General features: G+C 52.8%; 36 protein-coding genes, 2 tRNA genes and 4 pseudogenes. 27 read left to right on the plus strand and 15 right to left on the minus strand.

What is annotated here, in order from left to right; all coding sequences use genetic code 11:
* Position 1 precedes the first annotated feature (1 nt).
* Positions 2-77 (minus strand) — tRNA-Gly (locus AC07NP_RS21320).
* 207 nt (positions 78-284) lie between these two features.
* Positions 285-830 carry an oligoribonuclease gene (gene orn, locus AC07NP_RS21325; protein ID WP_192610815.1) on the minus strand — a complete coding sequence of 182 codons (546 nt, stop codon included), beginning with the start codon at positions 828-830 and terminating at the stop codon, positions 285-287.
* A gap of 106 nt (positions 831-936) precedes the next feature.
* Here orn and rsgA point away from each other — a divergent pair, with 106 nt between their 5' ends.
* The 3 genes from rsgA to mscM all read left to right on the plus strand — a co-directional run bounded on the left by rsgA (position 937) and on the right by mscM (position 6,398).
* Complete coding sequence (gene rsgA / locus AC07NP_RS21330; protein ID WP_494661657.1) at positions 937-1,989, plus strand: small ribosomal subunit biogenesis GTPase RsgA; 1,053 nt, start codon at positions 937-939, stop codon at positions 1,987-1,989.
* 95 nt (positions 1,990-2,084) lie between these two features.
* Complete coding sequence (asd, locus tag AC07NP_RS21335) at positions 2,085-3,053, plus strand: archaetidylserine decarboxylase (RefSeq protein WP_192610813.1); 969 nt, start codon at positions 2,085-2,087, stop codon at positions 3,051-3,053.
* 18 nt (positions 3,054-3,071) lie between these two features.
* The gene (gene mscM / locus AC07NP_RS21340) at positions 3,072-6,398 is read left to right on the plus strand and encodes a miniconductance mechanosensitive channel MscM (protein ID WP_494661658.1); all 3,327 of its coding nucleotides are present in this window, start codon (positions 3,072-3,074) and stop codon (positions 6,396-6,398) included.
* Positions 6,399-6,443: 45 nt separating this feature from the next.
* On the opposite strand, the gene yjeM is transcribed toward mscM, so the two are convergent.
* Both yjeM and epmA read right to left on the minus strand, forming a co-directional pair.
* Positions 6,444-7,946: a glutamate/gamma-aminobutyrate family transporter YjeM gene (gene yjeM, locus AC07NP_RS21345; RefSeq protein ID WP_494661659.1), complete on the minus strand. Its 1,503-nt coding sequence runs from the start codon at positions 7,944-7,946 to the stop codon at positions 6,444-6,446.
* Positions 7,947-8,153: 207 nt separating this feature from the next.
* Positions 8,154-9,131: an elongation factor P--(R)-beta-lysine ligase gene (gene epmA / locus AC07NP_RS21350; RefSeq protein WP_494661660.1), complete on the minus strand. Its 978-nt coding sequence runs from the start codon at positions 9,129-9,131 to the stop codon at positions 8,154-8,156.
* Positions 9,132-9,453: 322 nt separating this feature from the next.
* Here epmA and frdA point away from each other — a divergent pair, with 322 nt between their 5' ends.
* The 6 genes from frdA (at position 9,454) to AC07NP_RS21380 (ending at position 14,632) form a co-directional block, all read left to right on the plus strand.
* Complete coding sequence (frdA, locus tag AC07NP_RS21355) at positions 9,454-11,244, plus strand: fumarate reductase (quinol) flavoprotein subunit (protein ID WP_494661661.1); 1,791 nt, start codon at positions 9,454-9,456, stop codon at positions 11,242-11,244.
* Positions 11,237-11,971: a fumarate reductase iron-sulfur protein gene (gene frdB / locus AC07NP_RS21360; RefSeq protein ID WP_203359186.1), complete on the plus strand. Its 735-nt coding sequence runs from the start codon at positions 11,237-11,239 to the stop codon at positions 11,969-11,971. Before frdA ends, frdB begins: the two co-directional genes overlap by 8 nt.
* Before the next feature lie 10 nt (positions 11,972-11,981).
* The gene (frdC, locus tag AC07NP_RS21365; RefSeq protein WP_203359187.1) at positions 11,982-12,377 is read left to right on the plus strand and encodes a fumarate reductase subunit FrdC; all 396 of its coding nucleotides are present in this window, start codon (positions 11,982-11,984) and stop codon (positions 12,375-12,377) included.
* 10 nt (positions 12,378-12,387) lie between these two features.
* On the plus strand, positions 12,388-12,747 hold the full coding sequence (gene frdD / locus AC07NP_RS21370) for a fumarate reductase subunit FrdD (protein ID WP_271445162.1): 360 nt from the start codon (positions 12,388-12,390) through the stop codon (positions 12,745-12,747).
* Between the two features lie 143 nt (positions 12,748-12,890).
* Complete coding sequence (gene ampC / locus AC07NP_RS21375; protein WP_494661662.1) at positions 12,891-14,036, plus strand: CMY2/MIR/ACT/EC family class C beta-lactamase; 1,146 nt, start codon at positions 12,891-12,893, stop codon at positions 14,034-14,036.
* A gap of 65 nt (positions 14,037-14,101) precedes the next feature.
* Entirely contained in the window at positions 14,102-14,632 is a 531-nt protein-coding gene (locus tag AC07NP_RS21380) for a lipocalin family protein (RefSeq protein ID WP_494661663.1), read from the plus strand.
* On the opposite strand, the gene sugE is transcribed toward AC07NP_RS21380, so the two are convergent.
* On the minus strand, positions 14,629-14,946 hold the full coding sequence (sugE, locus tag AC07NP_RS21385) for a quaternary ammonium compound efflux SMR transporter SugE (protein ID WP_494661664.1): 318 nt from the start codon (positions 14,944-14,946) through the stop codon (positions 14,629-14,631). The genes AC07NP_RS21380 and sugE overlap by 4 nt on opposite strands.
* Before the next feature lie 255 nt (positions 14,947-15,201).
* Between sugE and AC07NP_RS21390 the strand changes: the two genes are divergently transcribed.
* Positions 15,202-15,795, plus strand: a complete 594-nt coding sequence (locus AC07NP_RS21390) for a LuxR C-terminal-related transcriptional regulator (protein WP_494661665.1) — start codon at positions 15,202-15,204, stop codon at positions 15,793-15,795.
* A 41-nt stretch (positions 15,796-15,836) separates the two neighbouring features.
* Here the strand turns inward: AC07NP_RS21390 and ecnB are convergent, their stop codons facing one another.
* From ecnB to efp, 3 genes are all read right to left on the minus strand, one after another.
* Positions 15,837-15,983: a lipoprotein toxin entericidin B gene (gene ecnB / locus AC07NP_RS21395; RefSeq protein WP_192610802.1), complete on the minus strand. Its 147-nt coding sequence runs from the start codon at positions 15,981-15,983 to the stop codon at positions 15,837-15,839.
* A gap of 105 nt (positions 15,984-16,088) precedes the next feature.
* Positions 16,089-16,223, minus strand: a complete 135-nt coding sequence (gene ecnA / locus AC07NP_RS21400) for a lipoprotein antitoxin entericidin A (protein ID WP_192610801.1) — start codon at positions 16,221-16,223, stop codon at positions 16,089-16,091.
* A 61-nt stretch (positions 16,224-16,284) separates the two neighbouring features.
* Positions 16,285-16,851: an elongation factor P gene (efp, locus tag AC07NP_RS21405; RefSeq protein ID WP_203359193.1), complete on the minus strand. Its 567-nt coding sequence runs from the start codon at positions 16,849-16,851 to the stop codon at positions 16,285-16,287.
* 40 nt (positions 16,852-16,891) lie between these two features.
* Between efp and epmB the strand changes: the two genes are divergently transcribed.
* Complete coding sequence (gene epmB, locus AC07NP_RS21410) at positions 16,892-17,920, plus strand: EF-P beta-lysylation protein EpmB (RefSeq protein WP_494661666.1); 1,029 nt, start codon at positions 16,892-16,894, stop codon at positions 17,918-17,920.
* Between the two features lie 136 nt (positions 17,921-18,056).
* Positions 18,057-18,914 carry a YjeJ family protein gene (gene yjeJ, locus AC07NP_RS21415; RefSeq protein ID WP_494661667.1) on the plus strand — a complete coding sequence of 286 codons (858 nt, stop codon included), beginning with the start codon at positions 18,057-18,059 and terminating at the stop codon, positions 18,912-18,914.
* 46 nt (positions 18,915-18,960) lie between these two features.
* Here yjeJ and AC07NP_RS21420 read toward each other — a convergent pair whose 3' ends face one another.
* The 3 genes from AC07NP_RS21420 to AC07NP_RS21430 form a co-directional block, all read right to left on the minus strand.
* Entirely contained in the window at positions 18,961-19,314 is a 354-nt protein-coding gene (locus tag AC07NP_RS21420; RefSeq protein ID WP_203359196.1) for a DUF4156 domain-containing protein, read from the minus strand.
* 137 nt (positions 19,315-19,451) lie between these two features.
* The gene (groL, locus tag AC07NP_RS21425) at positions 19,452-21,098 is read right to left on the minus strand and encodes a chaperonin GroEL (protein WP_203359197.1); all 1,647 of its coding nucleotides are present in this window, start codon (positions 21,096-21,098) and stop codon (positions 19,452-19,454) included.
* 43 nt (positions 21,099-21,141) lie between these two features.
* Entirely contained in the window at positions 21,142-21,435 is a 294-nt protein-coding gene (locus AC07NP_RS21430; protein ID WP_203359198.1) for a co-chaperone GroES, read from the minus strand.
* A 276-nt stretch (positions 21,436-21,711) separates the two neighbouring features.
* Here AC07NP_RS21430 and yjeH point away from each other — a divergent pair, with 276 nt between their 5' ends.
* Positions 21,712-22,962, plus strand: a complete 1,251-nt coding sequence (gene yjeH / locus AC07NP_RS21435; RefSeq protein ID WP_494661668.1) for an L-methionine/branched-chain amino acid transporter — start codon at positions 21,712-21,714, stop codon at positions 22,960-22,962.
* Between the two features lie 70 nt (positions 22,963-23,032).
* Here the strand turns inward: yjeH and AC07NP_RS21440 are convergent, their stop codons facing one another.
* On the minus strand, positions 23,033-23,509 hold the full coding sequence (locus tag AC07NP_RS21440; protein ID WP_203359200.1) for an FxsA family protein: 477 nt from the start codon (positions 23,507-23,509) through the stop codon (positions 23,033-23,035).
* A gap of 338 nt (positions 23,510-23,847) precedes the next feature.
* Between AC07NP_RS21440 and aspA the strand changes: the two genes are divergently transcribed.
* The 7 genes and pseudogenes from aspA (at position 23,848) to AC07NP_RS21475 (ending at position 30,770) form a co-directional block, all read left to right on the plus strand.
* On the plus strand, positions 23,848-25,284 hold the full coding sequence (gene aspA, locus AC07NP_RS21445) for an aspartate ammonia-lyase (RefSeq protein ID WP_203359201.1): 1,437 nt from the start codon (positions 23,848-23,850) through the stop codon (positions 25,282-25,284).
* Between the two features lie 114 nt (positions 25,285-25,398).
* Positions 25,399-26,700 carry an anaerobic C4-dicarboxylate transporter DcuA gene (gene dcuA / locus AC07NP_RS21450; RefSeq protein WP_203359202.1) on the plus strand — a complete coding sequence of 434 codons (1,302 nt, stop codon included), beginning with the start codon at positions 25,399-25,401 and terminating at the stop codon, positions 26,698-26,700.
* A 121-nt stretch (positions 26,701-26,821) separates the two neighbouring features.
* Entirely contained in the window at positions 26,822-27,169 is a 348-nt protein-coding gene (gene cutA, locus AC07NP_RS21455) for a divalent cation tolerance protein CutA (RefSeq protein WP_192610792.1), read from the plus strand.
* Positions 27,145-28,854, plus strand: coding sequence for a protein-disulfide reductase DsbD (locus tag AC07NP_RS21460; RefSeq protein WP_494661669.1), 1,710 nt, complete (start codon positions 27,145-27,147; stop codon positions 28,852-28,854). The genes cutA and AC07NP_RS21460 overlap by 25 nt, the downstream gene beginning before the upstream one ends.
* A gap of 36 nt (positions 28,855-28,890) precedes the next feature.
* Positions 28,891-29,466 carry a transcriptional regulator gene (locus AC07NP_RS21465; protein WP_203359205.1) on the plus strand — a complete coding sequence of 192 codons (576 nt, stop codon included), beginning with the start codon at positions 28,891-28,893 and terminating at the stop codon, positions 29,464-29,466.
* Between the two features lie 66 nt (positions 29,467-29,532).
* Positions 29,533-30,570, plus strand: a pseudogene (locus AC07NP_RS21470) (DUF1176 domain-containing protein); the annotation flags it as partial.
* Between the two features lie 124 nt (positions 30,571-30,694).
* Positions 30,695-30,770, plus strand: a tRNA-Phe gene (locus AC07NP_RS21475).
* A 544-nt stretch (positions 30,771-31,314) separates the two neighbouring features.
* Here the strand turns inward: AC07NP_RS21475 and AC07NP_RS21480 are convergent.
* Positions 31,315-31,501, minus strand: a pseudogene (locus AC07NP_RS21480) (IS1 family transposase); the annotation flags it as partial.
* Between the two features lie 51 nt (positions 31,502-31,552).
* Positions 31,553-32,344, minus strand: a complete 792-nt coding sequence (gene lpxA / locus AC07NP_RS21485; RefSeq protein WP_494661670.1) for an acyl-ACP--UDP-N-acetylglucosamine O-acyltransferase — start codon at positions 32,342-32,344, stop codon at positions 31,553-31,555.
* A gap of 288 nt (positions 32,345-32,632) precedes the next feature.
* Between lpxA and AC07NP_RS21490 the strand changes: the two are divergent.
* Positions 32,633-33,032, plus strand: a pseudogene (locus AC07NP_RS21490) (transposase); the annotation flags it as partial.
* An 89-nt stretch (positions 33,033-33,121) separates the two neighbouring features.
* Positions 33,122-33,270 (plus strand): annotated as a pseudogene (locus AC07NP_RS21495) (transposase domain-containing protein); the annotation flags it as partial.
* Between the two features lie 1,301 nt (positions 33,271-34,571).
* On the opposite strand, the gene AC07NP_RS21500 reads toward AC07NP_RS21495, so the two are convergent.
* The gene (locus tag AC07NP_RS21500) at positions 34,572-36,197 is read right to left on the minus strand and encodes an MltF family protein (protein WP_494661671.1); all 1,626 of its coding nucleotides are present in this window, start codon (positions 36,195-36,197) and stop codon (positions 34,572-34,574) included.
* A gap of 334 nt (positions 36,198-36,531) precedes the next feature.
* Between AC07NP_RS21500 and AC07NP_RS21505 the strand changes: the two genes are divergently transcribed.
* From AC07NP_RS21505 to AC07NP_RS21525, 5 genes are all read left to right on the plus strand, one after another.
* The gene (locus AC07NP_RS21505; RefSeq protein ID WP_494661672.1) at positions 36,532-38,019 is read left to right on the plus strand and encodes a sugar ABC transporter ATP-binding protein; all 1,488 of its coding nucleotides are present in this window, start codon (positions 36,532-36,534) and stop codon (positions 38,017-38,019) included.
* Entirely contained in the window at positions 38,000-38,983 is a 984-nt protein-coding gene (locus AC07NP_RS21510) for an ABC transporter permease (RefSeq protein WP_494661673.1), read from the plus strand. Before AC07NP_RS21505 ends, AC07NP_RS21510 begins: the two co-directional genes overlap by 20 nt.
* 66 nt (positions 38,984-39,049) lie before the next feature.
* Entirely contained in the window at positions 39,050-40,003 is a 954-nt protein-coding gene (locus tag AC07NP_RS21515) for a substrate-binding domain-containing protein (protein WP_494661674.1), read from the plus strand.
* A gap of 71 nt (positions 40,004-40,074) precedes the next feature.
* Positions 40,075-41,139 (plus strand): sugar phosphate isomerase/epimerase family protein, encoded by a 1,065-nt coding sequence (locus AC07NP_RS21520; RefSeq protein WP_494661675.1) that lies wholly within the window; start codon positions 40,075-40,077, stop codon positions 41,137-41,139.
* The gene (locus AC07NP_RS21525; protein WP_494661676.1) at positions 41,136-42,272 is read left to right on the plus strand and encodes a Gfo/Idh/MocA family protein; all 1,137 of its coding nucleotides are present in this window, start codon (positions 41,136-41,138) and stop codon (positions 42,270-42,272) included. Before AC07NP_RS21520 ends, AC07NP_RS21525 begins: the two co-directional genes overlap by 4 nt.
* Positions 42,273-42,517 lie beyond the last annotated feature (245 nt).

A 42,517-nucleotide genomic window follows, 5' to 3' on the forward strand; every position in this document is an offset into this window, starting at 1 on the left:
TTGGAGCGGGAAACGAGACTCGAACTCGCGACCCCGACCTTGGCAAGGTCGTGCTCTACCAACTGAGCTATTCCCGCAAATTTGTTGCTGTCGTAATTTGCATTTCTGCGTCGTTACGGGAGGCGCATTATACGAGAAATCCTTCCAGCTGCAACCCCCCTAAAAGCGATTTTTTTATTTTTTTGTTCAAGTGCCGAATTATTCGCCAAAGCGCACAATTTAGCGGCAAAACAGCCATGACGCAAGTTCGTTGGCCGGATATCTGCGTTATCCGGCCCACACAATTACAGCTTAATAAAATGCTCGCGGTAGTACGCCAGTTCCGCCACCGACTCACGGATATCATCCATCGCCTGGTGTGTGCCCTGCTTGGTAAAGCCATCCAGAATTTCCGGCTTCCAGCGGCGCGCCAGCTCTTTCAACGTACTCACATCCAGGTAGCGGTAGTGGAAGTACGCCTCCAGTTCCGGCATGTATTTAAACAGGAAGCGACGATCCTGTCCGATACTGTTACCGCAAATGGGTGATTTTCCGGCGGGCACCCACTCTTTCAAAAATTCAATCGTCGCCAGTTCCGCTTCACGGTCGCCCACGGTACTTGCCTTCACACGATCTACCAGACCACTTCCGGTATGGGTACGCACGTTCCAGTCATCCATCAACGCCAGTTGTTCATCGGACTGATGCACTGCAATCGTCGGCCCTTCCGCCAGGATGTTCAGGTTGGCATCGGTCACCAGTGTCGCGATCTCAATGATGCGATCGCGCTCGGGATCCAGCCCCGTCATTTCAAGATCTATCCAAATGAGGTTGTTTTCATTGGCACTCATGCTATTTTCCACCCTTCAGAGGTCACGTTCAGTGTGACTATATTCATCTAAAATAGCGTGTATCATAGATGTTTTGCCCACAATGGGCGACCAGGAGCCAGTACGATTGAGTAAAAATAAACTCTCCAAAGGCCAACAGCGCCGCGTGAACGCCAATCACCAGCGTCGTCTTAAAACGTCCACGGAGAAGGCCGATTACGATGACAATCTGTTTGGCGAAACTGCTGAAGGCATTGTCATCAGCCGTTTTGGTATGCATGCCGACGTCGAATCCGCCAACGGTGAAGTACACCGTTGTAATATTCGTCGAACCATCCGTTCGCTGGTCACTGGCGATCGCGTAGTCTGGCGTCCAGGAAAAGCGGCGGCGGAAGGCGTAAACGTCAAAGGCATTGTCGAAGCAGTGCATGAACGTACCTCGGTGCTGACGCGCCCTGACTTTTATGACGGCGTAAAACCGATTGCCGCCAACATCGACCAAATCGTCATTGTCTCCGCCATTTTGCCGGAGCTGTCGCTTAATATTATCGACCGTTATCTGGTGGCTTGCGAAACGCTGCAGGTTGAACCGATTATCGTGCTCAACAAGATCGATCTGCTGGACGATGAAGGCATGGCCTTCGTTAACGAACAGATGGATATCTATCGCAACATTGGCTATCGCGTATTGATGGTATCAAGCCATACGAAAAATGGGCTGGAACCGCTTGAAGAGGCATTGACCGATCGTATTAGCATTTTTGCCGGTCAATCGGGCGTAGGAAAATCCAGTCTGCTCAATAACCTGCTCGGCCTGCAAAAAGAGATCCTGACCAACGATGTCTCCGACAACTCCGGTCTTGGACAGCACACGACCACCGCTTCTCGCCTGTACCACTTCCCGCACGGCGGCGATGTCATCGACTCCCCCGGCGTACGTGAGTTTGGGCTGTGGCATCTTGAGCCGGAACAAATCACGCACGGCTTTGTCGAATTTCATGACTATTTAGGGCATTGCAAATATCGCGACTGCAAACATGACGCGGATCCAGGCTGTGCTATCCGTGAGGCCGTAGAGAAAGGGACAATCGCCGAGACCCGCTTCGAAAATTATCATCGGATTCTGGAAAGCATGGCGCAGGTAAAAACGCGTAAAAACTTTTCTGATTCGGATAACTGACAACTAAGCTAAGCGTCGCTAGAATCGTCCCCCTTTTTCAGGATCCGGCGCGTATGCCGGATCAGGAACGACAAAACAATGGCCTGGAGGCTACCTTGTTAAACTCATTTAAACTTTCGCTACAGTACATTCTGCCGAAACTATGGCTCACTCGCCTGGCGGGTTGGGGCGCAAGCAAACGGGCGGGATGGCTGACCAAATTGGTTATCGACCTGTTCGTGAAGTACTACAAGGTCGATATGAATGAAGCACAGAAGCCGGACACCGCCAGCTATCGCACGTTTAACGACTTCTTTGTACGTCCGCTGCGTGACGATGTGCGCCCGGTAGATACTGACCCGAATATTCTGGTGATGCCGGCAGACGGCGTGATCAGCCAGTTAGGTCGCATCGAAGAAGACAAAATTCTGCAGGCCAAAGGACATAACTACAGCCTCGAGGCGCTGCTGGCCGGTAACTATCTGATGGCAGACCTGTTTCGCAACGGTTCGTTTGTCACCACTTACCTCTCCCCGCGTGACTATCACCGCGTACACATGCCGTGTAACGGTATTCTGCGTGAAATGATTTACGTGCCGGGCGATCTGTTCTCCGTCAACCATCTGACCGCGCAAAACGTCCCGAACCTGTTTGCCCGTAACGAGCGTGTCATTTGTCTGTTTGATACCGAATTTGGCCCGATGGCGCAGATCCTGGTCGGCGCAACCATCGTCGGTAGCATTGAAACCGTGTGGGCCGGAACCATCACACCACCACGTGAAGGCGTAATCAAACGCTGGACCTGGCCTGCGGGTGAAAGCGAAGGTTCTGTTGCGCTGTTGAAAGGCCAGGAAATGGGTCGCTTTAAGCTGGGCTCCACCGTCATCAACTTGTTTGCGCCAGGTAAAGTGAATCTGGTAGAGCAACTGCAAAGTCTGTCTGCGACCAAAATTGGTCAACCGCTGGCCACATCTACCGAGATGTTCACGCCGTCAGACGCGGCAACTGCGCCGGTTGCACAAGCGGAGATCGCCGCAGAACACGACGCCAACCCGCCAGTTGACGACAAAACAGAACAAAGCTAACAACAAAGGTAGACTGACGTGCGCCTGATTATCACTTTTCTGATGGCCTGGTGCCTCAGCCAGGGGGCGTACGCCGCGACGGCCCCCGACGCCAAACAAATCACCCAGGAACTGGAGCAGGCAAAAGCGGCGAAACCCGCCCAGCCAGAGGCCGTCGAGGCACTCCAGTCTGCGCTGAACGCGCTTGAGGAACGTAAAGGCTCCCTCGAGCGCGCCCAGCAATACCAGCAAGTCATCGACAATTTCCCAAAGCTGTCTGCGACATTACGCGCCCAGCTTAATAACCTGCGCGACGAACCACGCAACGTCCCACCGGGGATGTCCAGCGAGGCGCTGAACCAGGAGATCCTCCAGGTCAGCAGTCAATTGCTGGATAAAAGCCGCCAGGCTCAGCAGGAGCAGGAACGTGCCCGGGAAATTGCCGACTCACTGAGTCAACTTCCGCAGCAACAAACCGATGCCCGTCGCCAGTTGAATGATATTGAACGGCGACTCGGCACCGTTAGCGGCAACACCCCGCTAAATCAGGCGCAAAATTTTGGCATGCAGGCCGAATCCGCCAAACTGAAAGCCCTGGTGGATGAACTCGAGCTGGCGCAGCTTTCAGCAAATAATCGTCAGGAACTGGCGCGTATGCGCTCTGAATTGGCGGAAAAGCAGAGCCAACAGCTTGACGCTTATCTGCAAGCCTTACGCAATCAATTAAACAGCCAGCGCCAACGCGAAGCCGAACGCGCGCTGGAGAGTACCGAACTGCTGGCGGAAAACAGCGATGGTCTGCCCACAGGTATCGTCGATCAGTTCAAAGTAAACCGGGAACTGTCGCAGGCGCTCAACCAGCAAGCGCAGCGCATGGATCTGGTGGCCTCACAGCAGCGTCAGGCCACCAGTCAGACCCTGCAGGTACGCCAGGCGCTCAATACACTGCGGGAACAGGCACAATGGCTGGGCGTTTCCAATATGCTTGGCGAAGCGCTACGCGCCCAGGTTTCACGCCTGCCGGAAATGCCCAAACCGCAGCAGTTAGATACGGAAATGGCGCAGCTACGTGTGCACCGTATGCGCTATGAAGACCTGCTCAATAAGCAGCCTCAGTTGCGTCAGATCCATCAGGCTGACGGCAAGCCGCTCACCGCTGAACAAAACCGGATTCTGGACGCGCAGCTGCGCACCCAGCGCGAGCTGCTGAATTCCCTGCTACAGGGGGGAGACACGCTGATCCTTGAGTTGACCAAGCTGAAAGTCTCCAATAGCCAACTGGAAGATGCGCTCAAAGAGGTCAACGAAGCGACGCACCGCTATCTGTTCTGGACTTCCGATGTGAGTCCGATGTCACTCTCCTGGCCAATTGAGCTTGTTCAGGATCTGCGTCGGCTGATTTCACTGGATACCTTTAACCAACTTGGCAAGGCCAGCATCATGATGCTGACCAGTAAAGAGACGCTGCTGCCGTTGTTTGGCGCGCTGATCCTGGTCGGTTTTAGTCTTTACTCGCGTAAGCACTTCACCCGTTTTCTGGAACGTTCATCCGCCCGCGTTGGAAAAGTCACGCAGGATCACTTCTGGCTAACACTGCGCACCGTGTTCTGGTCAATACTGGTCGCCTCGCCGCTTCCGGTTCTGTGGGCCACGTTAGGGTTTGGACTGCGGGAAGCGTGGCCTTACCCGCTGGCCGTTGCGATAGGCGATGGCGTCACCGCTACAGTCCCTCTGCTGTGGGTGGTGATGATTTGCGCCGCCTTCGCGCGTCCAAACGGGTTGTTTGTGGCGCACTTTGGCTGGCCACGTCACCGTGTGGCGCGTGCGATGCGCTATTACCTGATGAGCATCGGCTTCATCGTGCCGCTCATTATGGCATTGATTATGTTTGATAATCTCAATGACCGGGAGTTCTCCGCCTCGTTGGGACGCCTCTGCTTCATGCTCATTTGCGGAGCACTGGCAATAGTGACCCTCAGCCTGAAACGTGCCGGTATCCCGCTGTATCTCGATAAAGAGGGCAGCGGCGAAAACATGGTCAACAGAATGCTGTGGAACCTGCTGATGGGCGCGCCGCTCGTCGCGATTTTTGCTGCCGTCGTGGGCTATCTGGCAACCGCGCAGGCGCTGCTGGCGCGACTGGAAACGTCGGTTGCCATCTGGTTCTTGCTGCTGGTGATATATCACGTCATCCGCCGCTGGATGCTGATTCAGCGGCGCCGGTTAGCGTTTGATCGCGCCAAACACCGCCGCGCCGAAATGCTGGCGCAGCGTGCGCGGGGTGAAGAAGAACAAGCACATTCGACCAGCCTTGAGGGAACCGTGGAGGTCGATGAAAGCGAAGTGGATCTCGACACCATCAGCGCCCAGTCACTGCGCCTGGTGCGTTCTATTCTGATGCTCATCGCGCTGTTATCGGTCATCGTGCTGTGGTCGGAAATCCATTCCGCCTTTGGCTTCCTTGAGAACATCTCGCTGTGGGATGTCACTTCTACGGTGCAGGGCGTAGAGAGCCTGGAGCCGATCACGCTGGGCGCCGTATTAATTTCGATTCTGGTGTTTATCATCACCACGCAGTTGGTTCGTAATTTGCCCGCGCTGCTGGAACTGGCGCTGCTCCAGCATCTGGATTTAACGCCAGGTACAGGCTATGCCATCACCACCATAACCAAATATCTGCTGATGCTGATTGGCGGACTGGTCGGTTTCTCAATGATTGGGATTGAGTGGTCAAAATTGCAGTGGCTGGTTGCGGCGCTCGGTGTTGGTCTGGGTTTTGGTTTGCAGGAAATCTTCGCCAACTTTATCTCAGGCCTGATCATTTTGTTCGAAAAACCGATTCGTATTGGCGATACGGTAACCATTCGCGACCTGACGGGCAGCGTGACGAAAATCAATACCCGCGCGACCACCATCAGCGACTGGGACCGTAAAGAGATCATCGTGCCCAACAAAGCGTTTATCACCGAGCAGTTTATTAACTGGTCACTCTCTGACTCTGTGACGCGTGTGGTGTTGACCATTCCGGCGCCTTCCAGCGCGAACAGCGAAGAGGTCACGCAAATTCTGCTGACGGCGGCACAGCGCTGCTCGTTGGTGATCGACAATCCGGCGCCGGAAGTGTTCCTGGTCGATCTCCAACAAGGGATTCAGATCTTCGAGCTGCGTATCTATGCCGCAGAGATGGGGCACCGTATGCCGCTGCGCCATGAAATCCACCAACTCATTCTGGCGGGCTTCCATGAACACGGTATTGATATGCCATTCCCACCATTCCAGATGCGTCTGGAAAGTTTGAACGGTACGAGGACAGGTAAAACGCTGACGTCTGCGGGTAAAAAGGGTCGTCCGGCGGGGAGTTTGTAAGCGTTAACTATGCCGGGCGGCGCTAATGCTGGCCCGGCATCCCTATTACTCCGTCACCCACTGCGGCAATTTTTCCATCCGACGGGTGTAGTTCTGGTAAATTATCATCGCCAGTAACGAGAAGAACACCGGACCGCCTGTCATCCATAAGGCGCTATTCCAGTCCCCTGCTTCAATCACTGGCTGAATGATGGTGAACACATTGGCAAACGCCACCACCAGCACAACCGTCCCGGTTGCCAGTAGTGTAGAAACCTTCGTTTTGAAGATCACAAACGGTCGTTCCAGCCCCTCACGAAACTTGAAGAAGGGAAACGCCAGCGCGAGGAACAGATACGGCAGCGTCATCGATACGTTGGCCATCAGCGTCAGTTTGTTATAAAACGCCGACGCGGTATCGCCGCCAAAAGAGACCAGCAGAATAAACAGGCTGACCAACAGACACTGCGCCCACATCGCATTGGCGGGCATCCCTGTCGAATTCAATTTCGTGACGGACGCAGGCCACAGCGCTTTCGGCGTCCCCTGAATAATCGCTTTCAGCGGTGAATAACTCAATGTGAAGAAGGCGCCGGTATAGGCAAGAAACATCGAGAGCCCGGTAATGCGTGCAAACCAGACGCCCAGCGTCATCGCCGCCTCGGGTGAAAGATTCAGCGCATTGCCCAACGTCATCCCCAGGCTTTCCATCAGAATGTAAGTGATGTTGCCGAGGTTCACAGAACCATTACTTAATACCTGCTGCCAGTTCGTACTGGCACCCCACAAGAATATCGCCAGAGAATAGCCGATTGAAATCACAATGGCCGCAAAGATAATTCCTTTGGCAAAGTTTTTTTCCGGTTTTTCTGTTTTATCGACCAGACCACCAACGGCTTCAATACCGCCGTAAGCGAAAATAGCGAAAACAACAAACGACAACATTGCCAGACCGGACTGATATCCAGGATTCGGTGAGGCGACAAAATTAATATCTTGCGCAAAATGCCCACCATTTAATAACAAAATAGCGACACTCACCAACAGAAAAACTAAATTAAGGCACATCACGGCAATACCGCCTACTGCGGTAATACGCGCAATTTTGTTAATCCCTCTGGCGGCAATGCCCGTCACCAGAATCATCCATCCCACGGCGAGCAGCCCAACAACCTGTGTTGGTTCAAGCCCGGCAAACTGCCAGTGCTGCGTCATGTCTGCGCCAAACAAGAATGTCGAGAAAGGAACCCAAATTTTAGCTGCGGTACTCACCATCCAGATAATATAGGAGGAGAACCACATAAAGGTACCGATAAATGCGTAGCGTGGCCCAACGCTATTATTCATCCACGAGTATATTCCGCCCTCTTCTTTTCGATAAGCGGAACCCATCTCGGCCATCATTAATGCAAAGGGAATAAAGAATAAGAGTGCAGAAAAAATATACCACGGGATGGCGCTATACCCCATTAAATAAAAAGCGGAGGGGCTATTTGCGAAACCAAAAACTGACGTAAATATCATCAGAATGAGGCCAATCAGGCTCATTTTTTTTATTGTTTGGGGCATTAAAATCTTCCTCACCGGGGAGAACGTTTTTCAAACGTCGCTCACCCATTTGCGCTGCCCCCTGTAGAGGTCAGCAATACGTAAATCAAAACAGGATTAAGGCCGGAACAATAGCAGATATCCAGAACCAAATTGTGGCTATTAGAGGTAAAAATGAACGTAGAGGCTGCAAAGCGGCGATTTAACCGCCGCCTTGCAGAAAGGCCGTTATGCGCGGTCGACGGTGAAAGCAATCACGTCTGCAAGGCTTTCAGCCCCTAATGCCAGCATCACCAGACGATCCACACCCAACGCCACACCGGAGCAATCCGGCATACCCACTTTTAAGGCTTCGAGTAAGTGAGTGTCGATAGGCTGCTGCGGCAGGCCGCGCGCCGCGCGCTTACGGTTGTCTTGTTCAAAGCGTTGCTGCTGCTCGCGAGCGTCCGTCAACTCATGAAAACCATTCGCCAGCTCAATACCTTTGAAATACACCTCAAAACGTTCAGCCACGCGGTGATCTTCAGTGCTGATTTGCGCCAGAGATGCCTGACTTGCCGGGAAATGGTACACAAACGTGGGCTTATCTTTACCAATATGCGGCTCGACGCCCATGGCAAACAGCAGTTGCAGCAACGTGTCCCTGTCTTCTTCTGTATCCGCGATATTGCTTAAATCCAGTTTGGCCGCGACTTCACGCAACTGGGTTTTATCGGCTGACAGTGGGTCAATTTCGAGATGGCGTTGAAACGCCTGCTGGTAAGAGAGGCTTTCTGCGGGCTGGCAATCAAGCACCTGTTGCAGCAGGTCATCCACTTCATTCATCAGGCGGTACATATCGTAGTGAGGACGATACCACTCAAGCATGGTGAATTCCGGGTTATGGTGACGTCCCATCTCTTCATTACGAAAACTACGGCATAGCTGAAAGACCGGACCGCATCCCGCCACCAGCAGGCGTTTCATGTGGTATTCCGGGCTGGTCATCAGGTAGAGGTTCATCCCCTGCGAATGACCAGGTCCAACGAAACGCGTCTCAAACGGGAACAAATGAATGTCTGTTACCGTCGCCTGACTCATGCAAGGCGTCTCAACCTCAAGCACTCCGCGATCGGCAAAGAAACGACGAATTTCCGTCATAATTGCCGCACGTTTCAACAGATTGGGGATGGACGCGCTCGGCTGCCAGGTGGCCGTTTCGCTCATGGTTCTTTCTCCGATATATGACAAGGGCACGAAGTCTACTCGTAACCTGTCAGGGAGACAAATTTAGTGCGGGAGCGCCTTATGTGGAATCGAGGGTTAAAAAACTGAAGATGGGTGCTTTAGTAATTAAATTAATCAGAATCAATGATAATTAGCGCCACTGATACGCTAAAAAAATCGAACACGTCAAATTTCCCTTCTATACCTGCGACTATACTACTGTACCTATAAAGGAGCAGTGGAATCGCATTCGCCATCCGCATATATCAGAGACTAAACTGACTGCGTGGTGGGCGAAATAACAACAATCTGGAGGAATGTCGTGCAAACCTTTCAAGCCGATCTTGCCATTATAGGCGCCGGTGGCGCGGGATTACGTGCTGCAATTGCTGCCGCACAAGCAAATCCCAACGCTAAAATCGCACTGATCTCAAAAGTGTACCCAATGCGCAGCCATACCGTTGCTGCCGAAGGTGGCTCTGCTGCTGTCGCGCAGGATCATGACAGCTTTGACTACCATTTTCACGATACGGTAGCGGGCGGAGACTGGCTGTGTGAGCAGGATGTCGTGGACTACTTTGTTCACCACTGCCCAACTGAAATGACGCAACTGGAGCAATGGGGTTGCCCGTGGAGCCGCCGTGAAGACGGAAGCGTCAACGTACGTCGCTTCGGCGGGATGAAAATTGAGCGTACCTGGTTCGCCGCGGATAAAACCGGCTTCCATATGCTCCACACCCTGTTCCAGACTTCCCTGCAGTTCCCACAAATTCAGCGTTTTGACGAACACTTCGTTCTGGACATCCTGGTAGACGACGGCCATGCCCGTGGTCTGGTCGCGATGAACATGATGGAAGGCACGCTGATGCAAATCCGTGCTAACGCGGTGGTGATGGCAACGGGCGGCGCTGGCCGTGTATACCGTTACAACACCAACGGCGGCATCGTAACCGGTGACGGTATGGGCATGGCGCTGAGCCACGGCGTTCCGCTGCGTGATATGGAGTTCGTTCAGTATCACCCGACCGGTTTGCCAGGCTCTGGTATCCTGATGACCGAAGGTTGCCGTGGTGAAGGCGGTATTCTGGTCAACAAAAACGGCTACCGTTATCTGCAAGACTACGGCATGGGTCCGGAAACCCCGCTGGGTGAGCCGAAGAACAAATACATGGAACTGGGTCCGCGCGACAAAGTTTCTCAGGCGTTCTGGCACGAATGGCGTAAAGGCAACACCATCTCCACTCCGCGTGGCGATGTGGTTCACCTCGACCTGCGTCACCTCGGCGAGAAAAAACTGCTCGAACGTTTACCGTTCATCTGCGAACTGGCAAAAGCCTATGTCGGCGTCGATCCGGTTAAAGAGCCAATTCCGGTTCGTCCGACCGCGCACTACACCATGGGTGGTATCGAAACCGATCAAAACTGCGAAAGCCGCATCAAAGGTCTGTTTGCCGTTGGCGAATGTTCCTCTGTGGGTCTGCATGGCGCCAACCGTCTGGGCTCTAACTCCCTGGCTGAACTGGTGGTCTTTGGCCGTCTGGCTGGTGAGCAAGCGATGGAACGTGCCTCTACGGCAGGTACCGCCAACAGCGCCGCGCTCGATGCGCAGGTTGCAGGCGTTGAACAGCGTCTGAAAGATCTGGTGAACCAGGAAGGTAACGAAAACTGGTCGAAGATCCGTGATGAAATGGGTCTGTCCATGGAAGAAGGTTGCGGTATCTACCGTACACCAGAACTCATGCAGAAAACGGTTGATAAGTTGGCTGAACTGCAGGAACGCTTCAAGCGCGTGCGTATTACCGACACCTCCAGCGTCTTCAATACCGACCTGCTGTACACCATCGAACTGGGCCACGGTCTGAATGTTGCTGAATGTATGGCGCACTCCGCTCTGGCGCGTAAAGAATCGCGCGGCGCGCATCAGCGTCTGGACGAAGGTTGCACCGAGCGTGACGACGTCAACTTCCTCAAACACACCCTCGCCTTCCGCGATGCTGATGGCACCACACGCCTGGACTACAGCGACGTGAAAATCACCACTCTGCCGCCAGCGAAACGTGTATATGGTGGCGAAGCGGAAGCAGCCGATAAGAAGGAGAAGGCGAATGGCTGAGATGAAAAACCTGAAAGTTGAGGTGGTGCGCTATAACCCGGAAGTGGATACCGCACCGCACAGTGCTTTCTATGATGTACCTTATGATGAAACAACGTCGCTGCTGGATGCGCTGGGCTACATCAAAGATAACCTGGCGCCAGATCTGAGCTACCGCTGGTCTTGCCGTATGGCGATCTGTGGCTCTTGCGGCATGATGGTCAACAACGTACCAAAACTGGCGTGCAAAACCTTCCTGCGTGAATACACCAACGGCATGAAGGTTGAAGCGCTGGGCAACTTCCCGATTGAGCGCGATCTGGTCGTCGACATGACGCACTTTATCGAAAGCCTGGAAGCCATCAAACCGTACATCATCGGTAACCCGCGCACACCGGATCAGGGTCCTAATACCCAGACTCCGGCGCAAATGGCGAAGTATCACCAGTTCTCAGGTTGCATCAACTGTGGTCTGTGTTACGCCGCGTGCCCGCAGTTCGGACTGAACCCTGAGTTCATCGGTCCGGCGGCGATTACGCTGGCGCATCGTTACAACGAAGATAGCCGTGACCACGGTAAGAAAGAGCGTATGGCTCAGTTGAATAGCCCGAACGGCGTTTGGTCCTGTACTTTCGTGGGCTACTGCTCCGAAGTTTGTCCGAAACACGTCGATCCGGCTGCGGCCATCCAGCAGGGTAAAGTAGAAAGTTCGAAAGACTTTCTTATCGCGACCCTGAAACCACGCTAAGGAGTGCAACATGACGACTAAACGCAAAGCCTATGTGCGGCCAATGACGTCCACCTGGTGGAAAAAGCTGCCGTTTTATCGCTTTTACATGCTGCGCGAAGGCACAGCAGTGCCGGCAGTCTGGTTCAGCATTGAACTGATTTTCGGCCTGTTTGCCCTCAAACACGGCGCAGAATCCTGGATGGGATTCGTTGGTTTTCTGCAAAATCCAGTGGTGGTGATCCTCAACCTGATCGCCCTGGCTGCAGCCTTGCTGCATACCAAGACCTGGTTTGAGCTGGCGCCTAAAGCTGCCAATATCATCGTAAAAGACGAAAAAATGGGGCCAGAGCCGATCATCAAAGGTCTCTGGGCGGTTACTGCAGTTGCGACTGTAGTTATTCTGTATGTTGCCCTGTACTGGTAAGGAGTCCGGGATGATTAATCCAAATCCAAAACGCTCTGACGAACCCGTATTCTGGGGACTGTTTGGTGCAGGTGGTATGTGGGGCGCGATCATTGCGCCGGTCATGGTTCTGCTGGTCGGCATTATGCTGCCACTGGGACTCTTCCCGGGCGATGCCCTGAGCTACGAACGTGTACTGGCCTTTGCACAAAGCTTTATTGGCCGCGCGTTCATGTTCCTGATGATCGTTCTGCCGCTGTGGTGTGGTTTACACCGTATGCACCACGCAATGCATGACCTGAAAATCCACGTGCCGGCTGGCAAGTGGGTGTTTTACGGTCTGGCTGCTATTCTGACCGTTGTGACACTGATTGCTATCGTCACGCTCTAATTAGCACCATCGTTATTCCGGCCCGCCACTGGCGGGCCGTTTTATTTCTACCGTCTCTTCTCCCTGCCATCATCGCAAATAGTGTAACCTACTGCCGCACTCTTCCCGGACATCCCCAGGGTCCTCTGTTACGGAAATACGCCATGATGAACAAAATCCTCTGCAGTGTGTTACTCCTTACTGCCTCCAGTTCAGTGCTTGCCACACCGCACACTGAGCAACACATCGCTGATGTTGTAAACCGCACCATTGCACCATTAATGAAAGAGCAGGCGATTCCGGGCATGGCCGTTGCGGTGATTTACCAGGGCAAGCCGAGGTACTTTACCTGGGGTAATGCCGACATCGCCAAAAACCGGCCCGTCACCCCACAAACCCTGTTTGAACTCGGTTCGGTGAGTAAAACATTCACCGGCGTGCTGGCGGGCGATGCTGTCGCTCGCGGTGAAATAAAACTCAGCGATCCGGCAACAAAATATTGGCCTGCGCTGAACGGTAAACAGTGGCAAGGCATCAGCCTGCTACATCTGGCAACCTATACCGCAGGGGGCTTACCGCTTCAGGTGCCAGATAGCGTGACAGATGAAGCCTCGCTGCTTCACTACTATCAAACCTGGCAGCCGGAGTGGGCGCCGGGCAGCAAACGTCTGTATGCCAATGCCAGCATCGGCTTGTTTGGCGCGCTGGCGGTTAAACCTTCCGGAATGAATTACGAAGAGGCGATGTCCACGCGCGTCTTCAAACCACTAAAACTCGCACATACCTGGATTACCGTCCCCACGTCAGAACAGAAAGATTACGCCTGGGGTTATCGCGAGGGTAAGCCTGTCCATGTTTCAACCGGCCCTCTGGATGCAGAGGCGTATGGTGTTAAATCCAGCATTGAAGATATGGCAAGCTGGGTGCTGGCCAACATGGACGCCTCCCACATTCAGGACAAAACGCTGCAGCAAGGCGTGGCGTTAGCCCAGTCGCGCTATTGGCGTATTGGCGAGATGTATCAGGGGTTAGGCTGGGAAATGCTGAACTGGCCGGTAGAGGGCGAAACCGTCATCAAGGGTAGCGATAATAAGATCGCGCTGGCAGCGCTGACAGCCGTGGAAATTAACCCGCCCGCGCCTGCAGTCAAATCCTCCTGGGTACATAAGACGGGGTCTACCGGCGGCTTTGGCAGTTACGTTGCTTTTATTCCAGAGAAAAACCTCGGTATCGTGATGCTGGCGAATAAAAGCTATCCTAATCCGGCACGTGTCGCGGCCGCCTACCGGATTCTGGCGTCTCTGCAGTAACTGTTGCTGCCCACCGTTTCCTTGCTGTCATCTACACTTAACAGAAAACCAGCAAGGAAACTCCCATGCGTATCCTGCCTGTTATCACCGCAGTGACAGCCGCGTTTTTAGTGGTTGCTTGCAGCTCACCCACGCCGCCGAAGGGTGTTACAGTCGTCAATAACTTTGATGTGAAACGCTATCTCGGCACCTGGTATGAAATTGCACGCTTTGATCATCGCTTCGAAAGAGGACTGGAAAAAGTCACCGCCACTTACAGCCTTCGCGATGACGGCGGCCTTAATGTGACCAACAAGGGCTACAATCCGGATCGGGAAATGTGGCAAAAAACGGAAGGAAAGGCCTGGTTTACTGGCGATCCCAGTCGGGCCGCGCTGAAAGTCTCGTTTTTTGGTCCGTTCTATGGCGGTTACAACGTCATCGCGCTTGACAGAGAATACCAGCACGCGCTGGTGTGCGGCCCGGATCGCGACTATTTGTGGATACTCGCGCGCACGCCGACCATCTCTGACGAAATGAAGCAGCAAATACTCGCCGTCGCGACCCGGGAAGGGTTTGATGTCAGTAAGTTAATCTGGGTGAAACAACCCCATTAATGGGTGCTGAGCTTCAGACCAATAATTCCCGCAACGATCAGCGTCAGGCTGGCCAGACGCATCGGGCTGGCGGACTCACCCAGTAAGATAATCCCGGTGATGGCCGCACCAACGGCGCCGATACCGGTCCAGATAGCATACGCAGTCCCAACGGGTAGGGTTTTCATTGCCCAGGAGAGCATCGCAATACTGACAACCATGGCGACGATGGTAATGACGCTCGGCGTCAGGCGGGTAAATCCGTGGGTATATTTGAGGCCAATCGCCCAGACAACTTCGAGCAGGCCAGCAATGAATAAAACGATCCAGGACATTTTAGGCTCCAGAGAGATGGGGCCGTCCCCGGTGAAAGATACGTTTGCAGGTCGTCCCACAAGCCGATGAATGAAAGGGTATTTTTGCCCGACAAAAAGTGAATTTCAATCTTTTTATTTCAGATCGCCTAAAAGCCTGAATTGGGTGCAATAAGCAACGCAGTTCCGGCATTTAGTACTCATCGGACGTCTCTATGATGAAACGCTTTCTGAAGTCAGGAAGCCTTTGGCCTCATTTTTGAATGCGATAATTTTATGTTGAAAATATTAGTGATTGACCGATGCCACTTTACCCGCACGGGGATAGAGGCCTGGCTTAATCATTCTGGTTTGTTTAATGGTTCGTTCCTGGTGTCAGGGTTAAATAATCTCTTGCTGGCAAAAGAACATATTCTGCAGTGGAAGCCTCATTTGATAATCGCTGATTTATATAGCTTTCTTAACGATTCTCATCCATTTCAGTCGATTGACCCCTTCTTTATGGCCTGCGGGATGGCGCCGCTGATCTTGCTGCAATCAGGCGGCGAATACCGAGCTTCAGCGTTCAGCGCGCGATATTCTGTCCATACCGTGTTATCAAAAAAAGCCACGCTGTATGCGCTCTCAAAAACGATTCACGCGGCGTTACGCGTGAGGCCGCTTTTAGACACGCCCAAAACGGCGACATCACTGCTGACGCCACAGGAAGAGAAAGTGTTAACGATGTGGATGGAAGGCGTGGGAAATAACGCGATTGCCAGTGCGCTCGGGATTCATGGCAAAACGGTATACACCTACAAACGCAACATTCGCATGAAACTGCACATGGATAATCGCTATTCGCCGTTTTTATCATTGCCAGAACGGTAAGATTAACGGCACGACACGCACAGCGGTCGTACCGTTCATGATTAATCCTGAGCTTTTGCCGCAGCGCCCGAGATAGCCTGGCCACCCTCGGAAATATCCTGACCAACGCCGCGCGTCGTATTACAGGCGGTTAATACAGAGGAAAGTACCAGAACAGAAAAGATTGCTGCAATTGTCTTCTTAACCATAGCGTCTTCCTTTTTAGCCAATGTTGTACGTATAGCTACTTAATAATAGACAACATCCCGTAACTTGACGGGAAACAGACTGTTTTTCAGACGAAGCGAAAAGACTTAGCTGGCAGCGTGGGAGATGGAATTGCCGAGATGTTTGATATCTTCGCCAAAGCCACGTGCGGTATTGCACCCTGTCAACAAGGTTGCGGTCAGTAAGACGAGTGTTACAAGACTGAGAAGACGTTTCATCATTCCTGCCCTGGAAAAATGTATGGCGCAGCAAACGCTGCACCATGAGATCAAGTAAGGCGTATTACTTCACGCGGGATACGTATTCACCAGAACGGGTATCCACTTTGATCACTTCGCCGATCTGAACGAACAGCGGAACTTTAACCACTGCGCCAGTAGACAGCGTTGCCGGTTTGCCGCCAGTACCTGCGGTATCACCTTTCAGGCCAGGGTCAGTTTCAATGATTTCCAGTTCAACAAAGTTCGGCGGGGTCACGGAGATAGGCTGGCCGTTCCACAGGGTCACGATGCACTCAGCCTGATCCAGCAGCCACTTGGCGCTGTCGCCTACCGCTTTCTCGTCAGCAGCCAGCTGTTCGAAAGTGGAGTTATTCATGAAATGGTAGAACTCACCGTCGTTGTACAGGTAAGTCAGGTTCATATCTACAACGTCTGCGCCTTCTGCAGAGTCGGTTGATTTGAAGGTTTTCTCTACGCGAGTACCGGTCAGCAGACGACGCAGCTTAACGCGGGCAAAAGCCTGGCCTTTGCCCGGTTTTACGAATTCACTGGCTTCAACCGCATAAGGTTCGCCGTCCATCATGATTTTAAGACCGGCACGAAAATCGTTGCTATAGTAAGTCGCCATAAGGCCCTCTGAAATTGTTAATTGGTAGCTTAGCCACAAAATGGCGCATATTGTAACCCTAAACACCCCATCCAGAGAAGATTGGTTAGTGCAACTTGCAGATGTTATAACCGATCCGGATGAACTGTTGCGTCTTTTAAATGTAGACGCTGATGAAAACTTGCTTGCAGGTCGCGAGGCAAAGCGTCTTTTTGCCTTGCGGGTTCCCCGTGCTTTTGTGGCGCGGATGGAAAAAGGCAATCCTGATGACCCGCTTTTACGCCAGGTACTCACTTCGCACGACGAGTTTGTCGCAGCACCGGGTTTTTCAACCGATCCGCTGGAAGAACAGCACAGCGTGGTACCAGGATTACTGCACAAATACCGTAACCGGGCGCTATTGCTGGTGAAAGGCGGCTGTGCGGTAAACTGTCGCTATTGTTTTCGCCGTCACTTCCCGTATGCGGAAAACCAGGGCAATAAGCGAAACTGGCAGGTGGCTCTTGATTACATCGCTGCGCATTCAGAGCTGGATGAAATCATCTTCTCCGGCGGCGATCCGCTGATGGCCAAAGACCACGAACTGGACTGGCTACTCACGCAACTAGAAGCGATACCGCACATTAAGCGTCTGCGTATTCATAGCCGTTTGCCGATCGTGATCCCCGCGCGGATTACAGAAGGACTCGTCGCCCGCTTTGCACAATCCACCCTGCAAATTTTGCTGGTGAACCATATCAACCATGCGCAGGAGATTGGCGACGATTTCCGCCAGGCGATGCGTAAGCTAAAAATGGCAGGCGTCACGCTGCTGAATCAGAGCGTGCTGCTGCGCGATATCAACGATAACGCGCAAACGCTGGCGAATCTCAGCAACGCGCTGTTTGATGCGGGCGTGATGCCCTACTACCTGCACGTGCTGGATAAGGTTCAGGGCGCGGCCCATTTTCTGGTCAGCGACGATGAAGCCCGCGCCATTATGCGTGAGCTGCTAACGCTGGTTTCCGGTTATATGGTGCCGAAACTGGCGCGGGAAATTGGCGGCGAACCGAGTAAAACGCCACTGGATTTGCAGTTAAGGCAGCGATAACTCCTCTCTTTTGACCCTGCGCGAAGCGCTTCGCGCAGGTTTCAAGTCCGGATACCGACTCTCACGAAACAAAGCCGGGTGTTATTTTAGCCCCCAATTATTTCGGGCAGAACAAACCTATCCAGAGAGAACCATCATGGCCTTAACACTCACCGGCATTAACACCGGCGTCATTCGAAACGGCAATCAGTTCCAGGCGCTGGCGCTTAACCTCAAGCATGAGCAGAACGAAACCTCGCTGATTTTTATTCCGGCGCTACAACTGCGCGATCTTTATATCTGCTTCGAGCATCGTCTGCATTTGCAAAGCCTGCGGAATGCCAAAGAGAAAACGGCGTTCAAAAAAAGCCAGGATAGCGCCACGCAAGCGATGCTCAACAATATTCCGCCACTGACCCAAAAACAGCTGCTGGAAGCCGATATCCGCCTGCGGGTCGAGAAACTAGAGCCCCGCGCCAGCCACGCAGAAGGATTTCAGTTGGCGTTTTCACTGCAGGGCGGCCATTCACTGCTCCTCCAGCTTGAAGACGCGCAGATTGCGCTCGTCATCAGCGCCATTTCTCACGCCATTAATAACGCCGGCATGCATAAGTTATCGCTAAGGATCTCCTCACTGCTAGATTTTCTGCCCATGTACGATGCCGATATTAAAAGCAACGGTGAAATGGAGTATGACAACTACCCCCATCCGGCGTGGAAATTAGCGCTGTTCACGCATTATCTGGCACTGGTTTACCACTATACCGACAGCAATGGACAAGATTGCGCATGCGGCACCATCGTGAAATCCCGTATTCGGGGAGAAATGAAAGAGACCGAGGCAATAGCCCGGCGTTTACTGGCGTTCAGCCCGCGACTGAAAAAGCTGGAAGGAAAACCTTGTCGTATTACCGTGGCGACTATCGCATCCGGCGCGGGTCACTTTCCGCGAGAACGTTGCCTGAAAGCACTGCATCAGCTTTATCAGTCAACATTGGCCGCAACGGCAGAATAACAAAACGCCCTCAGGTTTCCGGAGGGCGCTTTCAATACTGAATAAATCAGTTCGGGCACTTATAAACCTGACCGTTCATTTCGCTGGCGGTCGGAACAAAGCTGGATAACATGCCCTGAGATGGGCTGCTCACGCCATAAATCACGTTGCCACCCATTGCTGCCGCCTGATTACGCAGGTCGTTCGCGGCGCCACGCATTGAGCCGCCCTCTTCGCCATGCTGACCAGAAAGCCAGTTACTTTGCTTACCGGTCGCCGTGCCAACCAACTGGCACTCAGCACCAGGCTTGTCTTCTACGAAGCGTACGCTTTGGCCGGCAGCGCTCAGTTCGTTGCTGGAGCTACAACCCGCCATCAGTAGCGCGGCACCGACGATCCCTGCTAAATATTTCACGTGCATGTTATTCCCCGTAATCAATGAGCTGGACGTAGATCGTCCGTGTGAGAATCTTATACTAAAAAGATGACGAAAAGAAAAACCCCCGGGCATTTCTGCCCAGGGGTTTCTCTATTTCTGCGAGGTGCAGAACAACATGATTACATCATGCCGCCCATGCCACCCATGCCGCCCATACCACCAGCAGCACCTAAGTCAGCCCCATCGCCTTTCGGCAGATCGGTGACCATGCACTCGGTGGTGATCATCAGGCCAGCAACAGAAGCTGCGTACTGCAGAGCAGAACGGGTCACTTTGGTTGGGTCCAGGATACCCATGTCGATCATGTTGCCGTATTCTTCAGTTGCAGCGTTGTAACCGTAGTTACCGTCGCCCGCTTTCACGGTGTTAGCCACAACAGACGGTTCTTCACCGCAGTTCAGCACGATCTGACGCAGCGGGGATTCCATTGCGCGCAGCGCAACTTTGATACCCACGTTCTGGTCTTCGTTCTGACCACGCAGATCGCCCAGCTTGGAGGCTACGCGAATCAGCGCAACACCACCACCAGCAACCACGCCTTCTTCTACTGCAGCACGGGTCGCGTGCAGAGCATCTTCAACGCGTGCTTTCTTCTCTTTCATTTCAACTTCGGTCGCAGCACCGACTTTGATAACGGCAACGCCGCCTGCCAGTTTCGCTACGCGCTCCTGCAGTTTTTCACGATCGTAGTCGGACGTTGCTTCTTCGATCTGCTGGCGAATCTGAGTCACACGACCCTGGATTGCGTCTTCGTCACCCACGCCATCAATGATGGTGGTGGTGTCTTTGTTGATCACAACGCGTTTTGCCTGACCCAGATCTTCCAGGGTCGCTTTTTCCAGTTCCATACCGATCTCTTCAGAGATTACGGTACCACCGGTCAGAGTAGCGATATCCTGCAGCATTGCTTTACGACGGTCGCCGAAGCCAGGTGCTTTAACAGCAGCCACTTTCACGATGCCGCGCATGGTGTTAACCACCAGCGTTGCCAGTGCTTCGCCTTCAACATCTTCAGCGATGATCAGCAGCGGTTTGCCTGCTTTAGCAACGGCTTCCAGAACCGGCAGCATTTCGCGGATGTTGGAGATTTTCTTGTCAGCCAGCAGGATGAACGGGCTTTCCAGTTCTACTGCGCCAGTTTCCGGCTTGTTGATGAAGTAAGGAGACAGGTAGCCGCGGTCAAACTGCATACCTTCAACCACGTCCAGTTCGTCCTGCAGACCGGTACCGTCTTCAACGGTGATCACGCCTTCTTTACCGACTTTATCCATCGCTTCAGCGATCAGTTTACCTACGGTTTCGTCGGAGTTAGCGGAGATAGTACCAACCTGAGCGATAGCTTTAGAGTCAGAGCACGGTACAGACAGTGCTTTCAGCTCTTCAACCGCAGCAGCGACAGCTTTGTCGATACCACGTTTCAGATCCATCGGGTTCATGCCCGCAGCAACAGCTTTCAGGCCTTCAGTGATGATGGACTGAGCCAGTACGGTCGCGGTGGTGGTACCGTCGCCTGCTGCGTCGTTCGCTTTAGAGGCAACTTCTTTCACCATCTGCGCGCCCATGTTTTCGAACTTGTCTTCCAGTTCGATTTCACGTGCTACGGAAACACCATCTTTAGTGATGGTCGGTGCACCGAAAGATTTATCCAGAACCACGTTACGGCCTTTCGGACCGAGGGTAACTTTCACTGCATCTGCCAGTACGTTTACGCCGCGCAGCATTTTCACACGAGCGTCGTTACCGAATTTTACGTCTTTAGCTGCCATTATCTCTTTTCCTTAAATTCGTATGTTCAGTGTCGTTCGCGGATTACGCTTCAACAATTGCCAGAATGTCGCTTTCGGACATGATCAGCACTTCTTGGTTGTCGATCTTCTCGGACTTCACGCCGTAGCCATCGTTGAAAATAACGATGTCGCCGACTTTCACGTCCAGCGGCTGCACACTACCGTTTTCCAGGATGCGGCCCTTACCGACAGCGATGATTTCGCCACGAGTTGATTTACCTGCTGCAGAACCGGTCAGAACGATGCCGCCAGCTGATTTGGATTCAACTTCTTTACGTTTGACGATCACACGATCATGTAACGGACGAATACTCATTGATAGCTCTCCTTTGAGAAAGTCTTTATCAGTTATGGGTGACGCCGGCCCGTAAACGGATTTCCCGGCTAGTGACCAGAGAGATGGGGATGGGGTTATACCCCTTCAAGGGGGAAACTAAAAAAAAATTCTTATCAGGAGAAAATCCGGTCAAAACACCAACCCACCTCACATTTCGCACCAATTTCAGGGCCGCCGTCATCAGCAAATCTGATTGTGATACCATCGAAAATCTACGCAGTTGCCTGAATTTTAGGCGTAACCGGATAACGTTTCATGAGCGGACTAAAACAAGAGCTGGGACTGGCTCAGGGGATTGGCCTGTTATCGACATCATTATTAGGCACCGGTGTCTTTGCCGTTCCTGCACTGGCCGCACTTGTCGCGGGGAATAACAGCTTGTGGGCGTGGCCGATACTCATCGTGTTAGTTTTTCCGGTGGCCATCGTGTTTGCGATACTTGGCCGCCATTACCCCAGCGCCGGAGGTGTGGCGCATTTTGTTGGCATGGCGTTTGGGAATCATATGGAACGGGTGACCGGCTGGCTGTTTTTGTCGGTCATTCCCGTCGGTTTACCCGCCGCGCTCCATATTGCCGCAGGTTTTGGCCAGGCGATGTTTGGCTGGCACGGCGGGCAGTTGCTGCTGGCGGAACTGGGAACGCTTGTCCTGGTGTGGTACCTCGGTTCTCGCGGCGCCAGCTCAAGCGCGAACCTGCAAACCATCATCGCGGGTCTGATTGTGGCGCTGATTGTCGCCATCTGGTGGGCTGGCAAACTGCAACCCGCTGAAATCCCCTTCCCGGCGCCAGGCGATATCGACATGTCGGGACTGTTCTCTGCGCTGTCGGTGATGTTCTGGTGTTTTGTCGGCCTTGAAGCCTTCGCACACCTGGCGTCTGAATTCAAAAATCCTGAGCGCGACTTTCCGCGCGCCCTGATGATTGGCCTGGTGCTGGCGGGTTCAGTTTACTGGGCATGTACGGTGGTGGTGCTGCATTTTGGCGCCTACGGCGAGCAGATGGCGGCGGCGGCTTCGCTGCCTGAAATTGTCGTGCAGTTGTTTGGCGTCCAGGCGTTGTGGGTCGCCTGCGTTATTGGCTATCTGGCCTGTTTTGCCAGTCTGAACATTTATATTCAAAGTTTTGCCCGCCTGGTCTGGTCGCAAGCGCGAGACAAACCTGACCACTATCTGGCGCGCCTCTCCTCCCGCCAGATCCCGCACAATGCGCTGAATGCCGTCCTGGTATGTTGCGTTATCAGTACGTTATGTATTTATGCGCTCGACATCAACCTTGATGCGCTGATTGTCTACGCTAATGGCATCTTTATCATGATCTATCTGCTGTGCATGCTGGCAGGGTGTCGTTTACTGAAGGGACGCTATCGCGCGCTGGCGGTCATTGGCGGTTTGCTGTGCCTGCTTTTACTGGCGATGGTCGGCTGGAAAAGCCTGTACGCCATTATTATGCTGGCGGCGCTATGGCTGTTTTTGCCCAGGCGAAAACAGCCTGAAAGCCATTTATAGGCCGGATAAGCGCTGCGCCATCCGGCCTGGATGCCCGGTGGCGCTATACTTACCGGAACTACTACACTATTTAATCGCGGCGATCGTCTTTATGATCGATGCGATCGCGCTCCTCGTCCTTGCGCTGAAACTCGCCGTCAAACGTGTCGCCACCGCCGGTTCCGGCGCTAAAACCGCCGCCTGGCATCCGGGAGAAACGCAGGTGCGGCAGCAGTTTCATCGTCAGATGTTTCTGTACCGGCGGTAATAAAAGAAGAAGACCGAGGAAATCGGTGAAGAAACCCGGCAGGACCAGCAACAGACCGGCAATGATCAGCGACACGCTCTTGATCATCTCCGCAGCCGGGCTTTCTCCCGCTGCCATTTTCTGCTGCATCAGCAAAAAGTTTTTAAATCCTTGATTGCGCACCAGCGACATACCGACGATCGAAGAGAAGATCACCAGAATCAACGTCATCAGTACGCCCAGAACCTGGGAGACCTGGATAAAAATAGAAATCTCAATGTAAACATAGAGAAAGATGGCAATAAGTGGTATCCAGCGCAAAGGGTTCTCCTGTAGGTAACCGCTGTTTCAGCACGTCTGTTTGAATGATTGTGCAATTTGCATCCAACTTATATTGAGGTGCTTAGCAAAATTTCAAGCCATTTTTGGATATATTTATGGGAGTAATCCAAAAGGGGTGATCTATCTCACAAAATAATAAATAAGGAGTAATTAGCCACACTTAAAGTGATCCAGATTACGGTAGAAATCCTGAAGCAGCATATCATCTCGGACATCAGACCGATGTAGGGGATAATCGTCGGTCAGGAAACATTCGAAACCACATATATCCTGTGTGTTTAATGTAATTTTTTGGCAGCTTGAAAAAGAAGGTTCACATGTTAAACAACATTCGTATCGAAGAAGATTTGTTGGGTACCAGGGAAGTTCCAGCGGAAGCCTACTACGGTGTTCACACTCTGAGAGCGATTGAAAACTTCTACATTAGCAATAACAAAATCAGTGATATTCCTGAATTTGTTCGCGGTATGGTAATGGTGAAAAAGGCAGCGGCCCTGGCCAACAAAGAGCTGCAAACTATTCCTAAGAGTGTGGCAAATGCCATCATTGCCGCCTGTGATGAAGTTCTGAACAACGGCAAATGCATGGACCAGTTCCCGGTAGACGTTTACCAGGGCGGTGCAGGCACCTCCGTAAACATGAATACCAACGAAGTGCTGGCCAATATTGGGCTGGAACTGATGGGTCACCAGAAAGGTGAGTATCAGTACCTGAACCCGAACGACCACGTTAACAAATGTCAGTCCACCAACGACGCTTACCCGACCGGTTTCCGTATCGCGGTATACGCATCCCTCGTTAAACTGATTGATGCTATCAACCAGCTGCGCGAAGGCTTTGAGCGTAAAGCAGAAGAATTCCAGGGTATCCTGAAAATGGGTCGTACCCAGCTGCAAGATGCTGTGCCGATGACTCTGGGTCAGGAATTCCGTGCTTTCAGCGTACTGCTGAAAGAAGAAGTGAAAAACATTGGACATACCGCAGAACTGTTGCTGGAAGTTAACCTCGGCGCAACGGCAATCGGTACAGGTCTGAATACTCCTAAAGAGTACTCTCCATTAGCGGTACAGAAACTGGCTGAAGTCACTGGCTTTGCCTGTGTACCAGCTGAAGACCTGATTGAAGCGACCTCTGACTGCGGCGCTTATGTTATGGTACACAGCGCACTGAAACGTCTGGCTGTGAAGATGTCCAAAATCTGTAACGACCTGCGTTTGCTCTCTTCTGGCCCACGTGCCGGTCTGAACGAGATCAACCTGCCGGAACTGCAGGCGGGTTCTTCTATCATGCCAGCTAAAGTGAACCCGGTTATTCCAGAAGTCGTTAACCAGGTATGCTTTAAAGTTATTGGTAACGACATCACCGTGACCATGGCGTCTGAAGCAGGTCAGCTGCAGCTGAACGTAATGGAGCCGGTTATTGGTCAGGCAATGTTTGAATCTATCCATATCCTGAGCAACGCCTGCTACAACCTGCTGGAAAAATGCATTGACGGTATCACTGCTAATAAAGAAGTCTGTGAAGCATTCGTTTACAACTCAATCGGTATCGTCACTTACCTCAACCCGTTCATCGGCCACCACAACGGCGACATCGTTGGTAAAATCTGTGCTGAAACCGGTAAGAGTGTACGTGAAGTCGTACTGGAGCGCGGTCTGTTGACTGAAGCTGAGCTGGACGATATTTTCTCTGCACAGAACCTGATGCACCCTGCTTACAAAGCAAAACGCTATACTGATGAAAGCGAACAGTAATTGTACAGGGTAGTACCACAAGAGGCACGTCTGATGACGTGCCTTTTTTCTTATTAGAAGTTACTTAAAAACAACAATTTAATATCAACTTGTTAAACAACAAGGAAGGCTAATATGATAGTTGTAGAACTTATCATCGTTTTGCTGGCAATCTTTTTGGGCGCCAGACTTGGGGGCATTGGTATAGGATTTGCAGGTGGGCTTGGCGTTTTGGTTCTTGCAGCCATAGGCGTTAAGCCCGGTAATATCCCGTTCGATGTTATTTCCATCATCATGGCGGTTATCGCTGCCATCTCTGCCATGCAGGTCGCAGGCGGTCTGGACTATCTGGTTCACCAGACAGAAAAACTGCTGCGTAAAAACCCGAAATACATCACGATCCTCGCTCCGATTGTGACTTATTTCCTGACTATCTTTGCAGGTACAGGCAACATCTCTCTGGCAACTCTGCCAGTTATCGCTGAAGTGGCGAAGGAACAAGGGATCAAACCTTGCCGTCCGCTCTCCACTGCGGTGGTTTCTGCACAGATCGCCATTACCGCGTCGCCAATCTCTGCGGCGGTGGTCTACATGTCTTCCGTCATGGAAGGTCATGGCATCAGCTACATTCACCTGCTGTCCGTGGTCATTCCGTCCACCCTGCTGGCGGTGCTGGTGATGTCCTTCCTGGTCACCATGTTGTTTAACTCTAAACTTTCTGACGATCCGGTATACCGTAAGCGTCTGGAAGAAGGTTTGGTTGAGCTGCGCGGCGAGCGTCAGGTTGAGATCAAGTCCGGTGCGAAATCATCCGTTTGGTTGTTCCTGCTGGGCGTAGTTTGTGTTGTGGCTTATGCCATCATCAACAGCCCGAGCCTCGGCCTGGTCGCTAAACCGCTGATGAACACCACCAACGCAATTCTGATCATCATGCTGAGCGTCGCGACGCTGACCACCATTATCTGCCGCGTTGAGACTGACTCTATCCTGAACTCCAGCACCTTCAAAGCAGGGATGAGCGCCTGTATTTGTATCCTGGGTGTGGCATGGCTGGGCGACACCTTCGTTTCTGCCAACATCGACTGGATCAAAGAGACTGCTGGTAGCGTGATTCAGGGTCATCCTTGGTTGCTGGCGGTGATCTTCTTCTTTGCTTCTGCACTGCTGTACTCTCAGGCTGCAACGGCTAAAGCACTGATGCCGATGGCGCTGGCGCTGAACGTTTCTCCGCTGACTGCTGTGGCTTCTTTCGCAGCTGTTTCCGGTCTGTTCATTCTGCCGACCTACCCGACGCTGGTTGCGGCGGTTCAGATGGATGACACCGGTACAACCCGTATCGGTAAGTTAGTCTTTAACCATCCGTTCTTCATCCCAGGTACGCTGGGCGTTGTGCTTGCTGTTTGCTTCGGCTTCCTGCTGGGCAGCTTCATGCTGTAAGTGTTACCCGCGGGGCGTTCATACGCCCCGCACTCCTTTCCCCGCTTTGACTAACATCCTTCCCTCGTCCGTTGTATAGTGACCACTCTCTTGCTGGTCATTCTGTCCTTTCGAGGTGTTTATGCTTGATGTTAACAGTCAGGATATGTCCATCCCCGATGCCGTTGTGGTGCTCTGTACCGCGCCGGATGAAGCAACAGCCCAGGACCTGGCGGCCAAAGTGCTGGCAGAAAAGCTGGCGGCATGCGCCACGCTCATCCCCGGAGCCACTTCCCTCTATTACTGGGAAGGGAAACTGGAACAGGAATACGAAGTGCAGATGATCTTCAAATCCTCGGTTTTGCACCAGCAAGCGCTTCTTGACTGCCTGAAGTCTCACCACCCCTATCAAACACCCGAACTTCTGGTTTTACCCGTTACTCACGGAGACAATGATTACCTCTCATGGCTCAACGCATCCTTACGCTGATCCTGCTGCTGTGCAGCACATCCGTCTTCGCCGGATTATTTGACGCGCCTGGTCGCTCGCAATTTGTGCCTGCTGACCAGGCATTTAGCTTTGATTTTCAGCAGAATCAGCATGACCTTAATCTCTCCTGGCAGGTGAAAGAAGGTTATTACCTTTATCGCAAGCAAATCACTATCACGCCGTCTCAGGCAGAGATTGCCGCGGTACAGCTTCCGGCTGGCGTCTGGCACGAAGACGAATTTTATGGCAAAAGCGAAATCTACCGCCAGCGGTTGACGATTCCGGTGACGGTCAACCAGGCAGCGTCTGGCGCGACATTAACCGTCGTCTATCAGGGATGCGCTGACGCCGGTTTCTGCTACCCGCCAGAGACCAAAACCGTGCCGCTGAGCCAGGTGCTTGCCAGTACAGATGTGCAACCGGCGACGCCCCCTTCAGCAACGCAACCAGAAAACGCATCGCAACCAGACAGCCAACTGCCCTTTTCCGCATTGTGGGCATTGCTGATAGGGATTGGCATTGCGTTTACGCCATGCGTTCTGCCGATGTACCCGCTCATTTCCGGTATCGTGCTGGGCGGCAAACAGCGCCTCTCAACCGGACGCGCCCTGCTGCTGACCTTTATCTACGTTCAAGGGATGGCGCTGACCTACACCGCGCTTGGCCTGGTTGTCGCGGCTGCCGGATTACAGTTTCAGGCCGCGTTGCAGCATCCTTACGTCTTAATCGGCCTGGCGGTGGTGTTTACCCTGCTGGCGCTGTCGATGTTTGGCCTGTTTACACTACAGCTCCCCTCTTCGCTGCAAACGCGCCTCACGCTGATGAGTAATCGTCAGCAGGGTGGATCGCCTGGCGGTGTGTTTGCGATGGGGGCGATTGCCGGGCTGATCTGCTCGCCGTGCACCACCGCGCCGTTAAGCGCTATTTTGCTGTATATCGCCCAGAGCGGAGACATGTGGTTCGGTGGCGGGACGCTCTATCTCTACGCGCTGGGAATGGGGTTACCGCTGATTCTGGTCACCGTCTTTGGCAACCGCCTGCTGCCAAAAAGCGGCCCGTGGATGGAACATGTCAAAACGGCCTTTGGGTTTGTCATCCTCGCGCTCCCCGTCTTTTTGCTCGAGCGTATCATCGGCGACGAATGGGGCCTGCGTCTGTGGGCGCTACTGGGCGTTGTCTTCTTTGGCTGGGCATTTATCACCAGTCTGCAGGCAAAACGGCGCTGGATGCGCATGGTACAGATTGTCCTGCTGGCTGCAGCGCTGGTCAGCGTGCGTCCGTTGCAGGATTGGGCGTTCGGGAACGCAACGGCGCAAACGCAGGCACATCTGAACTTTACACCTGTCGCCTCGGTCGATGACTTAACGCAGGCGCTGGCGCGCGCCAAAGGCAAACCCGTGATGCTGGATCTGTATGCTGACTGGTGCGTCGCCTGTAAAGAGTTCGAGAAATATACCTTCAGCGATCCGCAGGTACAGCAGGCATTAGGTGATACCGTGCTGTTACAGGCCAATGTCACCGCCAACAACGCGCAGGATGTGGCCTTACTGAAGCACCTCCATGTGCTGGGATTGCCCACAATTTTGTTCTTTGACGCGCAGGGGAATGAACACCCACCAGCGCGGGTAACGGGCTTTATGGATGCGGCGACCTTTAGCGCACATTTGCGCGATCGGCAACCGTGAGCGACACTTGCAAAAGGAAAAACAGAGGAAATTACCGTGCAACGTGAAGATGTCCTGGGAGAAGCCCTAAAATTACTTGAGACTCAAGGGATAGCAACGACCACGCTGGAGATGGTCGCCGAAAGCGTTGATTATCCGCTCGACGAACTGCAACGTTTTTGGCCGGATAAAGAGGCGATTCTCTATGATGCGTTACGTCATCTGAGTCATCAGATAGAGACCTGGCGCCGTCAGCTTATACTGGATGAAACACTGAGTGCAGAGCAAAAGCTCCTGGCACGCTACAGCGCCTTGTCAGAATGTATGATTAATCACCGCTATCCAGGCTGCCTGTTTATCGCCGCCTGCACGTTTTATCCTGATCCCTCCCATCCCATTCACCAACTGGCGGATCAACAAAAACGGGCGGCGCACGATTTTACCCACGAGTTGCTGACCACGCTGGAAATTGACGACCCGGCCATGGTCGCCCGGCAGATGGAGCTGGTGCTGGAGGGGTGTCTCAGCCGTATGCTGGTGAACCGCAGCCAGGCCGATGTCGATACTGCGCATCGCCTGGCGGAAGATATCCTGCGGTTTGCTCAGTGCCGTAAGTCGGGCGCACTGACCTGATCCACCTATCGCTCCCCTTCTGATGCGCATATAATTTCAGCAATACTGATACATAAAGGGAATTATATGCGCCGTCTCCCCCTCATTGCGGCAGCAGGATTGTTTTCAATCCCGCTCTTTGCCGCACCGTTAACGGGTTTTTCGTTTGACCACAAAGACTGGGAACTCTCCTGCGACAATACCGGCACCTGCCGTGCCGCAGGTTACGGCGTCAATACCGGAGAAATCAGCGTCTTACTGGCCCGTCAGGCAGGCCCAGGACAGCAGGTCACCGGACTGACGACCTTTGCACAAATCCAAAGCGATATCCCTGCCGATGCCAGCGTGAGTATGTTCATTGATGATCAATCGCAGGGAACCCTCACGGCCAAAGACAAAGAGCATTTCCGTTTCAACACCTCACAAATCAGCGCCCTGCTTCAGGCGCTGATTCAGGACAAAAAAATTGAGATTGCGCTAAATGGGCAGCGCAAAACGCTCTCCAGCGCAGGTGCCAATGCCGTGTTGCTGAAAATGGATGAATTCCAGAAGCGGATAGGCACCCAGAGTGCTCTGCTGCGTAAAGGCAAGGCCGGCGATGAAAACGTACTGGCGGCGGTTCCGGCACCTGTCATTATTGCCGCCCCCGTAACACCTTCAGCACCCGCAACGCCATTAACTGCGGATCAACGCACGTTGTTAGAGACAAAACTCACCAATGACTGCGACGACTGGGATAACGAGAATATCCCGGCCAAAGACCGCCAGTTAACGCTCACCGCCATTGATAAATCGCATACCCTGATCCAGGGACTCTGCTGGCGCGCCGCGTATAACGAAGGCTATGCCATGTGGGTGGTGGACAACGCATTGACCAGCGACCCACAGCTCATCACGACCGATGCCACCAGCTATGCCGATGGCGTGATTACATTCTTCAATAAAGGTCGCGGTATCGCCGACTGCGTCAGCGGAGAAGAGTGGGTGTGGGACGGCAAAACATTTGTGCGTAGCCTGAAATACACCACTGGCGATTGCCGGGAAATCGTCCTCGGCGGTACCTGGATGTTACCGACCTTTGTTAGCCAGGTTGAAGCGGCGCAAAAAGTCAGTGAGCATGACAATGCGCGGTGATTTTAAGCAAAATAACCCAATCCGCTACAGAATCGCCGCAAAGATAAGCAATCAGACAACAAAACGAGAAATCTGGTTGACGGGGGATACAGATTACGGTTTAATGCGCCCCGTTGCCCGGATAGCTCAGTCGGTAGAGCAGGGGATTGAAAATCCCCGTGTCCTTGGTTCGATTCCGAGTCCGGGCACCACTATTCTAAAGAACCCGCCCAAAAGGCGGGTTTTTGCTTTCTGGGGTTTCGGTAGATTTCTGTTCAGCGATGCCACCTGAAGCCAGTTCACTGACACCGACAAACGGTTTTAACATTCCCCCTCAGCATTCCACCTTCCTCCCTGGTCACCATGCCCCGGTTTGTTGGTCTGTAAGTTACCTCAAAGCACTATTCCCAACCTGTATACCTATCTGGTGGATTCATCACCACAAGGCAACCTCCGGTCATTGTCCGGTCTGGAGAAGGGAAGCATTCGCATTTCCCTTCTGATCTGGCAAAGCATTAGCGCAACAGATTCATATCCAGATTTTCGTGAATTGTCAGAATCACTTCACGCATGGTTGCAAAAATACTGTCTTCACCACGATCATAGAGTTTTGATCCTACTCACGTAACATCGATACTGAATGTCATTACAAATCATGAACCTATCACCAGGAAAAAACCGTTCTCGGATAAAAAGCTCACTAAAACATTTATTTCAGCACTTAAAAACAAGCTGGTGCAGACTGAGAGTCAGGCACAAAGGAAGCGAGGTTACACATCGTGGCGAGAGTTTTGTAGCGTGCGAACACGGCATTGTTCATCGAAAGGTCAACAATTTGCGCTTTCATACCATGCTGGCAGGCGCGATAAGCATATCCAAGCTGGAAGGTTCGGTTGCGCATTTGGCACCAATAACACTGATGTTTGGCTTCATACGTGAGGATTAAATCGCACCTTCCCTGGACTCGTCGCTTTACGCGGCGAGTCTTTTTAACTCATCTCACTATCCCTCGCGCCGAGTGCTCCCAAAACCTCTCAAATACAGTAGCGATGGCATAATCACTGAACAATGCCTTAACTGCTACCTTCACCTCATCAATCGATAAAGACTGCTGGTAAAGCATACTGTAAAGAGAAAGTACAAAATCCTGCTGTTCGAAGTCTAATGCCAGAAAGGCGAGTGCATTAACATTTATTCCTGCAGGTTTCGCATGATTCCCCCCCGCCATCACAAACGGTGGCACGTCTTGCACCACACCAGATTGGTCGACAATCTTTGCATGAGCACCCAGTACACAGAACTGGTGAATGGCACACATAAAACCAACCTGTGCCCCATCATCAAGCCTTACGTGCCCGGCAAGACCGCTGTGCTCCCCCACCAATGTACCGTTACCCACCACACAATCATGCCCAATATGGACGTTATTCAAAAGGCGGTTATCGTTACCAATCGTCGTGCAACTCAATCCCTGTATCGTCCCTCGATGTATCGTCACATTTTTGCCGAAGTGATTTCTGTCACCAATCACCACACAGGTGGATTCATTCTCGTATTTAAGATCCTGATTAATCTCACCTATAGAAGAAGATTGCCCAATCGTATTGTCGCGGCCAATGATCGTGCGACCATTAATGACAGAATACGCCCCAACTACAGTTCCTTCACCAATAACCACACCGGTGGAAATAATACAAAATGGACCAATGTTCACATGGGCACCAAGCACCACACCTGGCTCAACCACGCTATTACGGGCCACCCTAGCTTGCGGGGACATTAACATCAATATTTCCTGATGAAGACACAAGATGTACCGCATCATCATCGGTTAATTGTTAATCCAATCAGTGGATTAACAAACAGGGGACGTGAATGGAAAGAAAGCTTCGCCATTCGGAACATCGTTAAGGAGGGTAGATCCAGTGAAGGGCTTATCGACAGCGTTAGCATAATGAAATGTTATTCACATTACGCCATTTATTTTTTATTAATTTGAATGAACTTTATGAGTTTCGCGAGTGGGTAATGACTCTTCTTTAGGCGTTATTGAAAAAATTGAACTTTTGCCGGGTTGCAGGCTCAGATCACTCATCATCCTGATAAAACCGGCTATCCCGTGGCAAAGCAAACGTTCAGAATGGCCAACTGGAAGAACGACAACAAGACCCTCATCAACCGTGGCACTCACTTTCTGGTTGGACGAACCGGTCATTCAGGCTTGGTACGAAAGCGGCACGCCGTCATCACGGGACCGCCCGCAGCACTACTCTGACCTTGTCATCTCCACCGTACTGATGATCACTTGTTCAGACCTGTCATTAAACAATGTCACTGATGCAGAGGCGCTCCCTGGACTCATCCGCCAGACATACCGAAAAATCAACGCGGTTGCCGCCGATGGTGCTTACGATACGCGGCGTTGTCACGATGACCTTCGCCAGAAGAAAATCAGGGCACCTATCCCTCCCCGTACCGGAGTAATGCCGATTAGTTAAGGATCGATTGACCGATCCAGTGGCTGTGTAAAAATTCGGAAATCGTCCTTGTTTCTGAATTTTATATGCGTATCGCTCAGGTTCTTGAACTTGCCTCCCATGATGACTCATACCATAACCACATGACTTCTTTGTGGATTATCTCGACCCTGAACTTATCTCACGTTGCCAGGAAGAAACCGGGGCAGTCACGCTGCCTCAACGCCGCTTCCCGACTGGTGTGGACTGACGCTGCCTGGTGTATTCTGGCGCACCCCGGATATCGCCCCGTAATTCATGACGTTCTTCTCCCGGCTAATCAGTATGCGGCATAAAAAGTTCATCATGCCCTGGGGCGTGAAGCAAACACAGTGCCTGCAGCAGAAATGGCTTAGAAGTGTCTGATTATCTCTGGTAATTCATTATGGGTATGGCAGAGACCCTTTTACCGTTATGTTCTTTTTTTTCGTAAGCGTACGCCGTGCCGCCTCACTGATACCATGACACCATAGTGGAGGCGTTTGCTGAATTAATTCCGACACCGAATGCTTGACCAATAATTTTCAGTCGTAAAAATGAGAAAGCCCCAGCAATAAAACACCGGGGCTTTTAAGATACTTTCAAATTAATATTTAACATTCATCAACTTAATTATTTAATACTACTGCTATAGATGTACATGTTTTTACAGGATATATCGGTACTTCAGATGCTGCTATCCTCCTAAAATCCTATTAGATAAATTTCTATCCTGTTTATTTCATTGAGAATTATCCTGACGACTTTTCTCAATGAGTACATCGCCCGCGCGATATATACTCTTTGATGCGTTGCCTTACTATCTTCGCCGTCTTTTCGATGCCGTATCTGCTAGCTATCTAACCGCGAAATAACCATCAACAACAAGGCCTTACATCATCGCGCCATCATCCACATTATGCGATTGTAGAGATATACTACGTGACCTTAAAACCTCTTCACACGGGGCATAAACTTTCTGCTCAATATTGAAGAACCCAAACAAAAAACACTTCGTGGCCTTTATCGCATCTAACTTACTTAGCCTGGTAAGTCGTACCGCTTAATAACACTTTAACTTAATCCCACATCAGATATAAGGTCAATCTACTCGTTATTAATCGCCTGTCAACACTGTATTTTAATACAGTATTTATAAGATAATTCGTACCCGCATCACACGAAATAATCAAGACTCACTGACCTTTGGTTTGATGCACCCACAGCAAGACTGATACGGGAATTACGGGTGCAGATAGCGGTATTAATTCTAGTCAAATCAAGCACGCGTTTTGAAAATCCCCGTGTCCTTGGTTCGATTCCGAGTCCGGGCACCACTATTCTAAAGAACCCGCCCAAAAGGCGGGTTTTTGCTTTTTAGCGATCAGCCAGATTTCTGGTCGTGCTGTCCATAGGTTCTACCGCTTCCCCCTGCACTACATCCGAGTACTTTCCCTTAGCAACACACCGCTCCTCCGGTCCCTCTGCCCCGTTCTGCTGATTTTCAGACAGGGAGCATCACGGTTTGTCCGAGGTTTCTTTTTTTGCCTTATCCGCGGCCTTGTTGGTATGTTTCGGGGCGACGTCACTGAGTGAGTCCTCTGCGTCTTTCTCTTTACGCGCGACTTCGTCCATGATGAGTCGATAGGCGATGTAGTACTTGTAGATGTTACTCACGTAGGTGACCGTCTCAGCACCTATCTGCTCAGCGGCCAGATATTCCACGTTGCCAAACCAGACATCAGGATCAAAGCCGCGCGTCTTTGTTTCGGCGCGTAGCCGGGCAATGCGGGCTGCCCCCGCGTTGTATGAGGCAAACGAGAAGAGCGCCTTATCAAGCTGGGTCATCGGCTCATCACCGTAGTAATTGTCTATCATCCAGCGCATGTATTTCACCCCAGCATGAATGTTGGGATCCAGCTTCCGGATATCGCCCACTTTCATTTCCTTGCCCGTACGCGGCATCACCTGCATCACGCCAATGGCCCCCACATGGCTGCGGGCTGACTGGTTGAGCCGCGACTCCTGATAACCCTGAGCGGCCATCAGCAGCCAGTCCACGTCATAGCGATCGCCGTACTTTCTGAACAAAGCCACCATATTCAGCAGTTTGCGACGCTCCTTCTCCGCTGCGGCACTTTTGACATACTTTGCGCTCTTCAGATAGCGAAACAAAAGGATGTTACCCAGTTTGCTGCCCTGGCCATTTTCCTTAACGAAGTCATTCAGTAACGCGAGAAGTTCAGGGCTATTTTTGCGTACAGCCCACGCGATATTGGCATCGTCGCGCAACACGATATCCTCGTGTATCTGAATTTTTGGAAACACCTGTTTCCAAAACTCTGCTTTATGCCGATCGACGACGATCAGCGGGATAAGACCGGCATTCAGCATCTCGATAAGATCTTCATCCTCAAGTGATTCAGGGGCTTCCTCGAGAAAAACGGGGGGACGTGAGGCTTTAGCAAAGCGTGCATTAAGCGCCTTCAGGCTCTCGTAATAGCTTGATGAGGGACGCACAAACACCGTCTTACCCGAGAGTTGATCCAGGGTCTCTACCTTAGGGGAGTTGGGGCCCGAGAGCAGCAGTTCTTTGACATTGAGATACAGGGGGATGGTGAAATCCACGAGTTTCTGACGATCCGGGGTAATCGTCAGATTCGCAGCTGCGATATCTCCCCGCCCCTCGTTGAGGGCCATAAACAGCTGATCACGCGCCACCAGCACGAAGATAATGCGGACTTTGAGGTGACGTTGTTTTAGCTTGTCCTCCTTCAGTAACCTGGCGTTGAGTTCGCGCTCAAACGCCATAAACACATCATGGGTGGCTCCGCGCTGTGTTCCCTTGTTGATGAAGAAAAACGTCTTACTGTAAGTCGTCAGTACCCGGATCACCCGGCGATCGAGCATCCCTGGCAGATCCCCCACCCAGGGTTGCAGCAGTTCATCCATGTTGACTTCGAGCACCTCTCGCTCCTCCTGCTGAGGCTGATCACCTTCAGCAGAATCAGCGTTAGACTGGCCTTGCTCAGCAGTTACAGCAGGCGGCTGATTTTGCTCAGCAGAAGCAGCATACACGGGGGCGACGAGCAGCAGTGCGGTAATAAGGGCGATGAAAAAACGGTGAAACGAGAGGGCATTCATGGCGAGAGACTCCGCATGGCGCATCCTTTCATTTTAGCCAACACCGGAACTCTCTGACGTATATCTGGTGCACTTCGACAGTTTCCAGAAACTGCGTTACGCCAGTGATGACGCGTTTAAAAACCCAAATCTTGCGCCGCTCGGCAGAAATCATTGTCCTGACTTGCATTTTTATCCCTTGTGCACTGCACTCAAATTCAGGAGACAATCGACAACGCCGGGTGAGAATGATGGGGATCAGCGACGCAGCGTGGGAGGGAACGTATCGGCTTCCGGGAGGCATAAACCCCACCCGTTGTCATGGCATACACCTGAATAAACAAGGAATGTCCTTGTGAGCCTCGCCATTGAATTTGTCGGTATCTGCAAAGCATTTGGCCCGGTGCGCGTGTTGCATGGGGTGAGTTTTACGCTGGCGCCGGGAAAAATATATGGCCTGTTGGGGGAAAACGGCGCCGGTAAATCAACCCTGATGAAAATTCTCGCCGGTTACGAACAGGCCAGCGAGGGAGAAGTGCGTATTGACGGTACGGCCCGTCACTTCCGTTCTTCGCGTGACGCCGAACAAGCCGGGGTGGTATTGATCCATCAGGAATTCAATCTTGCCGAGCACCTCACGATTGCCCAAAATATTTTCCTCGGCCATGAATACAAACGGGGTTGGCTGCTGGATGAGCGCGCCATGGAACAGGCGAGCGCGCGCTGTCTTGCCGACGTCGGTCTCAGGATCTCCCCGAATACGCTGATACGGCGGCTGATCGTCGCAGAGAAGCAGTTGGTCGAGATAGCCAAAGCGTTATCACGCCAGGCGCGTTTGTTAATCATGGACGAACCCACCGCCACGCTGACCCCAGCGGAAACAGAACGATTATTCGCCCTGATAGGCAAGCTTAAGGAAGATGGGGTCACCATCATCTATATTTCTCACAAACTGGATGAGGTCAAACACCTCACCGATGAGGTCATCGTGATGCGCGATGGCCGCTTCGTTACCCGCGCCGCCACCGCCGATCTCACGCGCCAGCAGATGGCAAACCTGATGGTTGGGCGTGACATGTCCGACATGTTTCCCCCGAAGCGTTCACCTGCCAGAGAGGCGCCCATTGCCCTGGCCGTCGAGGGGCTGTCAGTACCTGGCTGGATCGACGAGCTCAGCTTTAACGTTCGCGCGGGCGAGATCCTCGGTTTCGCCGGTCTGGTCGGCGCCGGACGCACTGAGGCTTTTGAAGCCATCGTGGGGCTGCGGCCACGCAGTGCCGGTACACTGACGCTGGGAGGAAAAAAAGTTCGGCCCGGCAACCCACGCGACGCCATGCGTCATGGCCTCACGTATATGCCGGAAGATCGCAAAGGTAAGGGCTTGCATATCAATCTGGGGTTGAGTGAAAACCTGACGCTGATGACGCTGGAACGCTACGCCACGCCTTTACTCAATCAGCGCGCTGAGCGGGAAGCGCTTGAGCAGGCGGTAACGGTCTTTGGGCTAAAAGTGGGTGATCTTAGCGCCAGGGCGCGCATGCTCTCCGGGGGAAATCAACAAAAACTGGTGCTGGCCAAATACCTGCACCCGGACCCAAGCGTCATCGTGCTCGATGAGCCCACCCGTGGCGTTGATGTGGGGGCCAAAAGAGACATCTATTTTTTGATCCAACGACTTGCCACAGAAGGACGCGCCGTGATCGTCATCTCCAGCGAGTTGATAGAACTGATCGGTTTGTGCCATCGCGTACTGGTGTTACGTGCGGGGCGGTTGCAGGCAGAGCTTTGCGCTGAGAATCTGAACGAAGAGGAGCTGATCACCTATGCAACCGGCACCCGCTGATCTTTTCGTTGTCTTCCGTCGCACCTGGTCGCACCTTTCGGGATTTGGCCCACTGATTGGGTTGATTCTGTTGTGTATCACCGGCACCCTGCTTAACCCGGATTTTGCCACCCTCGACAACCTGATGAATGTACTGACCCGCACTGCGTTTATCGGCATCATCGCGGTGGGCATGACCTTTGTCATTATGTCCGGTGGTATCGATCTTTCGGTGGGCTCCATGGCCGCACTGATCGCAGGCTGTGTGATCCTGTTTATGAATCACTTCACCGGTAATCCCCTGACTGGCGTGGTGTTAGGGGCGTTGTTTGCTCTGGTGCTGGGCGCACTGTTTGGTTCCTTGCATGGCTTGCTGATTACCAAAGGGCAGATCGAAGCCTTTGTCGTCACCCTGGGCACCCTGGGTATCTTTCGGGCTTGCCTGACCTGGCTGGCGGATGGGGGTGCGCTCACGCTCGCTGACACTCAGGCGGATATCTACAGTCCTGTCTATTATGGCAGTTTGCTCGGCGTGCCCATCCCGGTGTGGGTATTTGCCATCGTGGCACTGGCGGGCGGGCTGCTACTCAACCGTACCGCTTTTGGCCGCTATGCGCAGGCCATCGGATCTAACGAGCAGGTCGCGCGTTATGCCGCGATCCGCGTCGATCGCATCAAGATCCTGACCTATGCGCTACTCGGTTTCTGTGTGGGGATCGCCACCTTGCTGTATGTTCCACGGCTGGGTTCCGCCACCCCGAGTACCGGCTTGTTGTGGGAGCTGGAAGCCATCGCTGCCGTGGTGGTGGGCGGAACGACCCTCAAGGGAGGGGAAGGACGCATTGTCGGTACGGTGATCGGCGCTATCCTGCTTTCCGTGATCAGTAACATTCTTAATCTCACCAGCATCATCAGCGTTTATCTCAACGCCGCCGTTCAGGGGGTGGTCATTATCATCGTCGCTTTTCTGCAACGCGGGCGCTGAGGGAGTGGTAACAGAGGAAATCCGCGGGCGCGCGGGCAAACCGTTTGATTTACTGGAGATAACTTGATGAATAAAGCGCTTCGCATTATTGGTGCCAGTGTCCTTGCCTGCTCGCTCAACACTAGCTGGGCGGCAGAGAGTGTAACGCTGGGTGTCTCTATCCCCACGGCCACCCACAGCTTCACCTCCGGGATCGTCTGGTGGGCCAACAAGGCCAAAGCAGATTTAGAGAAAGAACATCCCGATCTCAAGGTCATCGTGAAAACGGCCGCCAACGCCCCCGAACAGGCTAATCAATTGCAGGATCTGTTAACGGTTAACAAAATGAACACCCTGGTGATTTTCCCCTTTGAATCCGCAACGCTGACCAAGCCGGTGGCGCAGGTGAAGGATAAAGGCGTGTACGTTACGGTCGTTGACAGAGGGTTGACTGACACCAAAGCCCAGGATGCTTACGTTGCCGGCGACAATACCGCATTTGGCAAACTGCCTGCCGAATATTTGGCGAAGGTCATGGACGGTAAAGGCGAACTGGTCGCCTTGCGCGGCATTCCGACCACGCTGGATAACGAGCGTTTTGACGCCTTCACTGCCGTTATCAAACAACACCCTGAAATGAAAATTCTTGATGCCAAATACGGCAACTGGAACCGGGATGATGCCTTCAAAGTGATGCAAGACTTCCTCACGCGCTATAAGCATATTGATGCCGTCTGGGCTGCCGATGATGATATGGCGGTGGGCGTGCTCAAGGCCATTGACCAGGCTAAACGTGATGACATCAAAATCGTCTTTGGTGGCGCGGGTGCCAAAGGGGCGATCAAAACGTTAATGGAGGGAAGCGATCCACGCATCCAGGCTAACGTCTCCTATTCACCCAAGTTTATCTACGATGCGATCAAACTGACCGCAGAGGCACGCTTACAGGGCAAGGAACTGCCTGCCAAAACCATTATTCCTTCGGTGTTGATCACCAAAGAGAATGCCAAAGATTTCTACTTCCCTGATTCACCGTTCTGAGTTTATGTATATGCGGGGTGTGCAGATCACCCCGCAACACCCACTTTCACCGCATGATGAAGGAGTTGCGCATGAAAACCCTCAAAGGGCCGGCTGTCTTTCTTGCACAATTTATCGGTGACCGCCCTCCCTTCGATACGTTGCAGGGGTTAGCTGGCTGGGCCGCAGGTCTGGGGTTCAACGGGGTGCAACTCCCCACCAATCATCCCCATCTGTTCGATTTGAACCAGGCGGCACACAGTCAAACCTATTGTGACGAGGTCGCCGGACAGCTGGCAGAGCATGGGCTCGTCATCACAGAGCTTTCTACTCACCTGCAGGGACAACTGGTAGCGGTGCATCCGGCCTATGATTCCCTGTTTGATCAGTTCGCTGCGCCAGAAGTGCGGGGGAAACCGACTGCACGTACCGAGTGGGCGGTGAATCAACTGATGGCGGCGGCGAAGGCCTCCCAGCGTCTGGGGTTAACGGCACATGCGACCTTTAGCGGCGCCCTCGCCTGGCCTTATCTTTATCCCTGGCCCCAGCGACCGGCAGGGCTTGTCGATGAAGCCTTTGCCGAGCTGGCACGTCGTTGGCGTCCTGTCCTGGATGCGTTTGATGAGCAGGGTGTTGACGTTTGTTATGAGCTACATCCCGGTGAAGATTTGCACGATGGGGTGACGTTCGAGCGTTTTCTGGCGGCACTGGATGCGCATCCGCGCGCCAATATCCTCTATGACCCCAGCCACTTCTTATTGCAACAACTTGATTATCTGGCGTTTATCGACATATACCATCAGCGGATCAAGGCGTTTCACGTGAAAGATGCCGAGTTTCGCCCCTCCGGGCGTCAGGGTGTGTATGGAGGGTATCAGGATTGGCTGGACCGTGCAGGGCGTTTTCGCTCACTCGGTGACGGCCAGATAGACTTTACGGCGATTTTCTCGAAGCTGACCCAGTATGACTATTCAGGCTGGGCCGTGCTGGAGTGGGAGTGTGCCCTTAAACACCCAGAGAGCGGCGCTGCTGAAGGGGCGCAGTTTATCCGCCAGCACATCATTCGGGTGGCGGAGCATGCCTTTGATGACTTTGCCGACAGCCGTCTCGATCCTGCTCAGTTATCCACCTTGCTGGGACTGGGAGCAAAAACATGAATCGCCGTCTGCGTCTTGGCATGGTGGGCGGTGGACAAGGTGCCTTTATCGGTGCCGTACACCGAATGGCCGCACGGCTGGATGATCACTACGAACTGGTGGCGGCGGCCCTCTCTGGCGATCCCGACAGAGCGGCGGCCAGTGCGGCTGAACTGGGACTCCCGCGCAGTTACAGCGATTTTCGCGAAATGGCGCGGCTAGAGTCTGCTCGTCCGGACGGCATAGAAGTTGTCGCTATCGTGACACCGAATCATCTGCATGCCCCTGTAGCAACCGCTTTTCTTGACGCGGGTATCCATGTGATCTGCGATAAACCGCTGGCGCTGACGCTCGGGGAAGGAGAAGCACTGGCCGCACTGGCAAAACGGCAGCAGCGGCTGTTTGCCGTAACGCACACCTACAGCGGATACCCAATGGTGCGCCATGCCCGCGCTCTGGTGGCTGCAGGTGAACTTGGCGAGCTGCGTTATGTGCAGGTGGAATATCTTCAGGACTGGCTGGCAGAACCTCTGGAAGCCAGTGGTCATCGACAGGCGGCCTGGCGCACCGATCCCACGCGGGCCGGTCAGGCAGGTTGCCTGGGGGACATCGGTACCCATGCCTGGCATCTCGCCGCCTTTGTCAGTGGTCAGTTGCCGGGGGCGCTCAGCGCCGAGCTTCACACCTTTGTCCCCGGCAGGCGGGTTGACGATCATGTTCAGGTCTGGATGCGTTATCCCAATGGCGGCCGGGGTTCACTGATTGCAAGTCAGGTCGCCAGCGGCGAGGAAAACCGACTAGTGCTGCGTCTCTACGGCTCTCTAGCCAGTTTAGTCTTCAGTCAGGAGGAGCCGAACCAGCTTTGGTTTACCCCACTTGCGGGTCAGGCACAGCGGCTGACACGGGGACGCAGCGTAAGTTCGGCGGCAACACATGCCACTCGCATACCAGCGGGTCATCCGGAGGGTTATCTGGAAGCTTTCGCTCAGCTGTATACCGATGCAGCACTGCGCATTCATGCCATGCAGGCTGGAGTTGCTCCCCCGCCTGAGACAGACGATCTTCCCTGTGTGGGAGAGGGGGTGAACGGCATGCGTTTTATTGATGCGGTATTAGACAGTCACCGTGCAGGTGGTGCCTGGATACCGCTATAAATCCATTCCTCACCGAAATGGTGAGCTTCTGGACAGACGGTTTTCAACCATAGTTGGCTTGTGTTTATGGAAGAATGTGTTTGTATCATGCCTGATGGCGCTGCGCTTATCAGGCCTACAAGTCGGATAAAACGCCGCCATCCGGCATTTTCCGCAGACCGCAGACCGCAGACGCAAAAAAGCCCATCCGTCAGGATGGGCTTCTTCACTTGTTTGATGCCTGGCAGTTCCCTACTCTCGCATGG

The organism is Citrobacter sp. GW821-FHT07H02 (assembly GCF_059418505.1).

Coding starts and splice junctions, on each gene's coding strand:
- AC07NP_RS21520 (WP_494661675.1), top strand. CDS start 40,075: ATGAAAACCCTCAAAGGGCCGGCTGTCTTTCTTGCACAATTTATCGGT.
- AC07NP_RS21390 (WP_494661665.1), top strand. CDS start 15,202: ATGTTGAAAATATTAGTGATTGACCGATGCCACTTTACCCGCACGGGG.
- orn (WP_192610815.1), bottom strand. CDS start 830: ATGAGTGCCAATGAAAACAACCTCATTTGGATAGATCTTGAAATGACG.
- frdD (WP_271445162.1), top strand. CDS start 12,388: ATGATTAATCCAAATCCAAAACGCTCTGACGAACCCGTATTCTGGGGA.
- sugE (WP_494661664.1), bottom strand. CDS start 14,946: ATGTCCTGGATCGTTTTATTCATTGCTGGCCTGCTCGAAGTTGTCTGG.
- yjeM (WP_494661659.1), bottom strand. CDS start 7,946: ATGCCCCAAACAATAAAAAAAATGAGCCTGATTGGCCTCATTCTGATG.
- efp (WP_203359193.1), bottom strand. CDS start 16,851: ATGGCGACTTACTATAGCAACGATTTTCGTGCCGGTCTTAAAATCATG.
- frdB (WP_203359186.1), top strand. CDS start 11,237: ATGGCTGAGATGAAAAACCTGAAAGTTGAGGTGGTGCGCTATAACCCG.
- cutA (WP_192610792.1), top strand. CDS start 26,822: ATGCTTGATGTTAACAGTCAGGATATGTCCATCCCCGATGCCGTTGTG.
- groL (WP_203359197.1), bottom strand. CDS start 21,098: ATGGCAGCTAAAGACGTAAAATTCGGTAACGACGCTCGTGTGAAAATG.
- yjeJ (WP_494661667.1), top strand. CDS start 18,057: ATGGCCTTAACACTCACCGGCATTAACACCGGCGTCATTCGAAACGGC.
- AC07NP_RS21515 (WP_494661674.1), top strand. CDS start 39,050: ATGAATAAAGCGCTTCGCATTATTGGTGCCAGTGTCCTTGCCTGCTCG.
- AC07NP_RS21460 (WP_494661669.1), top strand. CDS start 27,145: ATGGCTCAACGCATCCTTACGCTGATCCTGCTGCTGTGCAGCACATCC.
- AC07NP_RS21430 (WP_203359198.1), bottom strand. CDS start 21,435: ATGAGTATTCGTCCGTTACATGATCGTGTGATCGTCAAACGTAAAGAA.
- lpxA (WP_494661670.1), bottom strand. CDS start 32,344: ATGTTAATGTCCCCGCAAGCTAGGGTGGCCCGTAATAGCGTGGTTGAG.
- frdC (WP_203359187.1), top strand. CDS start 11,982: ATGACGACTAAACGCAAAGCCTATGTGCGGCCAATGACGTCCACCTGG.
- ecnA (WP_192610801.1), bottom strand. CDS start 16,223: ATGATGAAACGTCTTCTCAGTCTTGTAACACTCGTCTTACTGACCGCA.
- yjeH (WP_494661668.1), top strand. CDS start 21,712: ATGAGCGGACTAAAACAAGAGCTGGGACTGGCTCAGGGGATTGGCCTG.
- epmB (WP_494661666.1), top strand. CDS start 16,892: ATGGCGCATATTGTAACCCTAAACACCCCATCCAGAGAAGATTGGTTA.
- epmA (WP_494661660.1), bottom strand. CDS start 9,131: ATGAGCGAAACGGCCACCTGGCAGCCGAGCGCGTCCATCCCCAATCTG.
- AC07NP_RS21500 (WP_494661671.1), bottom strand. CDS start 36,197: ATGAATGCCCTCTCGTTTCACCGTTTTTTCATCGCCCTTATTACCGCA.
- AC07NP_RS21525 (WP_494661676.1), top strand. CDS start 41,136: ATGAATCGCCGTCTGCGTCTTGGCATGGTGGGCGGTGGACAAGGTGCC.
- aspA (WP_203359201.1), top strand. CDS start 23,848: ATGTTAAACAACATTCGTATCGAAGAAGATTTGTTGGGTACCAGGGAA.
- AC07NP_RS21380 (WP_494661663.1), top strand. CDS start 14,102: ATGCGTATCCTGCCTGTTATCACCGCAGTGACAGCCGCGTTTTTAGTG.
- AC07NP_RS21420 (WP_203359196.1), bottom strand. CDS start 19,314: ATGCACGTGAAATATTTAGCAGGGATCGTCGGTGCCGCGCTACTGATG.
- AC07NP_RS21510 (WP_494661673.1), top strand. CDS start 38,000: ATGCAACCGGCACCCGCTGATCTTTTCGTTGTCTTCCGTCGCACCTGG.
- dcuA (WP_203359202.1), top strand. CDS start 25,399: ATGATAGTTGTAGAACTTATCATCGTTTTGCTGGCAATCTTTTTGGGC.
- ampC (WP_494661662.1), top strand. CDS start 12,891: ATGATGAACAAAATCCTCTGCAGTGTGTTACTCCTTACTGCCTCCAGT.
- ecnB (WP_192610802.1), bottom strand. CDS start 15,983: ATGGTTAAGAAGACAATTGCAGCAATCTTTTCTGTTCTGGTACTTTCC.